General features: G+C 68.6%; 49 protein-coding genes, 1 tRNA gene and 1 pseudogene (1 of these 51 running past the window's edge). 22 read left to right on the forward strand and 29 right to left on the reverse strand.

The window, feature by feature from the left end; all coding sequences use genetic code 11:
- The 3 genes and pseudogenes from HUW62_RS07880 to HUW62_RS07890 form a co-directional block, all read right to left on the reverse strand.
- Positions 1 to 202: pseudogene (locus HUW62_RS07880) on the reverse strand (energy transducer TonB); the annotation flags it as partial.
- Positions 203 to 284: 82 nt separating this feature from the next.
- Positions 285 to 1,547: a glycosyltransferase family 87 protein gene (locus HUW62_RS07885; protein WP_163867657.1), complete on the reverse strand. Its 1,263-nt coding sequence runs from the start codon at positions 1,545 to 1,547 to the stop codon at positions 285 to 287.
- Positions 1,548 to 2,030: 483 nt separating this feature from the next.
- Positions 2,031 to 3,422: an NAD(P)/FAD-dependent oxidoreductase gene (locus HUW62_RS07890; RefSeq protein ID WP_176434050.1), complete on the reverse strand. Its 1,392-nt coding sequence runs from the start codon at positions 3,420 to 3,422 to the stop codon at positions 2,031 to 2,033.
- A 573-nt stretch (positions 3,423 to 3,995) separates the two neighbouring features.
- On the opposite strand from HUW62_RS07890, the gene HUW62_RS07895 reads away from it, so the two are divergent.
- The 7 genes from HUW62_RS07895 (at position 3,996) to HUW62_RS07925 (ending at position 8,923) form a co-directional block, all read left to right on the forward strand.
- Positions 3,996 to 4,490, forward strand: coding sequence for a ribosome-binding factor A (locus tag HUW62_RS07895; protein WP_176434051.1), 495 nt, complete (start codon positions 3,996 to 3,998; stop codon positions 4,488 to 4,490).
- On the forward strand, positions 4,487 to 5,644 hold the full coding sequence (locus HUW62_RS07900; protein ID WP_176434052.1) for an RtcB family protein: 1,158 nt from the start codon (positions 4,487 to 4,489) through the stop codon (positions 5,642 to 5,644). The genes HUW62_RS07895 and HUW62_RS07900 overlap by 4 nt, the downstream gene beginning before the upstream one ends.
- Positions 5,645 to 5,875: 231 nt before the next feature.
- Positions 5,876 to 5,946 (forward strand) — tRNA-Gln (locus tag HUW62_RS07905).
- Positions 5,947 to 6,012: 66 nt separating this feature from the next.
- Positions 6,013 to 6,540, forward strand: coding sequence for a non-proteolytic archaemetzincin-like protein (locus HUW62_RS07910; protein WP_163867653.1), 528 nt, complete (start codon positions 6,013 to 6,015; stop codon positions 6,538 to 6,540).
- 109 nt (positions 6,541 to 6,649) lie between these two features.
- Positions 6,650 to 7,624, forward strand: a complete 975-nt coding sequence (locus HUW62_RS07915) for a PD40 domain-containing protein (protein ID WP_176434053.1) — start codon at positions 6,650 to 6,652, stop codon at positions 7,622 to 7,624.
- 76 nt (positions 7,625 to 7,700) lie between these two features.
- A complete protein-coding gene (locus HUW62_RS07920; RefSeq protein ID WP_176434054.1) occupies positions 7,701 to 8,177 on the forward strand; it encodes an ankyrin repeat domain-containing protein in 477 nt (158 codons plus the stop codon).
- Between the two features lie 191 nt (positions 8,178 to 8,368).
- On the forward strand, positions 8,369 to 8,923 hold the full coding sequence (locus HUW62_RS07925) for a DUF2378 family protein (protein WP_176434055.1): 555 nt from the start codon (positions 8,369 to 8,371) through the stop codon (positions 8,921 to 8,923).
- Positions 8,924 to 8,998: 75 nt separating this feature from the next.
- On the opposite strand, the gene HUW62_RS07930 is transcribed toward HUW62_RS07925, so the two are convergent.
- The gene (locus HUW62_RS07930; RefSeq protein ID WP_176434056.1) at positions 8,999 to 11,215 is read right to left on the reverse strand and encodes a (Fe-S)-binding protein; all 2,217 of its coding nucleotides are present in this window, start codon (positions 11,213 to 11,215) and stop codon (positions 8,999 to 9,001) included.
- Between the two features lie 577 nt (positions 11,216 to 11,792).
- On the opposite strand from HUW62_RS07930, the gene HUW62_RS07935 reads away from it, so the two are divergent.
- The 7 genes from HUW62_RS07935 to HUW62_RS07965 all read left to right on the forward strand — a co-directional run bounded on the left by HUW62_RS07935 (position 11,793) and on the right by HUW62_RS07965 (position 20,013).
- On the forward strand, positions 11,793 to 11,957 hold the full coding sequence (locus HUW62_RS07935) for a hypothetical protein (protein WP_176434057.1): 165 nt from the start codon (positions 11,793 to 11,795) through the stop codon (positions 11,955 to 11,957).
- A gap of 225 nt (positions 11,958 to 12,182) precedes the next feature.
- Positions 12,183 to 12,509 carry a hypothetical protein gene (locus HUW62_RS07940; RefSeq protein ID WP_163867648.1) on the forward strand — a complete coding sequence of 109 codons (327 nt, stop codon included), beginning with the start codon at positions 12,183 to 12,185 and terminating at the stop codon, positions 12,507 to 12,509.
- Positions 12,510 to 12,730: 221 nt separating this feature from the next.
- Entirely contained in the window at positions 12,731 to 13,984 is a 1,254-nt protein-coding gene (locus tag HUW62_RS07945; RefSeq protein WP_176434058.1) for a VWA domain-containing protein, read from the forward strand.
- 208 nt (positions 13,985 to 14,192) lie between these two features.
- A complete protein-coding gene (locus tag HUW62_RS07950; RefSeq protein ID WP_176434059.1) occupies positions 14,193 to 16,511 on the forward strand; it encodes a protein-disulfide reductase DsbD in 2,319 nt (772 codons plus the stop codon).
- A 46-nt stretch (positions 16,512 to 16,557) separates the two neighbouring features.
- Positions 16,558 to 17,139 carry a thioredoxin family protein gene (locus tag HUW62_RS07955; protein WP_163867645.1) on the forward strand — a complete coding sequence of 194 codons (582 nt, stop codon included), beginning with the start codon at positions 16,558 to 16,560 and terminating at the stop codon, positions 17,137 to 17,139.
- Positions 17,140 to 17,439: 300 nt separating this feature from the next.
- Positions 17,440 to 19,710 carry a zinc-dependent metalloprotease gene (locus HUW62_RS07960; protein ID WP_176434060.1) on the forward strand — a complete coding sequence of 757 codons (2,271 nt, stop codon included), beginning with the start codon at positions 17,440 to 17,442 and terminating at the stop codon, positions 19,708 to 19,710.
- 129 nt (positions 19,711 to 19,839) lie between these two features.
- Positions 19,840 to 20,013, forward strand: a complete 174-nt coding sequence (locus tag HUW62_RS07965) for a hypothetical protein (protein ID WP_163867643.1) — start codon at positions 19,840 to 19,842, stop codon at positions 20,011 to 20,013.
- Between the two features lie 62 nt (positions 20,014 to 20,075).
- Here HUW62_RS07965 and HUW62_RS07970 read toward each other — a convergent pair whose 3' ends face one another.
- A complete protein-coding gene (locus tag HUW62_RS07970; protein WP_368670364.1) occupies positions 20,076 to 21,524 on the reverse strand; it encodes an MFS transporter in 1,449 nt (482 codons plus the stop codon).
- Between the two features lie 200 nt (positions 21,525 to 21,724).
- Here HUW62_RS07970 and HUW62_RS07975 point away from each other — a divergent pair, with 200 nt between their 5' ends.
- The gene (locus HUW62_RS07975) at positions 21,725 to 22,018 is read left to right on the forward strand and encodes a ubiquitin carboxyl-terminal hydrolase 14 (RefSeq protein ID WP_176434062.1); all 294 of its coding nucleotides are present in this window, start codon (positions 21,725 to 21,727) and stop codon (positions 22,016 to 22,018) included.
- 47 nt (positions 22,019 to 22,065) lie between these two features.
- Here the strand turns inward: HUW62_RS07975 and HUW62_RS07980 are convergent, their stop codons facing one another.
- The 9 genes from HUW62_RS07980 to HUW62_RS08020 form a co-directional block, all read right to left on the reverse strand.
- Complete coding sequence (locus tag HUW62_RS07980; RefSeq protein ID WP_163867636.1) at positions 22,066 to 22,980, reverse strand: S1C family serine protease; 915 nt, start codon at positions 22,978 to 22,980, stop codon at positions 22,066 to 22,068.
- Between the two features lie 16 nt (positions 22,981 to 22,996).
- On the reverse strand, positions 22,997 to 23,896 hold the full coding sequence (locus HUW62_RS07985) for a S1C family serine protease (RefSeq protein ID WP_176434063.1): 900 nt from the start codon (positions 23,894 to 23,896) through the stop codon (positions 22,997 to 22,999).
- Between the two features lie 120 nt (positions 23,897 to 24,016).
- Positions 24,017 to 26,665: a hypothetical protein gene (locus tag HUW62_RS07990; protein WP_176434064.1), complete on the reverse strand. Its 2,649-nt coding sequence runs from the start codon at positions 26,663 to 26,665 to the stop codon at positions 24,017 to 24,019.
- A gap of 100 nt (positions 26,666 to 26,765) precedes the next feature.
- Positions 26,766 to 27,158 carry a hypothetical protein gene (locus HUW62_RS07995; protein ID WP_163867633.1) on the reverse strand — a complete coding sequence of 131 codons (393 nt, stop codon included), beginning with the start codon at positions 27,156 to 27,158 and terminating at the stop codon, positions 26,766 to 26,768.
- 90 nt (positions 27,159 to 27,248) lie between these two features.
- On the reverse strand, positions 27,249 to 27,968 hold the full coding sequence (locus tag HUW62_RS08000; protein ID WP_163867632.1) for a double-CXXCG motif protein: 720 nt from the start codon (positions 27,966 to 27,968) through the stop codon (positions 27,249 to 27,251).
- Positions 27,969 to 27,974: 6 nt separating this feature from the next.
- Positions 27,975 to 28,646: a TIGR02269 family lipoprotein gene (locus HUW62_RS08005; protein ID WP_176434065.1), complete on the reverse strand. Its 672-nt coding sequence runs from the start codon at positions 28,644 to 28,646 to the stop codon at positions 27,975 to 27,977.
- Between the two features lie 42 nt (positions 28,647 to 28,688).
- A complete protein-coding gene (locus HUW62_RS08010; protein WP_368670365.1) occupies positions 28,689 to 29,558 on the reverse strand; it encodes an ROK family protein in 870 nt (289 codons plus the stop codon).
- Entirely contained in the window at positions 29,555 to 30,748 is a 1,194-nt protein-coding gene (locus tag HUW62_RS08015; RefSeq protein WP_176434066.1) for a glycosyltransferase, read from the reverse strand. Before HUW62_RS08015 ends, HUW62_RS08010 begins: the two co-directional genes overlap by 4 nt.
- Positions 30,733 to 32,049, reverse strand: a complete 1,317-nt coding sequence (locus HUW62_RS08020; protein ID WP_368670366.1) for an asparagine synthase-related protein — start codon at positions 32,047 to 32,049, stop codon at positions 30,733 to 30,735. Before HUW62_RS08020 ends, HUW62_RS08015 begins: the two co-directional genes overlap by 16 nt.
- Positions 32,050 to 32,103: 54 nt before the next feature.
- On the opposite strand from HUW62_RS08020, the gene HUW62_RS08025 reads away from it, so the two are divergent.
- Positions 32,104 to 32,892 carry a 4Fe-4S cluster-binding domain-containing protein gene (locus HUW62_RS08025; protein WP_163867627.1) on the forward strand — a complete coding sequence of 263 codons (789 nt, stop codon included), beginning with the start codon at positions 32,104 to 32,106 and terminating at the stop codon, positions 32,890 to 32,892.
- Here the strand turns inward: HUW62_RS08025 and HUW62_RS08030 are convergent, their stop codons facing one another.
- From HUW62_RS08030 to HUW62_RS08060, 7 genes are all read right to left on the reverse strand, one after another.
- Positions 32,893 to 33,891, reverse strand: coding sequence for an aldo/keto reductase (locus HUW62_RS08030; protein WP_176434067.1), 999 nt, complete (start codon positions 33,889 to 33,891; stop codon positions 32,893 to 32,895).
- Between the two features lie 54 nt (positions 33,892 to 33,945).
- Positions 33,946 to 36,126 carry an ATP-binding protein gene (locus HUW62_RS08035; protein WP_255203307.1) on the reverse strand — a complete coding sequence of 727 codons (2,181 nt, stop codon included), beginning with the start codon at positions 36,124 to 36,126 and terminating at the stop codon, positions 33,946 to 33,948.
- Positions 36,127 to 36,681: 555 nt separating this feature from the next.
- Positions 36,682 to 37,998, reverse strand: coding sequence for a coenzyme synthetase (locus tag HUW62_RS08040; protein ID WP_368670367.1), 1,317 nt, complete (start codon positions 37,996 to 37,998; stop codon positions 36,682 to 36,684).
- The gene (locus HUW62_RS08045) at positions 37,995 to 38,561 is read right to left on the reverse strand and encodes a hypothetical protein (protein WP_176434070.1); all 567 of its coding nucleotides are present in this window, start codon (positions 38,559 to 38,561) and stop codon (positions 37,995 to 37,997) included. Before HUW62_RS08045 ends, HUW62_RS08040 begins: the two co-directional genes overlap by 4 nt.
- Complete coding sequence (locus HUW62_RS08050) at positions 38,561 to 40,222, reverse strand: M48 family metalloprotease (RefSeq protein WP_176434071.1); 1,662 nt, start codon at positions 40,220 to 40,222, stop codon at positions 38,561 to 38,563. Before HUW62_RS08050 ends, HUW62_RS08045 begins: the two co-directional genes overlap by 1 nt.
- A complete protein-coding gene (locus HUW62_RS08055; RefSeq protein WP_176434072.1) occupies positions 40,219 to 41,046 on the reverse strand; it encodes a hypothetical protein in 828 nt (275 codons plus the stop codon). Before HUW62_RS08055 ends, HUW62_RS08050 begins: the two co-directional genes overlap by 4 nt.
- Entirely contained in the window at positions 41,043 to 42,578 is a 1,536-nt protein-coding gene (locus tag HUW62_RS08060; protein WP_176434073.1) for a MoxR family ATPase, read from the reverse strand. Before HUW62_RS08060 ends, HUW62_RS08055 begins: the two co-directional genes overlap by 4 nt.
- 130 nt (positions 42,579 to 42,708) lie before the next feature.
- On the opposite strand from HUW62_RS08060, the gene HUW62_RS08065 reads away from it, so the two are divergent.
- Together HUW62_RS08065 and HUW62_RS08070 are read left to right on the forward strand one after the other, a co-directional pair.
- Positions 42,709 to 43,344 carry a hypothetical protein gene (locus tag HUW62_RS08065; protein ID WP_176434074.1) on the forward strand — a complete coding sequence of 212 codons (636 nt, stop codon included), beginning with the start codon at positions 42,709 to 42,711 and terminating at the stop codon, positions 43,342 to 43,344.
- Positions 43,341 to 43,712, forward strand: coding sequence for a hypothetical protein (locus HUW62_RS08070; protein ID WP_176434075.1), 372 nt, complete (start codon positions 43,341 to 43,343; stop codon positions 43,710 to 43,712). Before HUW62_RS08065 ends, HUW62_RS08070 begins: the two co-directional genes overlap by 4 nt.
- Before the next feature lie 15 nt (positions 43,713 to 43,727).
- Here the strand turns inward: HUW62_RS08070 and HUW62_RS08075 are convergent, their stop codons facing one another.
- The 3 genes from HUW62_RS08075 to HUW62_RS08085 all read right to left on the reverse strand — a co-directional run bounded on the left by HUW62_RS08075 (position 43,728) and on the right by HUW62_RS08085 (position 46,449).
- The gene (locus tag HUW62_RS08075) at positions 43,728 to 44,375 is read right to left on the reverse strand and encodes a response regulator transcription factor (protein WP_176434076.1); all 648 of its coding nucleotides are present in this window, start codon (positions 44,373 to 44,375) and stop codon (positions 43,728 to 43,730) included.
- A 144-nt stretch (positions 44,376 to 44,519) separates the two neighbouring features.
- A complete protein-coding gene (locus tag HUW62_RS08080) occupies positions 44,520 to 45,095 on the reverse strand; it encodes a DUF1629 domain-containing protein (RefSeq protein ID WP_176434077.1) in 576 nt (191 codons plus the stop codon).
- A gap of 19 nt (positions 45,096 to 45,114) precedes the next feature.
- On the reverse strand, positions 45,115 to 46,449 hold the full coding sequence (locus HUW62_RS08085; RefSeq protein ID WP_176434078.1) for an AHH domain-containing protein: 1,335 nt from the start codon (positions 46,447 to 46,449) through the stop codon (positions 45,115 to 45,117).
- Positions 46,450 to 46,685: 236 nt separating this feature from the next.
- On the opposite strand from HUW62_RS08085, the gene HUW62_RS08090 reads away from it, so the two are divergent.
- The gene (locus HUW62_RS08090) at positions 46,686 to 47,876 is read left to right on the forward strand and encodes a S41 family peptidase (protein ID WP_176434079.1); all 1,191 of its coding nucleotides are present in this window, start codon (positions 46,686 to 46,688) and stop codon (positions 47,874 to 47,876) included.
- A 7-nt stretch (positions 47,877 to 47,883) separates the two neighbouring features.
- On the opposite strand, the gene HUW62_RS08095 is transcribed toward HUW62_RS08090, so the two are convergent.
- Together HUW62_RS08095 and HUW62_RS08100 are read right to left on the reverse strand one after the other, a co-directional pair.
- Positions 47,884 to 48,252, reverse strand: coding sequence for a hypothetical protein (locus HUW62_RS08095; protein ID WP_176434080.1), 369 nt, complete (start codon positions 48,250 to 48,252; stop codon positions 47,884 to 47,886).
- A gap of 33 nt (positions 48,253 to 48,285) precedes the next feature.
- Positions 48,286 to 49,362, reverse strand: a complete 1,077-nt coding sequence (locus HUW62_RS08100) for a dipeptide epimerase (RefSeq protein WP_176434081.1) — start codon at positions 49,360 to 49,362, stop codon at positions 48,286 to 48,288.
- Positions 49,363 to 49,608: 246 nt separating this feature from the next.
- Between HUW62_RS08100 and HUW62_RS08105 the strand changes: the two genes are divergently transcribed.
- The gene (locus HUW62_RS08105; protein WP_163867613.1) at positions 49,609 to 51,633 is read left to right on the forward strand and encodes an ATP-binding protein; all 2,025 of its coding nucleotides are present in this window, start codon (positions 49,609 to 49,611) and stop codon (positions 51,631 to 51,633) included.
- On the opposite strand, the gene HUW62_RS08110 is transcribed toward HUW62_RS08105, so the two are convergent.
- Positions 51,634 to 52,323 carry a suppressor of fused domain protein gene (locus HUW62_RS08110; RefSeq protein ID WP_176434082.1) on the reverse strand — a complete coding sequence of 230 codons (690 nt, stop codon included), beginning with the start codon at positions 52,321 to 52,323 and terminating at the stop codon, positions 51,634 to 51,636.
- Between the two features lie 193 nt (positions 52,324 to 52,516).
- Here HUW62_RS08110 and HUW62_RS08115 point away from each other — a divergent pair, with 193 nt between their 5' ends.
- Positions 52,517 to 53,557 carry a hypothetical protein gene (locus tag HUW62_RS08115; protein ID WP_176434083.1) on the forward strand — a complete coding sequence of 347 codons (1,041 nt, stop codon included), beginning with the start codon at positions 52,517 to 52,519 and terminating at the stop codon, positions 53,555 to 53,557.
- Positions 53,558 to 53,919: 362 nt separating this feature from the next.
- Here HUW62_RS08115 and HUW62_RS08120 read toward each other — a convergent pair whose 3' ends face one another.
- Both HUW62_RS08120 and HUW62_RS08125 read right to left on the reverse strand, forming a co-directional pair.
- Positions 53,920 to 55,092 carry a GNAT family N-acetyltransferase gene (locus tag HUW62_RS08120; protein WP_176434084.1) on the reverse strand — a complete coding sequence of 391 codons (1,173 nt, stop codon included), beginning with the start codon at positions 55,090 to 55,092 and terminating at the stop codon, positions 53,920 to 53,922.
- A 370-nt stretch (positions 55,093 to 55,462) separates the two neighbouring features.
- Positions 55,463 to 56,260: an acyl-CoA desaturase gene (locus HUW62_RS08125; RefSeq protein ID WP_176434085.1), complete on the reverse strand. Its 798-nt coding sequence runs from the start codon at positions 56,258 to 56,260 to the stop codon at positions 55,463 to 55,465.
- 217 nt (positions 56,261 to 56,477) lie between these two features.
- Here HUW62_RS08125 and bioA point away from each other — a divergent pair, with 217 nt between their 5' ends.
- Positions 56,478 to 56,966: the 5' end (the start) of an adenosylmethionine--8-amino-7-oxononanoate transaminase gene (gene bioA, locus HUW62_RS08130; RefSeq protein WP_163867608.1), read on the forward strand. Its footprint extends 843 nt past the window's final position; only the first 489 of its 1,332 coding nucleotides appear in the window; it begins with the start codon at positions 56,478 to 56,480; the stop codon falls past the right edge of the window.

The raw sequence follows: 56,966 nt of genomic DNA on the forward strand, positions 1-56,966 counted from the left end.
GGGGCTTCACCTCGACGACGGGAGGCGGGGGCCGGAAGACGACGTCCGTGCCCTTCTTCTCCTGGATGACGTCGCGCACCTTGCCGGCGAAGGAGACGACCGCGACTCCGATGAGCACGAAGACCGCGACGGACGCCGTGGTGGAGAGCGCGAACCTTCGCGCCGAGGCGACATCAGAGGCGCTGTCGAACGTTTCGAACATGGCTGACGCGCATATAGCGACGCCATGTTTCAGGGGTGTCCGGACCCCGTGACACTTTCAGGCCAGGAAGATGACGGACATGTCACGGCGCCCGCATGCCACGCAGGGTGCGAGGCAAACGGGCGAGAGTGTCACCAGGGGTCATGGCCCGAGGCGCGCCTTGCTGGCGGATCTGCCACAGCAGGGCGATGAACAACGCGCAGTAGATGAGCGCGAACGGGCGCATCAGCATCACCTCGCGCGACCACTCGATACCCAATCCCTTGTCGGAGAACACGGTGCCGATGAAGGCGATCATCCCTACGAGGGTGAGGTTGGTGCGGAAGCGGCCCTCGGTGGCGGCGCGCAGCAGGGGCCAGGCGAGCACGAAGTTGGCGCGCCAGGCCAACGGTGACAGGAGCGTCACACCCAGGCAGCACAGGGCCAGCAGATCCGCTGGGCCGGGCCGCGCCCACAGCACGCCCGCGAGGAACAGCGCGATGGCGACGGCCTGCGCCAGGGTGATGGCGAAGGAGGGCGGTGTGGTGACGGTGCCCGGAAGGACCAGCGTCATGAGCAGGCTGGGGAGGCCCTGCGCGTTGCCACTGAGCACCCAGGGCGGCGTGGTGCGGGCGAGCGTCTCGCTCCACATCTGGAACTGGGTGAGGGTGCCGTCCCAGCCGTAGCGCGCGAGCGTGGGCAGCGAGAGCACGACGCCGAACACGGCGGTGGCGCCGATGACGCGCCAGTGGCGGCGCCAGAGGAAGAACAGGCCGATGAGCGCGGCGGGGGGCTTGAGGAGGAAGGCCACCGCGAAGGCCGCGCCCGGACGCCACACCTGGCCGCGCTCGGCGCCGTGCGCGGAGACGACCACGAGCAGCAGCATGACGACGTCGACCTGGCCATAGAACAGCTCGAAGGTGAACGCGGGCAGCAGGGCGATGGTGGTGAGCGCGGGCGCCCAGGCCCATGGCGTGGCCTCACCGGGGCCGTGCGGCGATCGGCGGGTGAGGCGGGCCACGGCCACGAGTGCGAGGATGGAGCCGACATTCCACAGGGCGACGGCCAGGCGCGGGGGCAGGAGGCTGAAGGGGATGAAGAGGGGCGCGGTGATGGGCGCGTACTTGAACGGCATGGTGCCGTCGGAGACGCGGTAGAGGTCCGTGCCCTCGATGAAGCGCTCGGCGGCGGTGAGATAGACGCGGAAGTCCACGCCACGGCGCGGGTGCTGTCCCACGGCCACGGCGGCCACCAGCAGCACGGCCAGCACCAGCCACCAGAGCCAGCGGGCCCACTTGGTGGAGGTGAGCTTCGAGGGGCTCGCGGTGTCGCTCAGCGCGCTCGCGGATTGAGATGAGGTCGTCACGGGGCCGGGCTCCCGGGCTCGAGGACAAGGGAGTGGACGGGCCCGTTCACTCGGGGTGCGGGCGAAGGGCGGGGAAGGCCGTGGTGTCGGCACGGCCCCGGAGCGTCGACGGTCATCGAGGAGGCTGCGAGTGCGGGGAGGTGTTCACCATTTCACGCCGGAGCCCTGCCCGGCAACGGCCTCCGTGTGGAGGCGCGAGGTGGATCTCCCGCCCGCGGGTCCGCCCGCCTGCCCTGACGTGGCGCGAGGGTCGTCACACCGGGTGTGCCCGGATGTGCGGTGTCGTCGCGGAGGAAGGTGTTTCACTGACCTGGCGGCACATGCGCAGGGCCGCGTTGTCACGAGCGGGGAGCGGTGTCCCGCGATGGGCGCCCGGGCGCCCGGGTGGATGAGACTTCCCAGGTCTGTATGGGATTGAGCCCCGCATGCAAAGGCTGTCATGCGGGGCGGGACTTGGGAAAAGGCTTCCCCACGTGCCTCGCGCTACAGGCCGTACTCCTCCAGCAAGCGCAGCCACACCTCGCTCATCGTGGGGAATGACGGCACCGCGTGCCAGAGCGTGTCGAGCGACACTTCACCCGCGACGGCGATGGTGGCCGCGTGCAGCATCTCGCCCACCTCGGGCCCGGTGAAGGTGGCGCCCAGGATGACCCGGCGCTTCTCGTCCACCACCAGCTTCGCCGTGCCACCGAGCTCCTCACCGAACAGCGCGGTGCCCGACACCTTGCCCAGGTCGTACTGCACGACGCGCACGGGCAGCTTGGCTTCACGGGCCTTCGCTTCCGTGAGGCCCACGCTCGCCACCTGCGGATGCGTGAAGATGACTTGCGGCGTCGCCTTCGCGTCCGCCCACGCGCTCGCCTTCTTGCCCGCGATGACGTCGCCCACCAGTCGCGCCTGGTACTTGCCCATGTGCGTCAGCAAGTTGCGTCCATTCACATCGCCACACGCATAGAGCCAGCCACCCTCCACGCCCTTCGCGCGGAGCTGGTCATCCACCTGCACCGACTCGCCGGCCTTCAGCCCCACCGTCTCCACGCCGAGCGAGTCCGTGCGAGGCACGCGCCCCATGCCCACCAGCAGTTCGTCTCCCTTCAGCTCCTCACCCGACGCGAGCTTCACCGTCACTTCGCCCTTGCCTCCAGGGCGACTCACGCTGGCGATGGACGTGCTCAGCATCACCTTCACGCCTTCATCGCGGAGGGCCTGGGCGACCTGCTCACCCACGAAGGGCTCGAAGCGCGACAGCAGCGCCTTGCCGCGCTCCACCAGCGTCACCTCGGAGCCCAGCGAGCGCCACGCCTGCGCCAGCTCCACGGCCACCACGCCGCCGCCGAGCACCAGCAGTCGCTTGGGCACCTGCTTCGCGCCCGTGCCTTCGCGGTTGTCCCACGGCTTTGCTTCCTTCAGCCCCGCGATGTCCGGGATGCGCGGCCGGCTGCCCGTCGCGAGCACCACCGCGCGCTTTGCCTCCAGCTCGCGCACGGTGCCGTCCTTGCCCTCGACGCGCACCTTGCGAGGGCCGGTGAGCTTGCCGTGGCCCCGCACCACCGTGAGCTTCGCGCCCTCGGCCCACTTCACCTGGGAGTCGTCCTTGTAGTGGTTGACCATCGAATCGCGGTGCTCCAACACCGCGCTGGCGACCAGCGGTCCCTTGATGGTCTCCCGCACACCGGGCGAGTGCTTCGCCAACCAGAGGGCGTCCCCTGGACGCAGCAGCGCCTTGCTCGGAACGCAGGCCCAGTAGGAGCACTCGCCGCCGAGCAGCTCGTGTTCGACCAGGGCCACGGACAGCCCGGCCGCGGCGGCTCGAGCTCCCGCGTTCTCTCCCGTGGGCCCACCACCAATCACCACCACATCGAAGACATCCGCCATGTGTTCGCCCTCGCGCCCTGCTGCGTAGGCAGGGAGGCGCGAAGGGGCCAATCCCATTCGAGGCTTCTCGTCGGATGGTGGAAAGAAGGGGTGGCGACCACCGGACATCCGCCCCTCTCCAGGCAGGTCGACGGCGCACGCTGTCCTCCAGGTGACGCCGGCCTTGTCCCGAGAGGCGGGGCCGAATCGACGCGTGTCAGGAGTCCCCGGGCCTTTTCGTCCGCGTCCGCCGGGGAACGCGAGCCGGCGTTGACGGCCGTGCGTTCTCCCCGTCTGAAACCCACGAGTGTTCGTGCCGGAGACTCCGAGCGCGGGCGGGAGGTGTGCCATGGGGACTGCGATGAACGGTGTCTCGGGTCGCTTCGCGTCGTGCACGTCTCTCCGAAGCTGAGTCGCTCCCTCACCTGCCTTCAGGGCTGAGTGGGTCGGAGCGAGTCGCCTCCAGAACGAGCCAGCACGGCGCGCAAGCCGTTGTCACCGTGCACTCCGGCCGCCATGCCGCGCGTGTCCTCGTGAGCTGAGTCATGAGGCCCGCGTCGCATGCGCGGCCTGCTGGGAACACTTCGTCCACTCATGTCTTCTTCCAGGAATCGTCGTCCCCGCGCGTCCCGTCGGCGCGAGGGTGCTGTCCCGTCGTTCTCGCCGTCGTCGTCCGAGCCTCCCTCCGCGCGTCACCTGCGCGTGCAGTCCACCCTGTTCCAGGAGGTCTCCCTCCTCTTCCGGAGCGAGCTGTCCGACCCACGACTCGAAGGCGTCTCTCCGACGTCCTTCGAGCTGACGCCGGATGGCCGGCTCATCCGCATCGGCTACACCCTCACTCCCGCCGCGGCGTCCGGAGCGCGCGAAGTCCAGGAGGCGCTGGCCCGAGCCAGCGGCTATCTACGCTCGCAGCTCGCTCAGCACCTGGACCTCAAGCGGGTGCCGCAGCTGCGCTTCATCTACATCGGCGTGGCGGAGCGCTCGCTGGAAGCCCCGCCGCTCGTCGCGTCACAAGACGCCACTGTCACCGAGGACGAAGAGCCCACGTTCCTCGGCGACGATGGCGACGAAGAAGGAGGTGAGCGATGAGTCCCCGCGTCCTCCCGGCCGTGCCCGGCGCCGTGCCCATCCTCGTCTGGGCCCGAAGCCTGCCTCCGGGCGCGGAGCAACAGCTCCGACACCTCGCCTCTCAGCCCTACGTCGTCGAGCACGTGGCCGCGATGCCGGACGTCCATGTCGCCAACGGCGTCGCGGTGGGCTCCGTCTTCGCCACCGCGCACCACGTCGTCCCCGGCGCCCTCGGCGGCGACCTGGGCTGCGGCGTGAGCGCGTACCGCTTCGACTATCCCGCCGCGTCACTCGGACGTGACACGCTGGAGCTGCTGCTCACCCTCCTGGCCCAGGCCATCCCGGTGGGAGACGCGACGCACCGAGGTCGCGGCCTCCCACTGCCCGCCGCGCTGGAGGCGCCGCCGCTGTCCACCCAGAAGCTGAGCCACGTCTGGGAGCGGCTGGCGCCGCGACACCTGGGCACACTCGGCGGTGGCAACCACTTCGTCGAACTGGACAGGGACGCCGGAGGAGACCTCTGGCTGCTCCTGCACTCGGGCTCTCGCGGCGTGGGGGCGGCCATCGGCGAGCACCACCAGCGCGTCGCGGTGGCGCTCGGCGAAGGCAGCCTGCCCGGCCTGGACCTGCACACGCAGGAGGGCGCCGCCTGCCTCGCGGACCTGGACCTCGCCTGTCGCTTCGCCCGAGCGAACCGCGACACGCTGGCCACGCGAGCCCTCGACGTGGTGTCGCGGACGCTGGGCATCGAGGTCGACCCCCGGTCCACGGTCGACCTCCACCACAACCATGTCGCCCGTGAAACCCACTTCGGACGCGAGTTGTGGGTGCACCGCAAGGGCGCGGTGGGACTGGAGGCGGGGCAGCCAGGGCTCATCCCCGGCTCCATGGGCACCGCCTCATATGTCGTGGAAGGCCGGGCCGAGCCCCGCGCGTTCCGCTCCTGCTCCCATGGCGCCGGTCGCGTCCTCACCCGGCGCGAGGCCCGCGCCCGCATCCGCCCCTCCGCCCTGGCCCATGCACTGAGACGCGTGGTGCATGACGCCGGACGGGCCGAGTCGCTCGTGGAGGAGGCACCCGCCGCCTACCGCGACCTCGTCGAGGTCCTGGAGGACGAGGCGGACCTCGTCACCCCCGTCCGGCGGCTGACTCCCATCGCCGTCCTCAAGGGCTGAGCCCCTCCGCGCGGGGGCCCGGACTCGGGATTGCCGGGCCTCCGCCGATACACGCGGAGTCGTCAATTCACTCCTGGTGGAATTCAGCGCCCCAGGAGCGGTTCTTTCCTGGGTTGATCCGCGTGGAAGTGGGGTGGGAGGGGGGCTCGTCGCATCCTGACGTCAGAGTGGGTTCCCGAGCCCGTCCAGATGCCGTAGAATCGGCCGCCAGAAGTACACGTGCGAACCTGCTGGGGCGTCGTCTAATGGCAGGACATCAGACTTTGACTCTGAGTATCAAGGTTCGAATCCTTGCGCCCCAGTCATTCCGCTCCGGGGGGACGCGGTAGCCAGCGCGTCCGTCCGTGTGCATGAAGGACGGTGGCCCGATGCCGCAGAAGACGCTCCTGCTGGTCTCCGTGGGAAGCCCAACGGCAACCCTGTTGAAAGACCTGCAGGACCCACTGACCACACAGATGGGCACCGCTTCGGTGGTGGCGAAGACGGCGCTCCCGACGCCGGCCTATGCCCACAACAAGGACCGTGCCCAGTACCACTGCAACGCCATCATGCGTCGGCTCACGCCGATGATGGAGCCCGGGCAGCAACTGGTGCTCGGCGTGACGGACGTGGACCTCTTCGTTCCGGACTCGCCCTTCGTCTTCGGCGAGGCGGACCGCGAGTCACACACGGCGGTGGTGAGCGTGTTCCGGCTTCGCCAGGGCGCTGACGGTGAGCACCTGCGGCGGCGCATCCAGGTGGAGGTCATCCACCAGGCGGGCCATCTGCTCGGGCTGTCCTACTGTGAGGACCCCCGGTGCGTGATGTTCTTCGCGCAGTCTCCGCAGGACTGTGACCGCAAGCAGCTCTCGCTCTGCAACCAGTGCCGCAACGAACTGGTCAAGCTCAACCGCTGAAGTCGCCGCGCGGGTGTGCCCGTGAATGCCGTCACTCGCGTTGACGTCCGACCCGGCGCGCCCTGTAGTGCGGGGCTCTCAACCGGGCCGGTGACGTGGAGCGACTGCGATGACGGGGAAGCGGTTTTTCGTCGGTGGGTTGTTGGCGGTGGGGCTGCTGGGCGGGTGCGAGCCGTTCGAGGATGACGGCGGCGGCGGCGGCGCGGGCGACGTCCGGTTCAGCAAGGGCTTCGCCTTCGTGCGCGAGGACGACCGCAACGTCTTCGTGGTGGATGACGCGGGAGACCCCAACAGCCCGCAGCGGCTCACCAGCACCGGCGGCGCCTACTGGCCCTCGGTGTCGAGAGATGGCCGCAGCATCGTCTTCGTCCAGCGCGGCGGCGGCACGTCCCTGCTGACGGTGCCCACCACTGGCGGCACCGTGGCCACGCTGTTCACCGAGAACGACGCGGCCTGCGCGCGCGGCTGCACCAACTTCCGCACGCCCACCTTCAGCCCGGACGGCCGCAGCGTCGTCTTCGTCTTCTCTCCCGGCAACAGCTCCCTCACCTCGCTGGGGCGGGTGAACACCGACGGCAGCGGCTTCCAGGAGCTCACCCCGAACCTCCCCGTCGGCTTTGGGGCGCCGTCCTTCGTCCCCAATGGGACGGCCGTCGTCGCGCCCTCCGGCAGCGGGCTCCAGCAGCTCAACCAGGTGGCGTACGTGCCGGTCTCCGGAGGCGCCATCATCTACTCGTCGCTGGGCAATGACGTCGTGGCCGTGGCCAACCGTGTCGCGGTGTCGCCGGACGGCTCGCAGGTGGCGCTGGACGGACGTGGCTCCTCGAGCAGCGTGCGCACCTATGTGGGAACCCTCAGCGGACGAGGGAACCTGGGGACCTTGCGACGCGTCACCAGCTACGGCGGCGCGAGCGCGCAGGAGACCTGGCCGGTGTGGACGGGAGCGAGCCAGGTCGGCTTCCTCTTCGTCGACTCGGCGGGTGGGGACCCGGGCATCTACCGCTCCACCGTGAGCGCGGCGCCGTCGAACTCCGTCACGCTCGCGGTGCCCAGCGCGGCCGAGCCCTCGTACGGCCCGCTGTAGTCCTGTCTCCAGGCGCTCAGGTCCCCTGGCATCCGCGTCCCCGAGGCGCGATGCTATCCGCCGCCAGGAGGCTGCCATGTCCCTCTTCGATGCCGTGCTCGCGGGTGACCGCGAGTCCTTGAAGTCCCAGCTCGACGCGGGCGAGCACCCCGACCCGTTCGATGACGAGGGACTCACACCGCTGATGGTGGCGGCGCGGGAGGGACACACCGGCCTGGTGGAGCTGCTGCTGAAGGCGGGCGCGGACGCGACGATTACGAACCGCATCGGCGAGTCCGCGGTCATCATCGCCGCCGCCCATGGCAGCTCGAACTGCGTGTCGGTGCTCTGGGAGAGCGCGACGGAGGACGAGCGCTCCATGGTGCCCCTGTTGCTGCGCTCCGATGCCATCACCGGCCCGGGCACGGCCTCTCCGCCCACCACCCCGCCCAAGGACGACTTCCGCCGGAAGCTCGCGTCCGCGGGCGCGTACGTGACGGGCAAGCTCGGGGATGACGGACCCACGAAGCGGCTGGAGCGGGCGCTGCGTTCGGAAAAGCAACGCAAGCCCTGAGCACGCGTCCGTGTCCGGACACTCGCGGCGTTCACCAGCCTCCACGCCCGAGTGGCCCCGCACCGTGAGGGAGAGGTCGCGCGTACGGTCCGCCCTCGCTTCGAAGTGAGACCTCGCGCCGGTGGAAGTGCGGTGCCTTCCGGGGAGGCGCGCGTGCCGGCCTGATGTCGAGCCCCCGGAGGAGTCACCGCATGGCGACGTCCGAGCCGAAGATCGTCCTGAGCGGGACGGTGCAGGGCCTCTTCCAGATTGCGCTGAAGGACCGCCTGTCCGAGGACGCGTGGCGCTTGCTGCGCGAGGCGGGGTTGGATTTGTCCGTCCCGCTGCTGCCGACGTATCCGTTGGCCTCGTGGCTGCGCTGGCAGCACATCGTGCTGCGCGACTTGTGGCCGGACAAACCGCTCGAGGAGGCCTGGCGCCTGTTGGGCCACGCGGTGATGGAGGGCCTGCTGGCCACGGTGCTCGGCCGGATGCTGGGCGTGGGCGCTCGCGCGCTGGGGCCGCAGTTCATGCTGTTCCAGCTCAACCGGGGCTTTCGCGGCACGGACAACTACGTGGAGACGCAGGTGAAGGCCATCTCTCCCGGGCGCGCGGAGTTGTGGTTCAGCGAAATCAACGACAGGCCCCACTACTACGTCGGCGTCCTGGAGTTCCTGCTCACCCTCTCCGGCGCGAAGGAGCCTCGTGTCTCCATCGTCGCGCGCGAGGGCTCCGCCTGCACGTTCCTCCTGGAGTGGGTGAAGTGAGCGCCTGAAACGACGAAGGGCCCTTCGGCTTCGCGGTGGAAGCCAAAGGGCCCTCTTGTCTGCTTCGCGCGTGCGCTACTCCGGCTTGGCGCTCAGCGTCGCACCGGGAGCCACTCCACTGGCCGCGCCGCTGCGGACCTCCAGCGCGTCGGCGACCAGCTCGGTGATGTCCTTGACCTTGATGTTCTCCTCGCGGCCGGTGTCGTTGACCGCGTCGCCGAGCATCGTCGAGCAGAAGGGACACGCGACGGCGACGATGCCCGTGCCGCCCTTCTCCTTGTAGTCGCCCACCATGCCCGGCTTCTTCTTGTCCGAGGCGTTGGGGAACGGCGTGGTCGGGTCCTCGGCGTGCTTGAGCGTCAGCGCCACTTCGTTCAACCGGTTGTGGTTGATGCGCGTGCCGATGTGCTCCTCCATCCACATGCGACCGCCACCGGCGCCGCAGCAGAAGCCCTCGCGCTTGCTGCGCTGCATCTCCACCACTTCCAGCCCAGGGATGGACTTGAGCACTTCGCGGGGCGCGTCATACACGCCGTTGTGCCGGCCCAGGTAGCAGGGGTCGTGGTACGTCAGCTTGGTGTTCATCACCGCGGACAGCTTGATGCGCTTTTCGCGCAGCAGCTCGTTGATGAGCTCCGTGTGATTGATGACGCGGTACTCGCCGCCGAACTCCGGGTACTCGTTCTTGATGGTGTTGAAGCAGTGCGGGCACTGGGTGATGACCGCCTTCACGCCCATCGAGTTCCACGACTCGACGTTCGTCTTCGCCATCGTCTGGTACAGGTACTCGTTGCCCATGCGGCGCGCGGAGTCGCCGTTGCACATCTCCTGCTTGGACAGCGTGGCGAAGCTCACGCCCCCCTCCCGCATGATTTTCACCAGCGAGCGGCTGACCTTCTTCTGCTTGTCGTCGTAGCTGCCCGCGCAGCCCACGAAGAACAGGTATTCGTACGGCCCGCCGTCGTCACCCCACGTGGGCAGCGCCAGGTCCTCGGCCCACTCGTCGCGACGGTCCTGGCCCAGACCCCAGGGGTTGCCCTGGCGCTCCATGCCTTCGAACACGCGCTGGATTTCGGGGGGGAAGTCCGCCTTCACCTGCACCTGGTAGCGGCGCATGTCGATGAGGCGCGGCACGTTCTCGATGAACACCGGACACGCCTGCTCGCACCAGCCGCAGCTGGTACAGGCCCAGATGGTCTCGGAGCTCAGCGCGCCGCCGACAATCTCCTGCAGCGGCTCCTTGATGCGGTTGGGGCCGTAGCCTTCCTCCACCCACTGCTCGTGGTCCCAGATCCAATGCTTCAGGTCCTGGTTGACGGCCTTGTGCGTGAGCGGCTTGCCGGTGATGTACGTGGGGCAGTGTGTCTGGCAGCGGCCGCACTCCGTGCAGGAGTACAAGTCCAGGCCCTGCTTCCAGGTGAGGTCCTTCACCGTGGCGGTGCCGAACTCCTCCTTCTCCAGATTCGGCGTGGGCAGCTTGCCGGTGGAGTGGGTGCGCTGGAAGAAGACGTTGGGCAGGCCGGTGATGATGTGGAAGTGCTTGCCGATGGGCAGGAAGTTCAGGAACGCCAGGACGATGACCAGGTGGAGCCAGAAACCACCGATGCCCAGCACGTGCGCGGCCGTGGGGCCCAGGGGCATCATCACCATGCCGACGAGGCTGGTGACAGGCTCCCACCACACCAGCGCTGACGGGGCCGCGGGCACCTGCGTGGCGCCCATGGGCACCTGCTGCGCCGCCGCTTGCGCCGCCACCATGTGGCTGCCGCCAAAGATGAACTCCGACACCATCAGCCCGGAGATGAAGCCCAGGATGAGGTACGCCTCCCAGGACTGGGACATGCGGTCCGGCTTCACCTTCCAGCGCGTCCACACGTAGTAGCCGCAGCCCACCAGGGCCAGCGCCGCCACCAGGTCCTTGATCAGCAGATATCCACGGTAGGCGCCCAGCAGCGCCCCGTTGTCCATCCAGAACGGGTGGCTCAGGTCGGTGAAGAGCTCCAGCGCGCCGGACGAGAAGCCCATCGCGAACATCATGATGGTGCGAATCTGCAGCACCATGAAGGCCGCGTAGATGAGCACGTGCATCAAACCCGGGGTGAACTCCTCCGGGTCGACCATGCGCTTCTGACCGAGCCCGAAGAGCACGAGCCGCTTGATGCGCAGCGGGATGTTGTCGAGCCGGTTCTCCGTCTTCTTCATCGCGAGCAACACGCCCACGCGACCAGACATGGTCATCACGAAGATGGGGATGGCGATGGCAAGCAATAGGCCGGTGATGATGGGACTCATTGGGACTCGGAGGACCTCTGGGGGGACGCGGCGGAAGGCCCGTTGCCGCGACGCGGCAAAACTGGAGTGCCCGTCAACCCTAACAGGGGTGATTCTCGAATCAAGCGCTGAGCGGGCGGGGTGTCCGGGACTGAAGCACGGAAGCAGCGCCACGAGCGAGCAAGCTTGCTCGCTCCACGGATTTACTGACACCCGCACTGTCAGGCTACCGCCTTGAAAATGCCGCGGTGTTGACTGCTGTGTGGTTCCCTCCGACGCCAGTCCGACCTACCTTGTACGACGGCCTCGCAGCCTGTCAGGCACTGAACTTCTTCTCAACCCACTGAAATAATTGGGACAAAGCTTGGAGGGCGGGCGGGCAGGCGAGGGGCCGGAACGAGGGATGGAACTTTGATGCCCCAAGGGCTTTACAACGCGGGGCGACATGGTCACCATGGTCGGTAAATCGGTCAACGAGTTTTGAGCCGGGCACCGCATCGTGCGGACCCACGCGGACCGAACAGGGGGGCGCCCACGAGGAGGCGAGCCGAAAGGCCGTCCACCTTCCCTGAAGCGGAGCGCCCAAAAGGAGTCGGACATGGTTCACGATGACACCACCTACATGGACGATGAAGGGCTGCCGTATGTGGACCTCGCCGAAGATGGTGAGAGTGAGTCCGTGATTTCCGTGGATGGTTCTCCTGGTGGCCGCATGTGGGGCTATTCCGAGGAGAAGTGGGGCGGCTGGAGCGCGGCGGAGTGATTCGCGGCCCCCGCGGCCCGCGGATGCGCGGGGGCGCTTCTTTCGTACTGGTGGTTCGGCTCGTGCGGTGGCGCCCTGAGTGGGTGGCTCCCGGGCCGGTGTTTTCCCGGTGACGCCCGGTGTCCGGGGCGCCCGTCATCTTCTCCTTCAGGCTGTCGTCGTTGAGCGCGCCCTGGCGTCGTGCGCGAAGCTTCCGCATGCGCGCGCGTGGGGCGGGAGGCTCGGATGAAGGTGCTGTGGTGCTGGCGCTGCAAGTTGGACGTGCCGATGCTCGACGAGGAGGAGTTCGCGCGGGTCGCCGGACTGTACCGGGCGGCGTTTTCTCCACGGAGCCCGGCGGAGGCGCCGAGCGCGGAGCGGCGCTTCATCATCGAGGAGCGGTTCCGGCCCGTGTGTGAGGAGTACGAGCGGCTCACCGGGTTTCGCGAGACGAACGCCAACGCGGTGATGCACCACCGGCTCAGTCAGTATGGGCCGCCCTGTGCGCACTGCGGCAAGCCGCTCCGGACGCCCGAAGCGCGGCACTGCGCGGCCTGTGGCGTGACTCGCTAGTCGCCCCCCCGCACGCGGTCAGGATCTACCCCCACGTCGGGTGTGAAGGGCGCTACCTCTTGCTTCCGAGGTGTATCTGCCCACATCCTCGACGTGGAAGCCTTCCCCTGCGGATGCATGCCTTCGGGTGTTGTGGCCCATGAGACTTCGGTCGTGAGGGACGTCGTCGCTCACGGGGCGGTTCGCGGCAGGATGTCTCGTGAGAGCGCGCGGGAGCACGGATGAAGCAGACGGCCTTGGCAGTGGAGCGCGACGGGGAGAACGGCCGCGAAGTCCTGCTGCTCGTCACGCTGGAGGCGGACGCGGACGCGCCTCGCGCCCCCGTGACGGCGAACCTGGTGCTGGACCGCAGCGCGTCCATGCGCGGTGTCCCGCTGCTCGCCGCCGTGCAGGCCGCGCAGTCCCTGGTGGAGCGCGCCAGTCCTCGCGACTACCTGGGCCTGCTGACTTTCGACGCGGAGCCGGAGCAGTTGTTGCCCGTGCGCGCGATGGACGCCGCCGCCAAGACGACGTTCCTCAAGGCGCTGTCACGGCTGGAGTCCGGTGAGGGCACCGCGCTGCACGAGGCCGTCGAGCGGGGCGCGGAGGCCGTGCGCCGCGTGCTCGTCCCCGGCGCGCGTCCGCAAGTGTTGATGCTCACGGATGGCGAGCCGTCCGTCGGCCCCTCGCACCTCTCCGAGTTCAAGACGCTGGGCGCGCGCGTCGTGGAGTCCGGCGTCGTGCTGCACGCGCTGGGACTGGGGCGGCACTACCTGCCCGACATCCTGGAGGCGCTCACTGGCCCCTCCGGCACCGGCTTTGTCCACGTGGATGACCCGGAGGGCCTGCCGCAGGCGGTGGGCTCGCTGTCCGCGGAGCTGTTCGGCGAGGTGGGCTCGGACGCGCGCGTGTATGTGTTGCCCTCGGGCTTCTCGGAGCTGCGCTGCCGCCACCGCTACTCCTCGCGCGTCGAGGGCGACGCCATGAGCGCGTCCCTGGGCGCGGTATCCCAGTCCTTCCCGCGCCGCGTCCTCTTCGCCGGCAAGCTGAACGCGGCCGACTGGAGCCTGGGCGTGACGACCTCGTACATGGAGGGCACCGATACACGGCGCCTGCCCGTACCGGTGGCGCGCGTGCTGCCCGACAGCGAAGAGGGCCGCTTCGTGCGCGCGGTGTCCGCGGAGCTGGAGCTGGTGGCCGCCGAGGCCGCCGCCTGGAAGGCCCTGGGCCGCCGCCAGCAGTCCGTCGCGGAGGCGGCGCTGGAGACCGCGGACCTCGCTCTCTACAAGCTCGCGCGACTGGGCTCGCAGGAAGTTCCGCCGCAGCGACACATGGAGCGACTGGCGGACCTGCGCCGCATCGTCGAGCGCCGCGCCGCGCAGCCCCAGGCGCTGGTGATGCGCCGCGCGCACTCCGAGGTCTCCCGCGTCACGTTGAGCCGCGTGGGCCCCGCGCTTCCGCTGCCTGCCCTGTCCCCCTGGAAGTCGGAGGACTGAGTCTCTCCTACACGGGTCGCCCGGCTGCCCACCTGTCCGGTGCGGCCCTGGGTGTCCACGCCGCGTCACCCGGGGTGTCCCACGGTCCGTCGCACGCCCCAGGCGCGGGCGGGCGCGGGGAATGTCCCCCTGCCTGGAAGGTTCTCCCTCGGAAGCGGGGCCCGTCGGATGCTGGCGAGCCGGCTTCGGGTGGGTTAACGGGAGACGCATGAAGCACTCGGTGTCCAAGAGGCTCGCCCTGGCGGGCGGTATCGGCATGTGGCTGGTGGCGGCGGTGGCGCAGGCGCAGGCGGCGCTGCCTCCGTCCGCGGTGGCCACGGGCGCGCCCGACGAGGGCAACCCGCGCTTGGAGGCCGCGCTGCTGGTGGATGCCACCCAGGTGAAGCCCGGAGACACCTTTCGCGTGGGAGTGCGCTTCCGGTTGGACCCGGGTTGGCACATCTACTGGAAGAACCCGGGCGACTCCGGCCTGGAGACAGACATCACCTGGGACACGCCGGGCACCACGGTGGGCGCGCTCCAGTGGCCCTTTCCGAACACCTTCCGCACGCCCGACGGCTTCATCGTCACCCACGGCTATGACGGCGAGGTGCTCCTCTTCGCGCAGGCCACGGCCTCCGAACAGGCCACCGGCGCGCTGAACCTGTCGGCCGCGGTGAATGCGCTGGTGTGCGAGGTGCACTGCATCCCCGCCGACCTGATGCTCACGCGCTCGATTCCCCTCGGGCCGACGACGCTCGTGGACGCGGAGTCGACGCCGACGTTCGACGCGGCGAAGGCGCGGGTGCCTCGCCCGGTGGCGGACACCGGCCACACCGCCGCGCTCGCGCTGGACGTGAAGCAGCTCACCGCGGGCCAGGAGTTCACCGGCACCTTCACGGTGTCGCTGCCCGGTGGCGCGGCGGTGCCCTCCTCGGAGACGGACGCCTTCGTCCCCGAGCGCATCCCCGGCGTGGACAAGTTGACGCTCACGCAGACTGCTCCGGGGCGCTTCGCGCTGAAGGGCAAGGCGGAGCCGGATGCACCGAAGGCCGAGCCTCGACTCAAGGGCGTGCTTCGCCTGGGGACCGCGGCCACCGGTTATCAGGCGCTGGAAGTCGACGTGCCCATGGCGCCCTTCGCGGCGACCGTGGGCGCGGCGGCTGCGCCCGTCGTGGCGAAGGCGCCCTCCATCAAGGATTCGCTCGCGGCGGTGAAGCCGGTGTCGAGCGCCACGAAGGCCGCGCCCGCGGAGTCGACGATGGGCCTGGGCATGGCGCTGTTGTTCGCGTTCCTGGGCGGCGCGCTGCTCAACCTGATGCCGTGCGTGTTCCCGGTGCTGGCGCTCAAGGCGTACGGCTTCACGCGCATGGTGCGCCAGGAGCAGGGCCGGGTGGGCGCGCACGCGGCGGCATACGCGGGTGGCATCGTCGCGAGCATGCTGGCGCTCGCGGGCGCGGTGCTGGCGGTGCGCGCGGGCGGCGCGGGTGTGGGCTGGGGCTTCCAGTTCCAGGAGCCGCTGTTCGTCGCGGCGGTGAGCGCGGTGCTGGTGGCGTTCGCCCTCAACCTCTTCGGTGTCTTCAACGTGGGCATGGATGGCACCGCGCTGGCGGGCAAGGTGGACCAGAGCCACGGCCTGCTTCACAGCGCGGGCGAGGGCGTGCTCGCGGTGGTGCTGGCCACGCCGTGCTCGGCGCCGCTGCTCGGCACGGCGGTGGGCTTCGCCTTCGCGGCGGGTCCGCTCACGGTGCTCGCTGTCTTCACCGCGCTGGGCCTGGGACTCGCGCTGCCCTTCTGTCTGTTGGTGCTGGTGCCGGGGCTCGCGAAGAAGCTGCCGAAGCCGGGCGCGTGGATGGAGCGCTTCAAGCAGGTGCTGGGCTTCGCGCTCCTGGGCACGACGGTGTGGCTCGTGTGGGTGATGGGCGGGCTGGCGGGGGTGGACGGCATGGCGCGGCTGTTGGCCTTCCTCGTCGCGGTGGGCCTGGGCACGTGGGTGTATGGCCAGTCGCAGCTCCAGGAGGGAGGGCGCCGGTGGGGCACGCTGGCGGTGGCCGCGCTGGTGCTGGTGGGCTCGGGTGTGGCGGCGCTGCGCTTCGAGGAGGCGGCGCCGGCGGCTCGGGCGTCTTCCACGGTGGCGCAGGCGCAGCCGTGGAGTGACGAGGCGGTGGCCTCCGCGCTGGCGGCGGGGCAGCCGGTGTTCATCGACTTCACGGCGGACTGGTGCCTCACCTGCAAGTTCAACGAGCGCACCGTGCTGTCGCGCGAGGAGGTTCGCGCGGCCTTCACCGAGCACCGGGTGGCGTTCTTCGTGGCGGACTGGACGCGCCGCGATGCGCGAATCACAGCGCGGCTGGCGGACCATGGCCGCGCGGGCGTGCCCATGTACCTGGTGCTCAGCCCCGGCGCGCCGGACAAGCCGGAGGTGTTGCAGGAGTTGTTGACGGTGGACGCGGTGGTGGACTCGGTGAAGCGCGCGTCGGAGTGCTCGCCGCTGCGCCGGCAGGACGGCTCGAAAGTGCTGTGCGCCGCTGGATTCCCTCGGCCTTGAAACGCAGTCATCCGCAGTCAAGCAGTGCCCAATCAGGAGGAACGCCATGAAGCAGGTCTTCACCGCTCTCGCGCTCGGCTCGGTTCTCGTGGGTGTCCCCGCTTTCGCGGACGCGGAGGTCGGCAAGCCGGCCCCGGCCTTCACGCTGAAGGACGAGACGGGCAAGGAGCATTCGCTGTCGCAGTACAAGGGCAAGGTGGTGGTGCTGGAGTGGACCAACCCCGAGTGCCCCTTCGTGCAGCGCCACTATCAGGCCGACACGATGGCCAACACGCTGAAGGGCTTCGACGCCAAGAAGGTGGTGTGGCTGGCGGTGGACTCGACGGCGCACAACACGCCGGAGAAGTCCGCCACGTGGAAGAAGACGGAGGGCTTCACGTACCCCGTGCTCCAGGACGCCAGCGGCGCGACGGGCAAGACGTACGGCGCCAAGACGACGCCGCACATGTACGTCATCGACACCGAGGGCGTGGTCCGCTACGCGGGCGCCATCGATGACGACCCGCGCGGCAAGAACGACAAGAAGGTCAACCACGTGCAGACGACCGTGGACGCGGTGCTCAACGGCAAGCCGGTGCCCGCCTCCACCACCACGCCGTATGGCTGCTCGGTGAAGTACAAGAGCTAGCGCACGACGGACACAGCCAGGCTGTGACGAGGGCTCTCTTCCCGCTGGGAAGGGGGCCCTTCGTGCGTCTGGAGTCGCGCGCTCGCGCGCGGGTAGCAGCACGGTGGGAGGACCGCGAAGTCCACTGACCGCGGAGCAACCATGCCCGGATGCGATTGCTCCGGCATGGATTGCAACTCGATGACCGTGGCAATGAAAGTGCGCCCTTGCCTGGCACCGCCGGGGGCAGGGCTGGGGTGTCTTCCCGTGTCTGGGGTTGGACGTGCCTCACTCCTTCTCCCGGTGTGGAGATGCACCGTCATGTGGAGATACGAATCCCCCGCGCGCCGCTCATGGGTGGCCGCTCTGGTCCTGGCCGCGTCACTGGGCATCGGATGCAGTGAGCCCCAGCGCACGCGCAACGGGCCCGAGGCACCGGGGTCCGCGATTGTCCTGGGCGAGGACTTCATCGAAGTTCCCCGCGAGCTGACCTCCGAGCAACACACGCAGGTGACGCAGAGGCTCGACGGAGTGGTGGACCCGACGGGGCGGACGTTCTACCTCGCCATCCGCAAGAGCGAGCTGAAGCAGCGCTGGTTCCTGTCCGCCACGCTCCGACAGCTCAACGCCGAACCCGATTTGTTCGGCTTCCCCGTGGTGCTCAATCCGCGCGTGGTGCGTTTCCACGAGCAGAATGGAAGGCTCTATCTCTTCGATGCCCGCGACGGGTTGGTGAGGAACGACATCTTCAAGCCGGACTCGTTGGTGGAGGCGTATCCCATCGTGACGAACCACACTCCGTTCAATCGCTTGCCGGGCTCGGACCAGTACGTGCTCATCGACCCAGCGGCGGGGCTCAACCGGGTCGGCATCCTCGGTGACCGTTGGTATGGGACCGCGGAAATCGGGTTCACGCTCGAGCTGCTCTTCTCCCAGCGCTTCCGTCGTGTCTCGGATGGAGTCCTGTTCGAGCAGGTCTTCACCGGGTACATGTCGCTCCCCGACGACCGCGGCGACTACCTGGAGCCGAATCACTTCCGTGGAGCGGGCACGTTGTCCATGGCACTGCGCAAGTACAGGGAAGGCGAGGGCTTCACGGAGATGCCAGCTCCGGAGCGACCGCACTACTTCCTCGGCGAGGGACGCTTCATCCCCAACACAGGGGAAGTGGAGCAGATGGCCGTCAAGTGGAACATCCGTCCTGGGATGAAGCCCATCCGCTGGTTCATCACCCCCACTTTCCTGTCGCTCAAGGAGGACGCTCGCTACCGGGATGCCGACATCGTGGGCGCAGTGAGGCGAGGCATCGAAGGCTGGAACGCGGTGTTCGGTTTCAAGGTCTTCGAGGCCGTGCTGGGCGACACCGGAATGGACATCGGAGAGGATGACAAGAACTTCGCCATCTACGACCCCGGGATCAGCGGCGGTGGGGCTGTCGCGGACTGGAGCTCGAATCCCAATACGGGCGAGGTCCGCAGGGCCACCATCTTGATCAACGCCGCCATGATTCATGATGCCGAGGCGTTCTTCGCGGGGACGCCGGAAGCCCGCTCTTCTCGAAACGCCCGTGAGGAAAGCTCGAGGCCTCGTCTGTCCTGGGGCGGATTCACCCACGAGCCCGCCTGTGAGCTGGACGCGGCGTCCTTCCACTCAGGCTTTTCCGCCCAGGTGTCCCCTGAGGAGGTCATCGCCGAGGGATCTCCGCTCACCACGCACGAGAAAGTGGAGCGCTACGTCACATACATCATGCTGCACGAGGTGGGGCACACGCTGGGCCTGCGTCACAACTTCAATGGGTCACGGGTGTACGACGGCACGCCCAATACGCCGCGCTCGAGCACCGTCATGGACTACGCCGCCATGCCCGATACCCTTCACGTGACGGCGCCTGGCACGTATGACGTGGCGGCGGTGCGTTACCTCTATGGACTGTCCACGGAGCTGCCCACGGACTTGTTCTGCACGGACCAGGACATCCTGGTCTGGGAGGACCCTGCCTGTTTCCACTACGACCGCTACGACGACCCGTTGACGCGCTTTCACACGCCCAACATGCGGGTCGTGGTGGGGCAGGTGCTGAGTGGTGCACCTGTTGGCGGCGAGTTCCGCTCGAACCTCTCCGCACTGGACCTCTTCGTCAGGGCTGGGGACGCGAGCGAGCAGGCCCAGGCCTACGACGTCCTCATGGAGCAGGTGCGGCCACCCCTCCAGATTCCCGCGGGCCAAGGTGCCGCGTACGCGGCCCGTGCCAATGACCTGGCTCGCCGCATCCTCAGCTACCTCTACCTGGATACGCGCAGTGGGCAGGTCCATCTGTTGAAGCCTCCTCCGACCACGCCCGCATACACGCAAGCCTTGTTCGCGGACGTGCGCGGCATCCTGTTGAACGTCGATGGGGTGCGGACCTTCCCCGTTCGCCGGGTCATGGTGGCTCTCCTGAAGACGCACCAGACGCTCGCGGCCTATGGCGTGTTGCAAGAGGTGCACACGGAGCTGACGGCGCGACTGCCGACGCTCAGTGGAGAGGAGAGACTCGGGACGATGGAGCTCTTGGGCCGCATCGAAGTGGCCAGCTCGCCCTACTTCCGTTGAGGTGAGCATGGTGCCGAGGGTCCTCTTTCCCCCAGGGAGGAGGGCCCTTCGTGTTCATGCCGGGCTTGCGCGGGTCTCTTGTCATGCCCAGCCGTCCGCCGGACCTTCTTCGGGAAGGGAGAAAAAGCGATGTCTGAGATAAAGAGCGACCCGCTGAAGAACGACGAACGCACTGAGGAAGAGGACGAGGAACTCCAACGCGAGGCCAGCGACGAGGAGGAGGGACCCGAACGCCGCGACGAGGATGAGGAACTCGAATACGAGCAGGTCAGCATCAGCGAGAAGGAGCGCTACGACGGCTAGGTCGTCAGCCTGCTCATGGTTGAAGCCTCGCTTCGGGTGATGACGCTGGACGAGACCCCACGTCAGGCATGCAAGGGGTTCTTCGGGTGAGGCCGTCCGTGCCGATGCGCATCCTCGGCTCGAGGCGGCCCTCCCTTCACCCGGCCGACATCCCTGGGCAACAGCAGGAATGAGCACAGGGCGCCCAGCACGCACAGCCCCGCGGACACCCACAGCGCTTCACGAGTCCCCTGGAGGAACGCGTCACCCGTCTTGTTCGCGAGTCCTCCCAGGAGCGGCAGCAGCGCCACCGCCAGGAGTCCGGCGATGCGCGCCACCGCGTTGTTCACCCCCGAGGCGATGCCCGCGTGCCGGTCCTCCACCGCGCCGAGCACCACCGCCGTCAACGGCCCCACCGTGAGACTCAAGCCCAGGCCCAGCACGAGCACTCCCGGCAGCACCGTGCCCACGTAGCTTCCGTCGCGGTGGATGAGCGTGAGCAGCGCCATGCCCACGCCCGCGAGCAATGGCCCCGCCGTCATCAACGGCCTGGCGCCGATGCGTCCCGCGAGCCTTCCCACCAGCGGAGAGAGCAACAGCAGCATCACGGTGATGGGCAGCAGGGACGCGCCCGCCGCGAGCGCCGAGTATCCGAGCTGTTGCTGCAGCGCGAGGATGAGCAGGAAGCCCACGCCGCCCAGCGCGAAGTACACTGTCAGCGTCGTGAGGTTCGCACCGGAGAAGGTCCGCGAGCGGAACAGTCCGAGCGGCAACATCGGGTTGGGTGCGCGCGACTCGATGAAGAGGAACGCGGCCAGCAGCACCGCGCCGAAGACGGCGGCGAGTACGGGGAACACGGACCAGCCATGCGCGGGTCCTTCGATGAGCGCGTAGATGACACCGCCGAGTCCCAGCGCGGCCGTCACCGAGCCGGCGATATCGAGCTTGCGTGCAGCGCCCGTGGGCCGGTCATCCGGCACGTGGCGCAAGGTCGCCCACGCGGTGAGCGCCGCCAGGGGGAGGTTGAGGAAGAACACCAGTCGCCAGGAGGCCACGTCCACCAGCCAGCCTCCGAGCAGTGGCCCCAGCGCGGTGGTGACGCCGGACAGGCCCGCCCACGCGGCCACCGCGCGCTGTCGGTCCGCTTCGGGGAACGAGGTGCGCAGGAGCGCGAGACTCGCTGGCACCAGCAGCGCCGCGCCCATGCCCTGCGCGGCCCGGAAGAGGGCGAGCGTCCAGGCGTTCGGCGCCAGGCCGCACAGCACTGACATGGCGGTGAAGCCCACCACGCCCAGCAGGAAGACGCGGCGCTGTCCCCACGCATCGCCGAGCGCGCCGCCGGTGAGCACCAGCGAACCGAGGGTGAGCAGGTAGGCATCCACGGCCCACTGAAGGCCGGTCATCCCCGTGTGGAGGTCTCGGCCCAGCGCGGGCAGCGCCACGTTGACGGCGGTGGAGTCGAGGAAGGCCATGCCGCTTCCGAGCACGCTCGCCAGGAGCACGCCGCGTCCCCGCGCACTGGCATAGGGCACGGTCGTTTCGCCGGGAGAAGTGTCGGAAGGCATACGGCTCAAGCGTGGGACGTGTGCCGCCGTCGCGCCACTCCGCTCGGTCGATGGGTATCAGCCACCCTGAGGGCGAGAGCCTGGTCGCATGGATGCCCGGCACGTGGATGGGTGGGGCCTTCGTGCACACCCTGTCCGCGGGCGATGGATGACCAGGGAGAGAAACGATGGCGACCGAGTGCAAGCACATCGAGCAGGCGGGCAACCCCGAGGCGAGGACCGACGGCTGCGAGGAGTGTCTGAAGATGGGGGCGCAGTGGGTCCACCTCCGGCGCTGCCTGGAGTGCGGCCACGTCGGGTGCTGCGACTCGTCGCCGAACAAGCACGCGACGAAGCACTTCCACCAGACGAAGCACCCCGTCATCCAGTCGTTCGAGCCGGGGGAGACGTGGGTGTGGTGCTTCGAGGACAAGCTGATGATGGACGACCGTCCCGGGCAGGGCGACTCGGCTCGCGTCTAGGGACGATGGGTGGCTCCGGGCCGCGTGCACCCGGAGCCACGTCTTGCTCATGCCGCCACGGGCTCGATGCGCGGCCGTGTGCGCGCGGAGACCTGCTTGCGCCGTCCCTTGCGCAGCACGTCCAGTGACACCTCTTCGTCGGTGGCCAGGGCCATCAATCGCTGGAGGTCATCCACGCTGCCGACGGCTCGACGGTTGATGGCCAGCAGCAGGTCCTCCGGCTGGAGCCCCGCGTCGTCCGCCGGTGTGCCGTCCTGCACCTTCAGGATGCGCACCGCTCGGGGTTGTCCCGTGTCGCGCGCATGCTCCGAGGCCAGGTTCACCGCCACCGCCGCGATGCCGAGGAATCGCCGCTCCACCTTTCCCCTCTGGATGAGCAGGCTGGCCACCCACGCCGCCGTGGTCGCGCTCACCGCGAAGCCGATGCCCTGCGCATAGGGCAACACCAGCGTGTTGAGCCCCACCACCTCGCCACGCGTGTTGATGAGCGGCCCTCCGGAGTTGCCCGGGTTGATGGCCGCGTCCGTCTGGAGCATGCCCTCCAGGATGACGCCGTCGGGCAGCGTGACGCTGCGGTTGACGGCGCTCACCACCCCGAGCGCCACCGACTGCTCCAGCCGGAAGGGATTGCCAATCGCCATGACCAACTGACCCACTCGCACCGTCTCCGGCGCGGCCAGCGGCAGCGTCGGGAAGTCGCCTCCCTCCGCGCGCACCACCGCGAGGTCCGTGGGCGCGTCACCGCCCACCAGCGAGCCGCGCAACTCCTCTCCGTTGGACAACTGCACCGTCAGCTTGCGAGAGCCCCGCATGACGACGTGGCGGTTGGTGAGGACATAACCATCCGGTGTGAGGAAGAGACCGGTGCCATGGCCCCGTGCGTGCTCCACGCCCACCACCGCGGGCGAGGCGCGCGACGCGAGCGTCTCCAGGTCATCCGAGAACTGTTGCAGCAGCTTCATCGCGTCACCCCTCTCCTCACGAGCGCTTTCCGATGGTGATGGGCACTTCACGCACCTCGCCGGCTCGCAGCACGCGCGCCGGGACGGCGGTGCCCACCTTCTCGTCCCCCAGGTAGCCGAGCAGGTCCTCCACGCCGTGCAGCGACTGGCCACCCAGGCTCACCAGCACGTCGCCGAGCAGCAGTCCCGCCCGGTGCGCCGGTCCGTCCGGGTCCACCGAGAGGAAGATGAGTCCCGCCTCCGCGCCGGCTGAAGCCCACTGGTGCTGGGGCAGCTTCACGGGGTACGCCCCGACGCCCAGGTAGCCGCGACGGATGCCTCCGTGCTCGCGCAGCGACGCCGTCACCCGCGTCAGCGTGTCGTGCGGAATGACCACCGCCGAGGTGCGAGAGAAGGCCGCGGTGAGCAGCCCGACGAAGCGGCCCTCCACGTCCACCAGCGCGCCTCCGGAGAAGCCGGGCGGCAGGTCCGCGTCCGTCTCGAGGTAGCGGTCCACGCGTCCGCCCGCGTGGGTGCGCCAGCCCTCGCCATGCGTGCTCACCATGCCGAGCGTGGCGCGCGCCGTGCGCCCCGGCCGCGCCACCGTGACGACGAGGTGGCCCACCTTCACGCCATCGAGGGGCGCGAGCGCGAGCGGAGTGAGATTCGTTGCATCGATTTTGAGCAGGGCCACGTCCGTGCTGGCGTCGCGGCCGATGAGCTCCGCGGACACGGTGCGCCCGTCGGACAGGCCTGCTTGAAGTGGGCCCTCGTGCTCGACGGCGTGGCTGGTGGTGACGACGAGGCCCTCGGCGCTCCAGACGAGGCCGGTGGCGCCGCGACGGCGTCGAGCGTCCACCCGGACGACGCTCGGTGAGGCGCGCTCCACGATGGAGGCGAGAGATTGGGAGAGGGCAGGAAGAAAGTCGGTGGACATGGCGTGTTCCTTTCGAGGTGGAAGGTAAAAGCCTCGAAGGCGCGCCACATCGGCGAACCGGGCAGGGTGCTCACCTGCCCGTTCGGGTAGGTCACCCCTCCTTTCGGGGGGCTCCTGGGACTACTCCTCGACGACGACGCGGATGGGAGGAGAGAGCCCTCCGCCAGGCCCGGGTGTCTCCAGCGTGACGTCCACGCCTCCGGGTTCCGCGAGCGCTCCGGCGGGGAGGAGCACCTCGTAGTGCGCCGGCTCCGGGTTCGAGATGAACACGGGCTTGAGGCTCGAACGGAAGTCCTTCCATCGCAACACCGTGGCGGAGTGGATGCCCTGCCCCTTGATTCGGAGCAGCAACGCGGGCGCCCCCATCGGGACGCTCATGGGCTCCACCTGGGTCAACAGCGGCACGGGTCGCTCGGAGACCACGTTGAGCAGCGCGGGCAGCGACACGCCACCGCCTTCCGCGGCGCGCGACACCGTCAGCGAGCGGATTCCCACCTGCTCCAGCTCCTGGCCCACCAGCCACGCTGGCCCAAGATATGAGAGGGATTGCGACTGGTCTCCCCAGTCCAGGGTGGTGCGCGAGGTCCTCTGCGAGTCGCTGTGGGGCCAGAAGAAGTTCCCGCCCGACACGACGAGGGGTCGCTTCTCCGTGGCGGACCACTCTCCCTGGGAGACGACACCCGGTGCCACCGTCCGAAGGTGCGGTGGGAGGGCGCCCTGGATTCGCAGATGGGCGGGGGCACTCATGCCATGGCCCTGGATGAGGGTCCGTATCTCGTAGACCCGTGGAGTCGACACCTCTTCGTCGCTCAGGCGCAGGCTCGGCTCGCCGCTGAACCCACGCTCCTCGCCATTCACGAAGAGGACCAAGGTCCGGGCGCTGGTCCCGAAGTCCCGCGCCCAGATGAGCACCTGGCGCCTGAAGTCGTCACGCATCCCCACATCCACCAAGGAAGGGCTCAGATGCAGCGTGGGCTGTCCCATCGCGGAGAGGACGAAGAACGCCTCCGCGCTCTCTCCGCCTCCAGGGCCCGGGTTGACCACCGTCACCCGACCGACGCCGGGTTGCGCCACCTGGTCGGCGGGGACCTCCACCGACAGGGTGGCCCGCTCGCCATGGCCCGCCGTGCAGCCGCCCCAGGCCTCGCACGTCCACCGGGTGGGAAGCGGTTGACCATTCCATCGGACAACCGAGAGGGGGCTGAAGCCCAGGCCCTCGACGCGCAGACGCAGGACGCCAGCCCCGGCGAGGGCATAGGGGAACCCGACGTCGCTCAAGACCTCGTCGATGACGGGCCTGGGCCGCTCCTCATGCACCGCGAGCAGCAAAGGCAGGCTGGTGCCTCCTCCTGGCGCGGGCGTGCTCACGGTGACGGTGCGCATGCCCTTCGTCGTCAGGTCCTCGGCCTGGAGCGGGGTGGACAGTCGCGACGGGCTGTGAAGGCGGGTGGTGCGTGCCTGTCCGTCCAGCAGGATGACGGACTGGGAGGTGAAGCCGGCGCCATCGACGAAGAGAGGGCCCGGCGCATCTCCGACGGACAACACCGAAGGCAGCAGAGAGCGGGCGATGGGCGCGGGGGCCTGGGCGAGCACCTGGACGAAGAGCGGCGCCGACACCGCGCCGTCGAACGTGCGCGTCACCGTCACGGGGAGGGTGCCGGACTGGGTCAGCAGGGCGGCGGGGACGATGAACTCCCAAATCCCCAGTGAGTCCGGACCGAAGAAGTGCTCCAGGCGGTGGCCGTTCCAGTGGACGACCTGCTGCCCGTGGAGCCCCTGTCCCATTCCTTCGCCCCGGAGCTGGAACCTGACCTCCCCCGAGCCCGCGAGGACCCAGGCCGGTGCCACGGTATGCAGCACGGGCTCGGACTTCACGCGAAGCGGATGGCGGGAGGACGCTTTTCCTCCGTCGGGGCCGGGAGTCTCCAGCGCCACCTGGACGGTGCCGGCCTGTACTCGAGCGGTGCGGGGAATGGTCGCATGGACCCGGTTCCTGTTGTCGTATGCCTCGGTGTGCAGGGGGATGCCATTCCACGTCACCACCGTATTGGCTCGCATCTGGAGCCCGCTGACGATGATGCGGTCGACGGAGGCGCTGCCCGCATTGCCATGGTGCAGGTCGACGGCGTTCAGCGTGGGTGGCCACACGCCCGTGATTTCCGGGACGGGGCTCGTCAACGTCAAGGGGAGTGGCTGTGAGCGCGCGGAGCGTGGGCGCGTGACTTCGATGACGAGAGCGTCCCGCTCCGCCTGGGCTTTCAGGGCCGACGGTGGAAGAAAGAAGCTTCCTTCGTGGAGGCTCGTCACCGTCAACGGATAGGCCTGGTCGCGGAAGATGGCGTGGCTGCCCTTCACGAGGTTCTTCCCCGTGACGGTGATTTGAACGGCCTCCGCGGGCTCCGAGTCGAGGGAGTCTGGAGTCACGGAGGTCAGCTCGGGAGCGGGCAGGGTGAACGGGACGCGGGCGGACCTGGCGCCTCCTTTGTAGGTGGGGTCGCCCCGGTAGATTCGCACCTCGAAGAAGAGCTCCGGTGTGGCGGTGGCGTACCAGGACGGAACCAGGGCCCTCAGCTCGGTGGCGTTCACGAAATGGGTCGTCATGGCCTGGCCGTTCACGAACACGATGCTGAACGGGGAGAAGGCGGCGCCGAGCACCCGCATGCTCAGCTCGGAGCCCTCCACGTCCGTCACGGCCACCTCTCCCAGGGTGACGAAGGGGAGCGCCACCTCCTCGGGCGGGGTCCCCGCGTCCGATTCAGGGCTGGGCACAGGGAGATCGAGGCCCGGTCCGCAGGCACAGAGGAGCCACAGCAGACACAGCCATCCTCGCGTCACATCCTGGCGCATCTGGAAGGATTCCTTTCGCGTGCTACCGGACCGGCATCGTCACTGTGTAGGTGGGAGACGTCGCGCCCTGGAAGAAGGGTGGGGTGCCGGGCGCCACGCGGAGTTCGAGTGGGAAGGTCGCAAGGCCTTCCACGAGGTCGGAGTCCAGTTGCGCCCGCAGCTCCGTGCTGCTCACGAACTCGGTCGGAACGGCGACCTGTCGGACGTACACGGCGGTGGCGGGGATGAAGTCGATGCCCAGGATGATGAGCTCAAACTCCGGGTCCGCGCCGTTGTTGGCGATGGGCATCGCGACGACTGTGTGGGGCGCCCGAAGGAGGTACCCGGGCGGCGAGTCCCGTTCATCGATGCCCGGCCCACAGGCCAGGACCAGCCCCAACAGGCACAGCCATCTTCCCGCCGGCTCATGACGCATCTGGATGCTTCCTTTCTCCAGCCCTGCTCGTGACAAGCCACACCCGAGGACCGGTTCCTGCGCAAATCCACGTGGCCGGACGGATGAGGGTCAGCGTGTCGGCAGCTCGCGGAAGGTCATGCCTTCGAATCCGAGGCGATGTACGGCGTCCATGAACTGCTCGGTGCCGATGATCATCGTGGCGAAGTTGCCCACGCGGAAGAGGTCGAGGTCCTGAGGGAGCGAAGCTGCGTCGAGGATGGGTTCGTCGGGGCGTCCGAAGCCGTGCCTGCCACAGGTTGTGCACGGCGGGGGAACATCCGAGGGAATGCAGTCTGGATGAAACCGACCGCGCGGTTCGATCTGAAGTTCCAGCAGCTCCGGTGGGTTCTTCTTGCGGAATCGCAGCTCCGTGCGACAGCCCATCACTCCGCGCACTCCTTCTGCTTGCAGGCGCTCCAGCACGTCAGGGCGCAGAAGAAGTCTGGGTCCCAGCCAGGCCATGGGCCCGAACTCACCAACGGCGCTTCCCTTCAATGGACCGAAGCTCGTTCCAGGCGGCAGCTCGACATGGGACGGCACGAGGGGCCGGACCAATTCGCGAAGGCGCACGAACTCGGGGAAGGGTTCGGCTCTTGGCTTGAGGAACTCACGATTTGCTGGAAGCTGCGAGAGGTCAAGCGAGGGGAAGTCGTGGGCTACGGCACTCCAGGCGGCTCCGCACGCGTGACACCGTATTCCGGGAAGCCCCCACGTGTGCGCCGCGTCGAGGTAGCCCCCGTGCTTGGCCCTGGTGGTCTTGTCTTCATTGACCCAATAGAAACGACTCATTCGTGCCTACGCTCCTGGACGAGAATGGTAGGGCTGGATCGGACCGCCCAAGAGTTCGAATCGATGAATCAACTCTCCCGCGTGCCTGAAAATCTCTTCCGGAGAGGCGAACGGTTTGGCAATCATGTACTCCCGCCATGCATCGTTCCAGGCGCCTCCACGCGGGGTTCCGTCATGAATCCTTCGATGAATGGAGAGCGGGATGGGCATGGTGTAGTTGTGGATCTTCACTTGCTGGCGCGCGAACCACTCCGCCAGGTCCTTTGACTGAGGGAAGATATGATGCTTCTCCCAACGCCCTGGCGTGAGCTGCCGTGACGGAGGGATGACTGCTGTCGGGGCGCCGTTCCAGTTGGGGAACGTCATGATGGAGCCCGGAGGCAGTTTCTGCGCCCCGCCCCAGTTCCTCCGAGGGCCGCTGCCCGGCGCCGCTGCTGCCGCGGGAGGACGCGAGGGAGGGAAGCGCGCCAGCTCGACTTCTACCGGCGTGTCCTCGCAGCGGTAGAAGCCACAGGTGTCTTCCAGGCAGAAGAGGGTGACGCACTGGTCTTTCCCAGGGTCGTCGCATTCCTGCTCCGCCTCTTCCCAGGCCTGCTGGATGGGCGGCTTGCTGGCAGTGGAGCAGCCCAGCCAGGACGCGGCGAACAGCGAAAGCCAGAGCGCGTGAGGGATTCGCATGGGCCGCGAAAGCTATCAGAACCAGGTCACCGAGCGGACGTCCTACTTGCCAGGTGATGTGGAAGTAATGAGCAGTGCTCCTCCCGGGCCGAAGCCCAGCGTGAGGCAGAGGATGCGACGGTGCTTGTGCTTTCGGAGCTCCATGCGCGCCGCCTCTGCTGCGAGTTCCGCGTCGTTGAGCACGAGCACCGTGCCACCACCTGGCAGGGCTGCTTCCTCCAGGATGTCGGCCACCAGTGATGCGTGACCTTCCCACCCATACGTGCAGCCTCCTGGAACGAGGGCCTCATCCAGGGGACAGGGAAGCGCGAGACACAGGCCCTCTACCGTCAGGTCACCGAGGTCTCGTGCACAGGTCCGCAGCGCGTTGGCGATGAAGCGCACCGCCACGACAATGTGGTGCCCATCCGTGGGACGCGGCATTCCGATGAAGAGGCGGGGCAGCTGGTTGAGGTCCCTCTCGAAGACATGCTGGGCTCCCGGGCTCGCGCACTTGATGCTCGTCTGGCCCACGTCGAGCACCAGCGGCGTTCGCGCCGCCACCAACCCGAGGCCCGCGTGCACGGGCGCGAAGCGCGGTGACTCCGACACATAGACGGGGCACCCGAGCTTGGAAGTCGCCTTCGCCACCCCGACCTCGAAGCCCTCCAGGCCGGCCAGTCCTCCACTCAGCCACACCGCGTCCACGGCATGCCGGTGCACCAGTTGTTCGAGGGCGCTTGTGAGCGCTGGGAACAGTTGCTCCGCGAGCTGGGCCTCGGGCACTCCGGCGCGTCGGTCCGCCTCCACTCGTGGCGCTCCGAGCAACTCCCACAGCTCGTGTCCGAATACCGGGAGGTTCCACACCTCCAGCGGTGTCACACCGGTCGCATGGTGACGGCGGGCCGTCCACGCTCGCGACAGCTCGCTCACTCAGCGAGGCCCGCGATCCGCTCCGCCGCATCCTTCGCGCCGTCTCGGGATTGATACGACTCCGAGATGGCGGCCACCTTCGCGCGCAGCGGCGTTCCCGGCTCCAGAAGCTGGCGAAGCGCGGCGCGGCAGTCCTCCACCGTCAGCGTGTCCAGCTCCAGCGTGAGCCCCGCTCCAGACGCTCGGAGGAAGTGCGCCTGGATGGGCTGGTCATTGCAAACAGGCAACAGCAACAGCGGCACGCCCGCCGTCAGCGCCTCCATCACGGAGTTGGCGCCACCGTGCGAGACAAAGGCAGACGCTCGCGGAAGGAGTTGTCGCTGCGGCGTATAGGGCACCGCCACCACGTCCCCGGGCAACGAGCGCGAGAACTCCGTGTCCGCCAGCTCGCCCGCGCTCAACACCACCGTGACACCCAGGGGCGCCGCGGCCTCCGCGATGGTGCGGAACACCGCGGGCTGCCACGAAATCTGGCTGCCGAAGGACACGTACACCACGGGCTTCGAGCCCAATCGCTCCCACGGGAAGTCCACTTCGTCGCCCCGAGGCTCGGGCGGAATCGATGGGCCCACCAATCGCCCGGCGAGCGGAAGGTCCACGTCGGAGCCGAGGAACGCCTCCGTGGCGAAGAGGATGTTGAGCAGGGGCGAGAGGGCCTCGCAGTTGCGGAAGCTCGCCTCGAAGCCATGTCGGGCGAACAGCTCAGCGCGCTCCTTCGCCAGGGCTCGCACGTTGCGGCGCAGCCCGTAGTCCTCCAGGGGCTCGAGCAACGAGAGTGCGGAGGACACGCCCGCCCACGGTATCCGCTCCTGATGCGCGGCCAGCACCGCCGCGTACTGCATCCCATCCAGCGCCATGACGTCCGGACGGAAGCGACGCACCACCTCGCGCACGGGCTCGATGAGCGTGGGCACCGCGTCCAGCAACAGACCCCGAATCCACTTCCCCAGCGCCACCTCGTCGCGCACCAGACGGGCGAGGGCTTCGCCACCGGTTTCGATGAAGGGAGCCTCCCTCGCGGAGTGGGGCAGGTGCAGCACCTCCACTCCGAGCGTCGCGAGCTGTGGCGCGGGCTCGGGGATGCAGAGCCAACCCACGGTGTGGCCCAGGCGGCGCAGCCACTGCGCGACGCCCATCATCGGGTTGATGTGGCCCTTCTCGGGCGAGGTCGCAATCAGGATTCGGGACATGGGGAACCGTGCACTGCGTGCGCGTGGAGCATGGCGAGGGAGCACAGCCGCATCAACAGGCGATCCACGCCACCCGCCTCCGGAGCCTCGGGCTCCATTCGCGTGTAGCGCTCCAGGAGCGTGAGCACCGCCTTGGGGTCGATGACCTCCAGCGGCTCCAGTCGCGAGGCCGACAGCCAGGCGCGGTACAGCTCCAGCCAGCGCGCACGCACGGGACTGGAGAGCGCAGTGTGCCCATAGCGTGGCGTCTTGCGCGCCAGCCGGACCTCATCGGGGACCAGTCCGCGCACCGCGTATCGGAAGAGCCACTTGCCGACTCCATCGCGCGAGAGGGAGGACTCGGGCAGCGCGAGCGCCGCATCCGCGAAGCGCGAGTCGAGATAGGGCGTGTGCACGGTGAGTCCGTGCGCCCGCGCGCCCCTCAGTTCCGGAGGCAGCACCAACTCGCGCAGCACCCACGCAGCGTAACGGGCCTCGTCGGAGACCTCCGGGCCGTCCTCCTGGGACCAGGGCCCGTCCGGAGTCCTCCCCAAGTTGTCCACAGCGGAGCGCAGCACCGTGCGTGCGAGTCGTCGGTCCTCCTCGATGCGTGCGAGTGCCGAATCACGTGCCTCGGGATTCCCCATCAACACTTCATCCGCGCCAGCACCGCTGAGCATCACCGAGGCCCCAAGCCTCTTCGCCTCCGCATAGAACGCGAAGCTCGCCACGGCTCGGGCATTGAGGATGGCGCTCTCGTTGGCCAGGACGGCGGGCTCGAACAGGTCCGGCAGCAGGGCATCCGGAATCGGAACGTCCACTCGCTCCGCTCCCGCGAGCCGGGCCACTGTCCTGGCGTTGCGCCGCTCCACCTCGTCAGCGAAGTGGACGTCCATGCTCCACGCCCGAACCCGGCCCTCCGCATGTCGGGCCGCCAGCATGCACAGCACCGCGCTGTCCACGCCGCCACTCAGGCTCACCTCCCTCGCCCCCGAGCCCACCCGCGCGCCCACGGCGTCCGAGCACGCGGCCAGGAGCGCACGCGCTCGCGACTCGTCCTCTTCTTCGTCCGAACTCAACGGCATCGACTCCCGGTGCACGCGAGGCAGGGGCGGTGCGATGCGGCTCACGCCTCGAAACAGGCTCCGGGGCGACGGCAGGATGTGCAGCAGGAACGCCGCGACAGACGCGGGCTCCAGGCCCTGGGTCGGCGCCATGCGCCACACCGACTCCACGGGAGCACCCGTCCGGGGCCCGGCTGTCGGCTGGTAGGAGGGCAGGACGGCGAGCGGGCCGCTCGGGTCGCCGGGGGCGTCGGACACGCGGGGACTGTCGCAAGCCCCGGGGGCCCCCGGCAACCCCGCTATAGTCCCTCCGTGCGTTACGAGCTGCACGACGGCCGAATCCTCACCTGGTCCCTGGAGACGCACGTCGTCACCCACTGCAACCTGCGCTGCGTGCAGTGTTGCCCCCTGTCGCCCCACCTGCCCGCCTGGGCCGTGGAGCCCTCCGTGCTCGGCGCCGACCTCACCCGGCTCGCGCGCGTGCTCAAACCCAACATCTTCAAGCTCACCGGCGGCGAGCCCTTCCTCCACCCCGACCTCGCCAGCGTGCTCGACGCCGTCCGCGCCTCCGGCATCTCCGAGCAGCTCTCCGTCACGACCAACGGCTTCCTCGCCCAGAGCGCACCCGACGCCGTCTACGAGCGCCTGGACCGGATGACCCTGTCCGTCTACTCCTCCGCGCTCCTGCCGGAGAAGTCGCTCGCCCGCATCACCGAGCGCTGCGAGCGGCACGGCGTCCACCTCACCGTGAAGCACATCGACGCCTTCCAGCAGCTCACCCCCGACGCGCCCCTCGCCACGGACGCGCAGGTCCGCGACGTCCACGCGAAGTGCTGGCTCAAGGTCCGCTGCCACCTGGTCCACCAGGGCCACTTCTACACCTGCACCCGGCCACCCCACGTCGCCACGGTGCTCGGCCCCACGTACCCTGAGATGCCCGCGCTGGCCGAAGTCGACGGCGTGCGCCTCGACGCCCCGGAGCTGCTGGAGCGGATGCTCGGCCACCTGGAGCGGGACACGCCGCTCGCAACCTGTCGCTACTGCCTGGGCGCCAGTGGCCCGTGGCAGCCGCACGCGCAGCTCCCACGGGCCCGTGGCTGACTACTTGCGCGACTGCGGCAGCACGCGCTGCATCGCCGCCGGATACCGCTCTCCCACCGCGACGCCCGGAGGCGCCACGAGGTCGATGTCCTTCAGGTCCTTCTCCGTGAGCTTCACGTCGAGCGCCCCCAGGTTCTCATCCAGGTACGTGCGCCGCTTGGTGCCCGGAATGGGGACCACGTCCTGGCCGCGCGCCATCACCCACGCGAGCGCGAGCTGCGCCGGCGTGCAGCCCTTGTCCTTCGCCAGCCGCTCCACCTTCACCACCAGCTCCAGGTTGCGCGTGAAGTTCTCCCCCTGGAAGCGCGGCGAGTTGCGGCGGTAGTCGTCCGCGGCCAGGTCCTCGTAGCGTTTGATTTGCCCCGTCAGGAAGCCGCGCCCCAGCGGGCTGTACGGCACGAAGCCGATGCCCAGCTCGCCGCAGGCCTGGAGCACCCCGTCCTCCGGCTCGCGGCTCCACAGCGAGTACTCACTCTGGAGCGCGGCGATGGGATGCACCTTCGACGCCCGGCGCAGCGTGTCCGCGTCCACCTCCGACAGCCCCAGGTGCCGCACCTTGCCCTCGTGCACCAGGTCCGCCATGGCCCCCACCGTGTCCTCGATGGGCGTCGCCGCGTCCAGCCGGTGCAGGTAGTACAGGTCGATGACGTCCATGCCCAGCCGACGCAGGCTGGCCTCGCACGCGCGCTTCACGTACTCCGGACTGCCATTGATGCCGCGCGCCTGGGGGTTGTTCGGGTCCCTGACGACGCCGAACTTGGTGGCCAGCACCACCTTCGCGCGGTGGGGCTTGAGCACCCGGCCCACCAGCTCCTCGTTGCTCCCGGAGCCGTACATGTCCGCCGTGTCGAAGAAGGTGATGCCCTTGTCCAACGCGTGCAGCAGCGTGGCCTCCGACTCCGCGTCGTCCCGCCCCGAGTAGAAATCCGACATCCCCATGCAGCCCAGGCCGATGGCGGACACCTGGAGGCCCTGCCTCCCAAGCGTACGTGTCTCCATATCGACACCCCTTTCGCCGGTCGCCGGCATGGCGTCCGTTCTCGCGCGGGGCCTTTACTGTGGCTGGGATGCCGACACGTCAACAGGAAGCGTCCGCTCCCGGGGCAGGTCGACGGTGAAGACGGAGCCTCGGCCCTGCTCGCTCTCCACGCGCACCCGTCCCCCCATGGCCTCCACCAGCGTCCGGGTGATGTAGAGGCCCAGGCCCAGGCCGCCGTAGTGCCGCTCCGACACGGCCCGCTCGAAGCGGCCGAAGAGCCGCGGCAGGTGCTCGGGAGCAATCCCGATGCCCTGGTCCCTTACCTTGAGACGCGCGCGGGTGGGGCCCTGCTCCAGGACCAGTTGGATGGGCTTGCCCGAGCCGTACTTCACCGCGTTGTCGATGAGGTTGGTGACCACCTGCTCCAGCCGGAGCCGGTCCCACCGTCCGACGAGGCCCGTCTCGCCGCCCTCCACCTCCAGCGTGGAGCCCGAGCGCGCCGCGTGGGGCTCGTAGCGCACCACCACCTCGCGGATGAGCGCGCCCAGGTCCACGTCCTCCAGCTCCAGCGCCAGCCGGCCCGCGGCGATGCGCGACACGTCGAGCAAATCTCCCACGAGCTCCGCCAGCTTCTTCACCTGCCGCGCGCCCGTGTCCACGTAGTTCTTCACCACCGAGTAGGGGATGGAGTCGGGGTGCCGCTCCAGCTCTCGCGCGAGCGCCTGGAGCTTGAGGCTCAGCGGCGTCAGCGGCGTCTTCAGCTCGTGGCTGGCGATGGAGAGGAACTCGTCGCGCAGGCGGATGGCCTCCTGCGCCTCGCGGTACAGGCGCGCGTTCTCCATGGAGAGCGCGGCGCGGTACGCCAGCTCCAGCCCGAAGGCGAGGTCCGCCTGGGTGTAGCGCCGGTTGGAGAACGAGGTGAAGAAGCTGAAGACGCCCAGCGTGTGTCCGCGCACCACCAGCGGCACGGCGATGAAGGAGCGCAGCCCGGTGGCCAGCATCACCCGGGCGTGGTTCTCGCTGTGGGCGCTGCGCTTGATGTGCGCGGGCGTCATCTCCTCCAGCAGAATCGCCTCGCCGCGCAGGAGCGCCGCGGTGGGCGGGTGGCGCGGGTTGCCCTCCGGCATGAGCTGGAAGTTGAGGACCTCCGCGGCGGTGGCCGCGTCCTCGGGGCGCGCGTGGGCGACCTCCAGCCGGCGGAAGTTGCCATCCGCCTGCGCCAGGTCCACGAAGCACCAGTCGGCGAGCGCGGGCACCACCAGCTTGGCCAGGTTGCGCATCGTCGCCTCGTAGTCGAGCGAGGACGCGAGCACCGTGCTCACCTCGGCGAGGACGCGGGTGCGGAACTCCGCCTGGCGCAGCTCCGTGGCCAGGGCCTCCGCGCGCTGACGCGCATGCACCAGGTCCGTCACGTCGAAGCCGAAGCCGGCGATGCCGTCCACCTGGCCCTGCGCGTCCCGGGTGGGCTGGTACACCAGGTTGTGGAAGGTCTCCTTCTCCATGCCGTCCGCCTGGAGGATGCGCAGCGGCACGGCGTTGCCCACGAAGGACTCACCCGTGGCGTAGACGCGGTCCAGCACGTCGCGCGCGTCCTCTTCCGCCACCTTCACCACGCCGTCCTGGAAGGGCTTGCCCAGGGTGTCCTTGTTCTTCAACAGCGCGCTGTTGCGCGCGTTGGTGAAGTCGAAGTCGTGCGAGGCGCCGCGCAGGAAGAAGATTTGCGCGGGGGCCTGCATGAAGATGGTGTGCAGGCGCGTCCGAGCGGCCTCTGAGGCGGCGCGGGCGCGGTGCTCACGCTCCAGCAGTCCGGCGCGCTCCTCCAGGGCCCGGCTGAGCGTCACGTTCAGCTTGGTGATGAAGATGGCGAGCAGGCAGAAGATGCCCAGGGACAGCACGTCCGCGGACCGCATCTGGAGCGTCAGGCGCGGCGGGAGGAACTGCTGGTCCACGGCCAGGAGCGACAGCGCCGTGACGAGGAGCGCCGGTCCCCACCCTCCCCACCACCCGGCCACCATGACGGCGCCGTAGAAGAAGAGGAAGGGGCTGGTGGACATCAGCTCCGACAGCTCCAGTTGCAGCAGCAACGCGAAGAGGAAGAAGAGCAGGGCCACGCCATATCGACCGAACCAGGACTTCTGCAGCCAGCTCCAGGCCCTCCGAGGGTCCGGCGTGAGCCGCTGCTCGAGCGGGGTCGACAGGGAGCGCGTGCTCCCCGACGGACGGGTGGGTTCCAGATACGAGATGGGCGTGCGCAAGGCGAGTGGCCTCCTCACGACGAGGTGGCACCGCGAGCGTTCGAAATCGAAACCCTCACGGCACGAGGCGGGGAACTCGCATGATGGTCCGACTTGGAAGTCGTCTGCCTTCTTCTCGGATGCAAGTGATTGAAGGAACACGCTCGGAAGTTCAAAGCGCGACTTCTTGCTCCGACTTGTTGAGTGGACGGCGGCCCCGAGTGGGACGGGGCGCCACCGACCCGCCATTCCCTGACGCTGACGATGAAGTCTTTCAGGCGTGTTGTTTGTGAATGCCTGGCGCCAGTTCATTGGAGCTTCGAGCATCTGGGTGGGCGGTGTGCACCATTGCGGTGCACCCTCGCACACGCTGGCAGCGCGGCCGGCTGCGTCACTTCGCAGTGGGCGGATACGGGTTGTAGTCCCAGCGCCAGGGCATGTCCGTGGGGCCCTTCACGCTGTTGGAGAGCAGGACGACGCAGCGCGCGCCGCGCTCCAGGCAGAGGACGAAGTTGTCGGTGTACTCGTCGTGGCCGCCCTTGAAGAAGGCGGGGCCAGGGGCGAGTGGATTCGAGATTACGCAGCGGTGACACGGCTTCGGAACGGCAGGGGCTTGGCGCTGGTGGCCAGGTCCTCCGCGCTCACGTGCCGCACGTCCAGTCGCGGTGGCTCGCTCCAGCCGAGGTTTCGCAGGGCGGCGACGAGGCGCTCACACAGCGGCGTCACTTCCGAGGCTTCCGCGCCGGCCAGCTCCAACTCGAAGCGCGAGCGCTCCACCTGTGTCAGCCGGAAGGCGCGCAGGGCGTGGTGCTTGAACACCCAGGCGAGGGCCCACGCGTCCACCGTCCGGCCCGTGGGTGTCGTGAAGTGGCACGCGCCCCGACCGCCGAAGCGCTCCAGCGTCCAGCCGTGGAAGCCGCAGGCACACGCGTCCCTGTCCACCGTGCCCGCATCGCCCGGCAGGTAGCGCAACAGGGGCAGCACGCTGGGACGCAGCCGCGTCACCACCACCTCGTCGAGCCCCGGCTCCAGCCACACATCGGGCGCGAGGACATGGAAGCGCCCCGGCCCTCCCAGGCACTCCCAGGCGAGCGGCCCCGTCTCCGTCGTCGCGTAGTAGTTCAGCAGCGGCGCGGGCACCGTGCGCGCCAGGGCCTCCCTCGTGTCCTGAGGCAGGTACTGCGCGGAGGTGAGCAGCAGCGCGGGTGTCGGGAGGTCGCGCTGCTCTGAGAGCCAGCGCAGCCCCTCCGGGTCCGAGAAGAGGACGGCGGGACGCACGCGGCACAGGCGCTCGCGCGCATCGTCTCGCAGCACGGAGATGCGGTGCAGCGCGCCGTCCCGCAGGATGGGAAGCCGCACCGAGTACTCGAGTCCCCCCGGCAGCGCATCCAGCAGCACCACGCGCGGCCTCGGCGGCAGGACAGCCCGCGCGCGCTCCAACCAGAAGCGCAGCACCGCCCACATGTGCAGGCAGTCGAGTCTGTCTCGCACCACCTTCACCGGCTCGCCCGTGGAGCCGGAGCTCCTCACCACCACGCTCTCGTCCTCGCGGGACAGCGACGTGGGCACCTCGTCCCAGTGTCGCGCCAGCGTGCCGCGCTCCAGCGTGGGGAAGTGCCTCAGGTCCGCGAGCGTCCGGAGGTCTCCGGGGTGTAGCCCCGCGTCCCGCAGGCGCCGCGTGTAGTAGGGCGAGGCGAGCAGCGCGGCACGCAGGCCTGACAGTCGCGACTCCAGCTCCGCGCGGGCTGCTGTCTCGTCAGAGAGGGTGGCGAAGCGCGACAGGCCCCCGGCGATGGACTCCGCCCACGGGACATGGGGACGCTGGGTGCCTGTGTCCCGGCGGATGTTCGCGCGCGGCGCCACGCGTGCATCCGAGGGGAGGCCCAACGTCACTCGCGCCAACCTCGCGCGTCGGCGGCGCGCTGGGCCGCATCCGCGAGGTCCTTGGCGCGCTTGTCCGCCTCCTTGCGCCGGGCCGCCTCCGCCCGCTGCATCTCCTGGAGCGCCTCGCGGTAGTCGAGCTGCTTGAGGCGCGCGGCGGTATCCCGGGACGACTCATCCTTCACCTGCCCGTCCACCGCGTGCACCCACTTGCGCAGGAACTCCTCCTGACGGAAGGCGTTGGAGCGAATCATCTCCGCCGTCAGCGGCTCCACCTGCACGAAGAAGCCCTTCATCACCGTGGCGGAGTCGGTGTTCTTCCTCAGCATCGCCGCCGTGTCCGCCCCCAGCGTGGAGGACGTCAGCACGTACGCGAGCATCACCACCTGCTCCCGCCACAGCGCCGGCGTCTTCGCCCTGCGCTCCAGGTCCTCCCAGTCCGCGCGCGACGGAGGACGCACTCCCGCGAGGCGGAAGGTGTCGCAGATGATGGCCACCGCGAGGTCGTGCGGATACGGCGAAACGAGGGGCACGTCGGTGAGCTGTTTCTGGATGTTCTTGACGTCGAAAGCCATCACTTCTCCAGCAGAGCCTGGGACAAGGCCGCGGCGGCGGGGCCGAAGTCCGACAACCATTTCACCACCACCAGGCGGAAGTTGCGCTCCTTCAGCACGGGCGCCAGCACCTGCCGCGCATGGTGCTCGTCCGCCAGTGCCAGGAAGGCGACGAGCAGGCGAGAGCGCCGCGTCGCCTCCACCAGCAGCTTCACGTTCTCGGTCGTCGCCACGTTCGACAGGAAGTCACTGTCGGAGATGATGACGCGCAGCGCGTCCGTTCGCTCCTTCGACAGGGTGACGAGCACGTCGAAGGGGAACATCGTCCCCCCGCCGATGTAGTGCAGCAGGAACTCGCGTGCCGTCTCCTCGTCGTACATCCACGGGGAGACCTTGGGGTGGGTGTGCGAGTAGATGATGCCGCGCACCTTCGCCTTCTTTCGCAGCGCGGAGGCGGACAGCACCTGCGCGGCCAGCGTCATCGTGTTGAGCTGCGCGGCCGGGTTCGGCATCGAGCCGCTGGTGTCCAGGTACAGCTCCACCGAGGGCACGCCGAGCTCGGACGCGGGGGGCACGTCGGCCTCCAGTTCGCGGCGCAGCGGAGACACCGCCGCGAGGTGCCCCTGGGCGAGCACCGTCAACGTCCAGTCGATGGTGGACGGGTCGTCGCCGTACTCCCACGCCTCGGGCGTGGTGCGCAGGTACGGCTCCGGCTTCGACGGCGCGGACGGGAGCTTCAGCAAGTGCTGGTCGACCAGCCGCCGATAGTGCCGAGCCACCAGCGCGCGGCGCAGCTTCCCACCGCCCTTGCCGGGCAGGTGCCGGGTGACGCGGTCGATGTGGTCCAGCGCGTCCGGCGCCTTCGTGTCGTGGGACTCGGCGAGCCAGCCCTTCTCGCGAGCCTCCTCCAGGGCGTCTTCCCACCGGCCACCGCTCTGGAGCGCGGAGTCCCAGTCGTCCACGTCCGGCTGCGACACGTCGTCGCCCAGCGGGAGGGTGTACGTCGTCTCCTCGAGCCTGCCGAGGTAGCGGATGAAGGTGGCGCAGAAGTAGAGGAACTGGAGGCGCGGGTGCGGCAGCGCATAGAAGGTCTGCGCGAACATGCGCGCCTCCGTGCGCAGGCCGGGGAACCGCTCCTCCATCGGCGCGAGCGCCTCGAAGGGCACCAGGTCTCCAGGCTCGCGTCCCCACAGCTCCTCGTAGATGGCGAGGTAGAAGAAGAACAGCGGCGAGACTTCGCCTCCGCCCTTGGTGCGCTGGAAGCCGCGATACACCCGGCACAGGTCCTCGGGGTGCGTGCGGCCCACGAACTCGTTCACCTGGAGGTCGTAGAAGAGGTTGGTGAGGGACTGCTTCAGGCCCGGGAGCAGCCGCTGCTCCATGACGCGCAGCTCCGCGTCCCAGCCGAGCGTGTGTGGGAAGCGCGCGTGGTGGCCGATTTCGTGCGCGAGCACCGCCATCAAACTGTCGGCGGCGCCCATGGACTCGAGCAGCTCGAAGTGGACGAACACCTGACGCTTCGCGAGGTCGATGTACGCGAGCGGCTCGTTCGCGTGGTCCGCGTCTGGGTGGAAGGGGACGTGGGGCTCCGGTGGGCTGAGCCGCACCTGCACGTCCCACAGCGCCAGCGCGTCCCGCCAGCACCGCGCGATGTGCTCGGGCGTGAAGCGCGACGTGCTCATACGGGCACGAGCACCACGACGTGCTGCGAGGTGTCCAGCGTGCCCGCGGCGCGCCAGTCATTCGTCACGGTGGCGAACCACGAGTCCACGCGTGCGTCCCTCCACGTCACCGTGGACAGGTGCGGGCTCTGCTGAAGCGTCTTCTCGGGTGTCTCGCGACAGCCCATGGCGCCGAGGGGAATCGGCGTGTCCGACAGGAGCAGGCCCTGCGTGGCCGCCTCGCGTCCGGCGATGGCGTGGCGGTGACGGTCGTGCACGCACAGCACCGTGGGCGCGAGGAAGTGCAGCGGGCCGGGTAGGAAGCGGCCGTCCTCGCGGGACAGGTCCACGAGGAAGGGCTGGGCCTTGTCGCCGAGCTTCACCGAGGGAGGTTCCATCGCGAGCGCGGCGGTCTCTCTCAGGCGCTCTTCGATATCGGTGAGCGAGCCGAGCCGCTGGCTCACACGATAGAAGATGCGCTGCACCCACGGTGGGGCGGACTCGAGGTTCTCTCCCACGTTCCACAGCTGCGCGAGCACTCCGGCGCGCTGGGCCTCGGGGACTCCGGCGAGCAGGCGGGGGACCAGGTCCGTCCACGCGAGGGTGAAGAGGTTCTGCCGACCCGCGGTTGTCGGATACAGGTAGCCCAGGCCGATGGCCTCGGCGCCCAGGCGCAGGTACGCGCGCAGCAGCTCCTCTGCTTCGGAAGTGGAGGCGCCCGTCTGGGCCAGGGACGCTCCGAGCCGCTGCGCGGGCCCTTCGAGCAGCGCGCGCCACAGGTCCGAGTCCCACCGCACGAAGCGGCCCTTCGCGCTGGCTTCCAGCTCGTCCGCGAAGCCGCTCATGGCTGGCCGCCCGGGTTTTCCTTCAGCCACGTCGCGTAGTTCCGGTAGCGGCTGTACATGGACTTCAGGTGGATGAGGTCCTCGTAGACGGGGCCGGACAGCTCCTGTTTGGTGAGCAGCTCGTTCATCAGCGCGGTGACGGTGGTGAGGCGCTTCTCGGTGGTGCGCAGGTCGATGCCGGACAGGCCCTTGTCCAGCTCGGTGCGCAGCACGCCGACCTTGCGGCGGATGGGCTCGTGCTTGTCGTAGTGGCCCATGGCCATGTCGAACATGTTCCGAATCCAGGCGACGCGGTCCTGGAGGAGCATCTTGTTGCCGCGCACCTCGAAGAAGGCGCTGCGGGTGTTGGGGACGAGCTTCTCGTGCAGCACCCACGGGGCGATTTGACGCAAGTCCTCCAGCTCCACGGTGTCGTGGCCCCGGAAGAAGGCGAGCGCCTTCGCGTAGTGGAGGATGGTCTGGTAGGCGCGCACGCTGACGCCGTTCTCCGTCTGCGTGCAGAGGTGCACCTTCTTGTCGAGCGGGCACTGCTCGTTGCACACGGCGGCGACCGTCTGGCCCGCGAGCTTGAGGGTGTCCTTGTGCTTGAACTCGAAGCGGGGCGAGGCCATGCGGCAGAAGTCGAGCTGGCCCAGGAAGAAGGCGACGCGCTCCAGGACGGGACGTGGCACTTCGACTTCGAGGATGGAGGCGTAGGCGCGCTCCAACTCGCCGGGGGTGAAGACGACGTCCTTGGGGAGGAGCTCCTCGGGGGACTTGTCGGCTTCGATGCGCTGGAGGAGGGTGTCGATGAAGTTCGAGTTGAAGGGGACGGCGCGGACGACGACGTCGATGCGGTCCTTGAGGGCGTCGATGACCTGGAAGGTGCCGCCGCCCTGGTCGTCATTGGCGGTGAGGAACCAGGACGAGCGGCCGGTGTAGACGTACTGGTCCATCATCTCCGCGTAGCCCTCGGCGAGGAGGGAGAGGAGTGCGGACTGCGTCTTGGTGGGGATGCGGTTGTACTCGTCGATGATTTTGACGCGCTGGGTGATCCACTTGCGCCAGCTCACCTTGACGGCGGAGAGGTCCTCCGCCTTGAGCATGTCGGAGGGGAGGGGCGCGCCGAGCAGGTCGGCGATGGAGAGCTGGGGGTGGCCGCGCTGGATGGAGCGGTGGATGTCCTCGCGGGACATGCCGGACAGCAGGGCCATGAGGATGGCGGAGGTGGTTTTTCCGCGTCCGGGGCCGCCGATGAGGAGGGCTCGGCGGCAGGTGAAGAGGGTGAGCAGGGGGATGAGGACGAAGGAGCTGTAGCTCATGTCCTCGGGGAGATGGAGCTCGTCGCCGCTGGCGCTCTTGAGGGCGGCGGCCTGGCCGAACTCGATGTCGTAGTAGGGGCAGATGACGGCGTTGTTGGTGATCCACCAGTACGCCTGCCGCATCTTGTCGTGGAGGCTGCCGCCGTCACGCTCGGAGAGGTGGACGTTGAGCCCCTTGTCCACCGACGCGCGCCCGGAGAGCAGGCGCGACACCCAATCCTGATTGGCCATACGACGCGCAGCCTAGCATCCGGGACGCGGGGTGGGGCGCGCGAGTGTCGGGTGCGTTGGGACCTGTGCCGAGTGTGGTCGGCTGGTGCCCTGGCTGGAGGCTAGGCTGGGTGTTCTCGGGAGGTGACGCATGTGGCGCTGGCGAGTGGTGGTCCTGGTTCTGCTGGCAGGTGCACCCCAGCTCGCCTGGGCTGATGCGCGGGTGCGTTCGTCCGAGCGTGTTTTCGCCAAAGCGATGCTGGCCTCGAGTTCACCAGCCTCCGTGGTCGGTGACTCGGTCAAGGCGTCGCCACCGATGCCGGGTGACAGCTCCATCGAGGCGAGGCTCAAGGCCTGTCTGCTGCCCGGAGACGTTCAGTGCGTCATCGGGCAGTGGATGGTGCTCAAGACCGCGGAGACGGTACCGGACTGGTTGCGCCGCTTGCAGTGGGCCTTTGACGTGAGCAATCGCCAGGCGGGCCAGTGCGTCAAGGTCGCGAAGGCCGTCCACGAGGGGTTGCTCAAGCTGGGAGAACGCCCCGTGTTCCTTCGGGTGACGCTCGAAGGCGAGCAGCGGAAGATGTTGGGCTTCGATGAGATCGTGAAGGGTGTCTTCGTGAAGACCCATCAGGTAGCCACCACTGGGCTCCACGTTGCTATCAAAATTCAGGGGAGAATCATCGATGCCTACACTGGGCTCGCGGGTCTGCCTGAGGAGGAATACATGAAGCGCCTCATCCCCTATCCAGGCATGAAACTCGTGGTTGAGACCGTGGACTCCCTATGAAGAAGGTCGTGAGAGTAGAGCCCCTGCCGGAGGAGCTTCGTGGCGGCAAGGTGGGGCTCCTCGACGTCTTGCGCTGGTCGCGAGGGCAGCTCTTGAAGGGGCGTGGGCTCTGGTACGTGGCGGGAGGAGACCGGGTCGACTCGTTGGTGTCCTTCATCCATGGATGGTGCGCGCACAACGTCTTCAACGAAGGCTCAGACCCGGAATGGCATCGCTTCGAGCTATGGCTGCGTGACGTGAAGGGGGAGTTCCCTGGCGAGGGCTGGCACGTCAAATTCCTCGCGGACTGCGAGGGGAACCACGAGCGTGCCGCGATGAAGTTCCTCGACTTCGTCGAAGAGTTCGTCACGCAAGTACCGAAAGAATGAAGCACCCAGGTGCGCCTACAGCGTGACGAGGCCCATTCGAGCTGCGCGGACGACGGCTTCGGTGCGGCGCTGGACGCCCAGCTTTCCGAGCACCGCGTTCACGTGGAACTTGGCTGTGTGCTCGCTGATGGAGAGCCGGTCCGCGATGGCCTTGTTCGACAGGCCCTCCGCCAGCAAGGCGAGCACTTCCCGCTCGCGAGGAGTGAGCGCATCGGGCCCCAATGCGCTGTTCCCGAGCGCGGCCGTGGACCGCATGGATGCTCTCAACTCCGAGAGTCCTGGGTCGAACACCACGAGCCCGCGCGCCACCGCGAGCAGGGCCGCCGTGAGCGGCATGGGCGCCACGTCCCGGAACAGCAGTCCCTTTGCACCCGCTGTCAGCGCCAGCTCGCCCGCTGCCTCGTCCGCCACCAACGCGAGCACGGGCGCACCCAGGTCCGGTGCCTCCACGCGCGCCTCCGCCTCTGAAAGGCGCAGGCCCGTGTCCCAGAGCACCACGTCGAAGGCGTCGCCTCGCGTGGACTCCAGCTCGACCTGGGTGCCGGACGCCACCGTGAGCAGCTCGCCTCCCTGGTCGCCAAGCACCCGTGAGAGCGCACCCCGAGCGAGCGGGTCTTCCGCGACGAGCGCGAGACGAAGCGGGGCGAGGGGGGCATCCAACACGGGACCTCTTCATTAACCAGGGAGTCAGCACTCCGCTCGGGACAACATCTCCAGCCGCCTGAGCGCACCTGTTGAGAGGTCACGCCCAGCTCGCTGCCTGTCCATGAAGAAGTTTGAAGAGATGCTGGGAGCTCCGTTGTCCGCTCAGACTTCCTCGAACTTCGCCCCTGTGACTTTCGCGCGCTCCAGGGCCACCTTGAGATCCTCGGAGATGACGAGGGCGATCTCCCATCCCCAGGTGCGGAACACCTTCGCTCCGCCCACCTTTGTGCGGTCGATTCGCATCCCATAGATGCCTTTGTACTTGCCAAGTTTTTCCGGAAACTCATCCTCGGGCTGCCAGTACGTTGCCTCTTCCGAGGCCTCGTCATCGATGCAGCGGATCAGCTTCGTGGCGACGAGCAGGACATGCTGTTCCGGGCGACCTTCGACATCGACGGGTATCAATTGCACATCATCGGGCGCCAGCTCCGCGAAGACGTTGGCGACCTTGACGTGGACAACCGGAGCCATGCCAGCGCCAGCCGTGCAGTAGTCCAACCACCTTCCAGGCTCCTCGATGGGAAACGTCAGGTGCCCCGCTATCTGGAGGGGCCGCCCCTCGGCGAATTGCCAGATGTCTTCGACCTCTTTGCCCGTCTCATCCAGCGGGTCTCCCAGAGACCAGTTCCCGGCCTGTATGTCTGGCCTGAGCCTGAAGTATCGAGGTGGGTTCGGCATGGTGGACTTCCTGGATTCCTCACGGGTCCCGCGTCAAAAGTCCGTGGATTTTGGTTCCTGGGGTCTGCGCTTCTCTGGCAAGGCTGCGTAGCACACTCTTGAGGGCTTTCCGGCAGTCCTCCACCTTTCGGCATTGTCCCAAGGCCTGCCCCAGTCGCTCGTAGACGTACTCGTGATACTGCTGCGGATGCGGCCCTTTGTGACCCACGACTTCGACGATGTTCTCGCGGTCTTTCAGGTCCATCCCGGCCCTTCTGAAGAGCTTTCGGAACTCCGGCGTCCAGGGCCCGCCGCGCGCGGCGGAGACATCGTTCTTGTTCGTGGCGATGTGATGATTCTCACTGCGCCCTCTCCGGCTCGCCATGGCCACGGCGTTCGGGGCGAGAGCGATGGTGAAGCCCTCCGACGTCAAGGCGACTGCGCTCACACTGCCCACTGCCGCGTACTGGAAGCCCGCTTGGGACTCCACCGCCAGGGCCGCCTGGGCGGAACCCGGCAACCCCACTGACTTCGCAGCCAGCCCCGCCGTGTTCCCGATGGCCACCGTGGCCAGCATGACGAAGACGCGCGCCGCGTTCTCCCCGAGCACTTCGCCGTATGCCTCACCCGCCGCCTGGAGTTGCTCGAAGCTCGTCGCCCGGTCCACCTGGCGCACCAGCGTCAGCCACCCGTCCAGCATGCTCCACACCGTGTCCACGCCCAGGTAGGCGATGAGGCAGGCCGTCAAGGTGGCTGCCACGCCTTTACTCACCGGCTCGGGCAGCGACCACAAGAGCAGGTACATCGTCGCGGAGGCGGCGATGCCAGCCACGACGGCCTGGGGGTCCGTCATGCTCTCCAGTGCTTCGGCCGTCTCCTCCCACACCGAGTCCATGGCGATGGCCAGGGCCCACGTGTACTTGCCATCGCTGGCCAGCAGCGGGCCCTCGTCCAGCAGACGCAAGCAGTCACCGGGTCGGTCCTTCCTCGTGCACCATTGGCCGTAGGCACGCGTCAGCGCCTCATCCGCGTAGTCCTCCAGCAGCCGAGGACCGTCCACATCTCCTCCACGCTGGGGAATGAGTCGCGAGGAACCGCGCTCATACCCATACACCCCACTCCGGGATGGAACGCCGAAGCGCTCCCGCGCGACCTGCATGGGATTGCGAGAGGGAGGAACATCCCGAGCCAGCTCCGCGACGGCCTCCTCGAATTCGTCGTCTTCGAGTTCAGCCGCACTCACTTCCGCGTCGGGCTCTTCGTGAGGAGTGATGAGGAAGGAGTCCTCCCCGGTCTCCAGCCGCACGACGCGACTCGTCGCGCAGCCGGTGACGGCCATCAACAGGAGCAGCGGCACCACCCAACGAAGCGTCATGGTCGGCCCCGGCAAGAGGCCCGCGGCGAGGCGGGCTCACCCTGGCAGTACCAGACGACGCTGACAGGCGACCCCAGGAGTAAGTCCCTCAGGCCACCTGGAAGCTACGTGTCCGCTCAGACTTCCTCGAACTTCGCCCCCGTGACTTTCGCGCGCTCCAGGGCCGCCTCTCCTCGACCATGAAGAAGTTTGGGTACTGTCCACGGTGGTGAAGGTGTCAGGAGGAACTCGAAGCCATGGTGAAGCGCCTCTATCCTCGAATCTTGTTGGTCGTCGCCCTGCTCACCACCGCGACCCACGCCGCGTCCCCGTTCATGAAGCCCGGTGACGAAGTCGTCGAATACGTCCGCACGCGCTTCCATGACGCGAAGCGGGGTGAGGCCTGGGCCACGAAGCACCAGGGCTACGGCGCCGCAGCCACCAACGCTGAGGACTTCGCCCGCCTCACGCGCACCGCCCTCGCCGAGCTCAACGCCTCCCACACCGCCTTCTACCCGCGCGGCAGCGAGGGCTTCGCCGGCCTGTCCTCCATCTTCCAGCGCCACCTCAAGCTCCCCAAGGTCGACGCCCCCAGCATCGGCGCCGATGTCACGGAGACCCCCGAGGGCTTCTTCGTCCGCCACGTCTTCGCCAACGGCCCCGCCGCCAAGGCCGGCCTGCTTCGCGGCGATCGCCTCATCTCCATCAATGACAAACCCCTCAAGTCACTGACCTCGCTCGCGAGCCGCGTCGGCAAGTCCACGCGCTTCTCCGTCGAGCGCACCCAAGGCGCCACGCCTCTCAACCTCACCATCACCCCGCGCATCATCAACCCCAAGACAGAGTGGCTCGACACCCAGAAGGCCAGCTCGCGCATCGTCGAACGTGGCGGCCGTCGCGTGGCCTACCAGCAGCTCTACTCGTGCGCCGGCCCCGAGCATCAGGACCTGCTCGAGGAGACCCTCGCCGGAGAGTTCTCCGACGCGGACGCACTGGTCATCGACTTCCGCGACGGCTGGGGTGGCTGCAATCCCACCTTCCTCAACCTCTTCAGCCGCACCGTCCCCGTCTTCACCCGCTTCAGCCGCGAGGGCCGCCGCAACGACTGGTCCGCCACCTGGCGCAAGCCCGTCGTCCTGCTCGTCAACGGCAACTCCCGCAGTGGCAAGGAGATGGTGGCCCTCGTCATGAAACAGCACGCCCTGGCCACCCTCGTCGGTCAACGCACCGCCGGCGCCGTCCTCGCCGGCACTCCGCTGCGCCTGTCCAACGGCGACCTGCTCTACCTCGCCGTGGAGGACATCGAAGTCGACGGCGTCCGCCTCGAAGGCCAGGGCGTCCCCGTGGACGTGGAGGTCCCCGACTCGCTCCTGTTCGCCGCGGGCAAGGACCCTCAACTCGACAAGGCGCTCGACGTGGCCTCGGCCGCCGTGCCGACTCCGCACTGAACCCGCGTCAGTGCTTCCAGGCGCCGTACAGGTACGCGAGCCCCGCCGCGAGCAGCACCAACATGCCCAGCATGCTCCACGTCACGATGGAGCAGCCCGGCGACGCGCGGGAGATGACGGGCAGCTTCTGCGTCTTCAGCTCCTCCACGAGCTGTGACATCTGCCCCGTGTCGTAGCTCACCGGCTCGCCCACCCGAATCTTCCGCCCGAACTCCTTCAGCGCCTCCTCGGAGTAGAACCGCTCCGAGAGCAGCAGGCTGCGCGCCTGGAGCATCCGGTCCGTCCCGCCGCGAGCGGGGTCCAGTCCGCAGCCGTCACACGGGTCGAAAGCGCCTTCCTTCGTCTCGCCGCATCCCACACAGACGGCCACGCTCATGGCTCCATCCTAGCTCGATGATTCACGCGCGAGTCACACCAGCGTGACACCGTGCCCCACCGCATCCGCGTCCAGGTGCAGCCGCGCGCCCTCGTAGCGCAGCCCTCCCTGGAACGGATGCCGAGCGATGAACAGCGGCGTGTCCAGGTCCGCGTACGTGAAGCCACCCAGCCCCGCCGCCAGATGCGCCGAAGCGCTCATCGCCAGCACGCTCTCCACCATCCCTCCCACCATCAACTCCAGCCCCGCCGCGCGCGCCAGGCTCCACATCGTCAGCGCCTCCACCACGCCGCATTTCATCGTCTTGATGTTGATGCCGTGCGCCGCCCCCTCGCGGATGAGCCGCAGCACGTCCTTCGCCGAGCGCGCTGACTCGTCCGCGCAGATGCGCACCTTGGAGCGCCGACAGACTTCCGCCATGCCCGCGAAGTCCGCCGCCGGCACCGGCTGCTCCAACAGCGCGAGCGGCACGTCCGCCCGCTCCAGTTCCTTCAGGAACGCCAGCGCCTCCGCCACGTCGTAACCGCCATTCGCATCCGCGAACAGCCGCGCCTGGGGCGCCACCTCGTGAATCGCCACCATCCGCGCCGCGTCCTCGTCCGGCGCCAGCGCCCCCACCTTCACCTTCAACGTCGTGATGCCCCGCTTCAAGATGGCCCGCGCCGACTCCGCCGCGTGCGGCACGTCACCCGCCGTCACCGTCATGTCGATGTCCAGCGCCGTCCCCGCGCCGCCGAACATGACGTACAGGGGCACGCGGTGATGCCGCGCCAGCGCATCCAGCACCGCCATCTCCACCCCCGCGCGTCCCGCCGGCGCCAGCGCGAGCCCATCCCCGAGTGCCTCCGACAACGGCCGCCACGCACGCACGTCCTTGCCCAACAAACTGGCCTGTATCGCCTCCAGCGCCACGAGCGTGCCCGACTGCGTTTCCCCACTCACGGCGGGGAAGGGCGCCGCCTCACCCAGCCCCACCGTGCCGTCCGCCAGCGTCAACCGCACCAGCACGTTCTGCGCGACGTGCTGCGCCCCCGTGGCGATGGCGAAGGGCTCCGTCAACGGCAGGTCCAACGGAGTGAAGCTGACGGAGGTGATGAGCGTGGGCGTCATGTCGAGAGGCGCATCCTGGTCCGCTCCCTGGAAAGAAGGGGACACGCGAGAGGTAGGTTCATCGTATTCAACCCGGTGCTCCCAGGTGTCAGGGAGGCGGATGTGTGCCTCGCAGCCTCGGCTTGTGCCTGCCGCCCTTTCATGGCGACATGCGGGGACTCCGGACGTTTCCAGGAATTGCCGCCCCGTGATGGGGTTCCGGAGCTTTTGCCTCCGGGTGATGTGGATGTCCGGAGCGGGCGGGGCATGTCGGCGACGGACACGAGACAGGCAGTCCCGGGCGCGGATGCGCTGCTGGATGCGCTGGAGGAGGCGGAGCGCCATGACTCGGAAGGGTGCATGGTGTTGCGCGCCGTCCGCGACGAGTCCGGCGTCATCACCGACTTCGAGTGGCTCTGGTCCAACCCCGCCGCGTCGCGCGCGCTGGGCCGGGGCACCGACTCGCTGCGCGGCCTGAGGCTGAAGGACATGTCCCCCGTCGCCGGCCTGGGCGGACGGCTGGCGGTGCTCAAGCAGGTGGTGGAGTCAGGCAGGCCCGCCGCGGACAGCTTCCCGGAAGGGGATGCGTGGTTGCTCGGCACCGCGGTGCCGCTGCGCGACGGTGTGCTGTTGCGCCTGCGCGACGTCACCAGCGCCCTGCGCATGGAAGAGGGCCTGCGCGACACGCTGGACTGGGTGCGCGACGTGCTGGAGAGCACGCCCGAGGCCTTCTTCACCGTGGACGCCGAGTGGCGCATCACCTACGTCAACCGGCAGGCCGCCGAAATCACCGGCCGCACGCAGGAGCAGGTCTTCCGCAAGCTGCTGTGGCAGGCCTGTCCGGAGCTGGTCGGCACGCTGTTCGAGCGAGAGCTGCGCCGCGTCGCCGCCGAGGGCTCCTCCACCATCTTCGAGGTGCGCACCTCCCCGGACCGGTGGCACGAGGTGCACGCCTGGTGCTCGGGCCAGAACGTCTCCGTCTTCTCCCGCGACGTCACCGGCAAGAAGCGCGCGGAGGCGGAGCGCGATGCCCTGCTGACGCGCGAGCACTCCGGACGACTCGAAGCGGAGGCCCTGGTGCGTGAGCGCACCGAGGAGCTGGTCGCCGCGCGCGAGCGCCTGGTGCAGTCGGAGAAGCTGGCCATGGCGGGGCAGCTCGCCGAGGGCGTGGGCCACGAAATCAACAACCCGCTCTCCTATGTCAGCGGCAACCTCCAGTTCGCGCTGGAGCAGTTGGAGCTGTCGATGGAGGGGGGCGTCCTCGGAAAGAACGCCCCCCTGGCCGAGGCGCTGGAGGCGCTGCGCGAGGCCCGCGAGGGCGCCGAGCGCATCCGCGTCATCGTCCGTGACTTGCAGACGTTCGCCCGCGCGGACGAGCCCCACCTGTCCCCGGTGGACGTGCACGCGGCGCTGGAGTTCGGGCTCTCCATGGCCATGCCGCACCTGCGCTACCGCGCGGAGGTGGAGCGCCGCTTCGCCGAGGTGCCCACGGTGATGGCGCACGAGGCGCGGCTGGGGCAGGTGTTCCTGCACCTGCTCGTCAACGCGGCGCATGCGATTCCGGAGGGGGACTTCACCCGGCACCGCGTCACGCTCTCCACGCGCGTGGAGGGGCCGTGGGTGGTGGTGGAGGTGTCGGACACGGGCCACGGCATGACGCCCGAGGTCGCCGAGCGCGTCTTCGAGCCCTTCTTCACCACGCGCGCGGTGGGCGAGGGCAGCGGGCTGGGGTTGTCCACGAGCCTGGGCATGGTGCGCAGCATGCGCGGGGAGCTCACCGTCAACACGACGCCGGGCCTGGGCAGCACCTTCAGCGTGCGCCTGCCGATGACGGAGGCGGTGCCGGACGCGGTGGCGAAGGGCGCGACGCAGGACGTGCCCGAGCGCAAGCGGGTGCTGGTGGTGGACGACGAGCCGCAGCTGGCGTCGCTCCTGCGGCGGCTGCTCGGCAAGCACCACGAGGTGGTGGTGACGCACAGCGGGCGGGAAGCGCTGGAGCTGCTGGAGCGGGACGCGGACTTCGACCGTGTCTTCTGCGACTTGATGATGGCGGATGTGACGGGGATGGACCTGCACGCGGAGCTGCTGTCGCGCGGGCCGGAGCTGCTGTCGCGCTTCGTCTTCATGACGGGCGGCGCGTTCACCGAGCGGGCGCGCACCTTCCTGCAGACGGTGCCGCTGCCTCGAATCGAGAAGCCGTTCGACCCGGGGACGCTGCGGGCGCTGGTGGAGGGAGCACCTCCGCGCGCCAGGGCCTTGGGGCCGCTGGCGCGCGTGGCTCGAAGCGGGTGACTACAGCTTCACTTCCTCGCGGTCCGGGTGGGTGATGTACCCGGTGCCGGCCGCGACGAGCTTCTCCATCAGCTTGTCCAGGCCGTTGGAGCGCGCGAAGGCCATCTCGTTCTTGGTGACGCCCACGAGCGTGAGCAGCTGCACCTTGCCGCTGGGCAGGGCGAAGTGGTCGGGACGGGCCGGGTCCCTGACGAAGACAAAGCCGCCCAGCTTGGAGTCTCCGCCGTCGAGCGTGCCTTCCACCGGGTAGCGGTGGTTGAGGGCGAAGGCGCGCAACGTCACGAGGTTGTAGGCCATCAGGTCCAGCAGCCGGAACACGGGCCACTTGGCCTGCTCTGGCGTGTGGATGACCATCTCGTAACCGATGCCACTGAGTGACTCGTCGGTAACCTCCTCACCTGGGCCCACGGTGAAGGGATTGGACAGCCCGCTGGTGACATAGGTCCAGTAGGGGTAGTCCGGGCTCGGCGGCGCGGCGCGCACGCCCATGGGGCCCCAGTTGGGGTCCGCTTCACCTTCTACCTGTGCGAGGTCGCTCTCCATCCAAGCCTGGATGGCATCCGTCTGGTCGAGCGTGAAGACGCCTTCATCAATGGCGCCGAACATCTTGGGGTACTCGACTTCATCGCGGTCCGCCCAGCAGTCTTCGTACCACTGGATGAAGTCTTCGTTCGTCTCCGGTGCTTTCATGACGGCCCCACTCTAGAGGGTCACCCCGGTTTCACAACTTCCACGTGAGGGTCCCCCCTCGCGGCTGGCGGATGGGAAACAGGGGCCCTCCCTCCCGGCTGCCCTCCGGAGCCTTGGAAAGGGTGGGGGCGCTGGCCTGTCTCCCCCTGGTGGGATAGGCGGGGAGCCGAGGTTTCCGCCTGGGAGGGGCCGCGTGGAGCATGCGTTTCGGGGCGTCGTGTCGGGAGGCTGCATCCGTGACGCGCAGGAGCTGATGCTGGTCGTCAGCCACCCCCATCCGGACAATGACTTCGGAGGCGGTCCGGGCCCGGTCGAGGAGTGGAACCAGCCCGTGGACGCGGAGGCGTACTGGGGCCTGGTCGACTCCGACTCCGACCCGGACGACGCCAGGTTCGAGGTGGATGATTACCAGCATGTAGCGGTGCGCACGGCGGGCGCGTGGACCCTGGAGAGGGCAGTGGTGGTGGGGACCATCGACGCCCTGTGTCGACTGGGAGCCAACCGCCATGGGGCGTTGGTCTCGTATGGCGGCTCGGCGCACTTCCTGGCCATCCGTTCGAGCGAAAGCGGGAAGTGGGAGTCGCTGGAGTACGAGGGCGTTCCGGTGGGCCTGGTGGAGACGCGGGTGTGCTTCAGCGGTGAGGACATCGTGATGGCGGGGAGCCGGGGTTTCGAGCTCGACTCGCCCGCGGAGGTAGGGCTGCTCGTGCGCGCCGAGGGGGCCCTGCGCTGGACGCAGTCCCTGGGACAGTTGCCGGGGCGGGTGCTCGCGCTGGACAGCTGTCCAGGGGCGGATGGGGCGCGGGTGCTCTACGCGGGCGGCCGGAGCATCTGGATGCATGGGGAGGGCGGCTGGCGCGAGGTCCATTCGTTCCCGCGCGGGGAGGTGTCGTTCGTGCGGTGTTTCCCCTCGGGCGAGGTGGTCGCCGGGACGACGCAGGGGGACGTCATCCTGGGCACGGCGGAGGCGTGTCGCGTCGTCGCTCGCGTCGGGCGCATCCACTCGGCCGAGCGGTGGAATGGCGAGTTCTTCGTGGCGGATGAGGACAACGTCTACCGCGTGGATGCCTCGGGCTTCGCGCGGTGTGCCGTTCCCAAGGAGTCGTCCGTGGCGAGGAACGTGTCGGACGTGGGCCGGCTCGTCGTGGGAGATGACCGGCTGTGGCTGGCCGGGAGCCATGTGCTGGCTTCGAGTGTGGACGGGAAGCGTTGGACGACGCACCCGGTCCGGTGAGCCGAGGAGCGTTGCGTGAGCTCGAGGACCTCGGGCTCCTGATGGTTCATCATGCGGCTGGGTTCGTGCCCGCTATCGAGGCAGGGCCGCGAGGAGCGTCGACGTGCCTATCAAGCTGACCATCCGTATCAGAAACGAGCTTGGGCGCCCCTCATCTCTGGTCCTCGAACCCTGGGGAGAAGTGGCTCCGCTGGCGGCCGGGGAAGAGGTGGACATTCATGCCCAGGGACCTGGGCCTGAGGAGGTGCACGACGGCGGATTCGTGCAGGTGGATATGACCGATGACGGAGTCAACGTATGGGGATGGTCTGGCTCCATCTTGGAGATTTCACGGTCCTCGGGGTCGTGAGACCGCACCCTGTCTAGGTCTTCGGCAGGGGCCAGGGCTTGAGGCCCGAAATCTGCTCTGCCTCTTCCACCGCCATGTTCAGCCGTGCGCGCTCGCGTCTCACGTAGTCGCGCACCGCGCTGTCCAGCCTGCGGTCGAAAATCACGTGCGCGCTGTGCACCGCCGTGGGCTCGAAGCCCCGGGACACCTTGTGCTCGCCACCCGCGCCCGGCTCGAACACCTTGCGCCCCGCTCGGATGCAGTCGTCCACCGAGTGGTACAGGCACACGTGGAAGTGCAGGAACGAATGCTCCTCGGTGCTCCCCCAATAGCGTCCGTACAGCCGCTCCTTCGTCGCCAGGTTGAAGGCCCCCGCGATGACCCGCCCCTCGCGCACCGCCTCCACCATCTCCACCGTGTCCGGCATCGCCTTGAACACTCGTGCGAAGAACCCCGGCGTGAGCTGTATCCGGCCCCAGGAGTGTCGCTCGCACGTGGCCTCGTAGAACTCATACGCGCGCTTCGCGTGCGCTGGCGTCAGCTCCGCGCTTCGCACCGTGCGCAGCGTGATGCCCTGTGTCGCCGCCGCCGCTCGCTCGCGCTTGAACTGATTGCGTCGCTTGGAGTCGAAGCGCGACAGGTATTCGTCGTAGCTGGCGTAGCCCGGGTTCTTCCACTGGAACTGGAGCGTCACCCGCCGCGCCAGTCCCTGCTCCTCCAGGAAGTCCGCCTCCTCGTCCGTTGGATAGAGGATGTGCACCGAGGAGCACCCCGCCTCCTGCGCGCTCTCCACCGCCGCGGACAGGAGCGCCTTGCGCAACGCCGGCACGTCCTCACCCTGGGCGATGAGCATGCGCGGCACCGTGGCCGGGGACAGCGGCCCGCCGACGATGAGCTTCGGGTAGTACTCCACCCCGAGTCGGGCCGCCGCATCCGCCCACCCGAAGTCGTAGATGTACTCACCCATGCTGTGGAACTTCCGGTACGCGGGCGCCGCCGCCACCAGCTTCTTGCCTCGCCACAGCGTCAGGTGGTGCGGCGCCCAACCGGTCTCCTCGGTCGCGCTGCCGCTCTCCTCCATCGCCGCCAGCCAGGCGTGGCGCGCGAAGGGCGGCGCGTCCGGACCGGCGAGCGCGTCCCAGTCAGCGGCCGGGACGTCTGTCACTGCGTCGAGGATGCGGAGGCGGAGTGAGGTGTCTGTAGGCACGGGGGTGGGTTTTAACGCGCGCCCCGCGTTCGCGCCGCCTGGCCGTGGGCTTGTGTCGGCCTCCGGCCCGCCTACCCGCTGGCTCTCTCAACCCCTGGACCTGTGATCCGCGTGAACCCTCCCGGGCTCGGCCTCGGCTCGTTGCCTCTCGGAGGAGCGGCGCTCGTGAGTCCTGATGCCAGGAGGCCCGTTCGCCGAGGGGGCTCCTCGTCCGGTGCGCTCGCATGGCCCGGCCGCCAGGAGGCCCGTTTGCCGAGGGGGCTTCTCGTCCGGCGTGCTCGCGGTCCTGCTGGCCCGGCGGCCCGTTCGCCGGGGGAGGAGCCTCGCGGGCCTCTTCCCTCCGGTTCGGTCCACTCAGGGGACGACGGACTCAGGCCGCCCGGGCGGCGCCCGCGTCGTGCGCTGCCTCTCGCCGAGGCTCCGGCCACACCGCCCGCTGCGGCGTGGCGATTCGGATGACCCCCAGCTTCGCCAGCACGCGCATCACCTGCCACGTGGGGTCGATTTCGAACTTGCGCGCCGCGAAGTTGGGGCTGCTGCCGAACTTGTGGTGGTTGTTCTGGAACAGCTCACCCATGCAGAGCACCTCGACGGGCAGCGTGTTGCGCGACTTGTCGCCGCCTTCGAAGTTCCGGTAGCCGTACTTGTGCCCGCACCAGTTCACGATGGCCCCGTGCACAGGTCCCATCAGGAAGTGCACCGGCAACAGCAGGAACTGCCAGGGCGCCGTCGCGAAGGCCACGTAGAACGACGTGTACAGCCCCACCCAGAACACCGTCGCCGCCCACGAGGTGCGCAGCGTGTCGTCCACCAACGGCCACTCGGGATAGCCGCCGAGGAACCGGGCCTCCGGCTGCCCCCGGCCCGCCGTGTAGTCCTCGTAGCGCTTCTTCGTGTGCAACATCATCCGGAACACGTCCGTGAAGAAGTGCGGCGAGTGCGGGTCCTTCTCCGTGTCCGAGAAGGCATGGTGCTCGCGGTGCAGAATCGCGTAGGCCTTGGGTGACAGGTACGACGAGCCCTGCACCAGGTACGTGAGCAGGTGCATCACCCGCTCCGTGCGCGGACCCATGGTGTACATGCGGTGCGCGGAGTACCGGTGCTGGAAGAAGCTCTGGAAGAAGACACAGAGCAGCCAGTGCGAAACGAAGAAGACGAGGACGGCCATGGCGCTTTCCCGGGTCGGTGTCAGAGCCAGGAAAACACCGGCCATGTCATGGCCACGTCATCCCCGGCCGGAAGTTGCCCCCGGAAGGCGGCCGGGTGGGCCCTGACTTCAGGCCCCCATCAGTCGGACGCACCGCGCCAGGGCATGACGCGCGATGACAGGGGCTCGATTTCCGGTACGGAGCACCTCCTCACACTCGTCGAGAAGGGGTGCACACGTGGAGCGGGCCGACATCGTCAAGCTGGACAAGGGGCACGTCTGGCACCCGTACACCGCCATGGAGGCGTACATCGCGGGGACCGACCCGCTGGTCATCTCCCGCGCGGAGGGGCCCTACCTCTTCGACGTGGATGGCCGGCGCTACCTCGACGCGAATGGCTCCTGGTGGGTGTCCACCCTGGGCCACCGCCACCCGCGCCTCCTGCGCGCCCTCACCGAGCAGGCGGGCAGGCTGCCGCATGTCTCGCTCGCGGGCATCACCCACGAGCCCGCCGCGGCGCTCGCCTCGGAGCTGGCGGCGATTGCGCCTGGCGCGGACCGGCCGGAGCTGCCCGCCGGTGAGCGGCTGACGCGCGCCTTCTTCTCCGACAACGGCAGCACCGCGGTGGAGGTGGCCATCAAGATGACCGCCCAGTACTGGGCGCAGAATGGCCAGCCTGGGCGCACGCGCTTCATCACCCTCTCCGGCGCGTTCCACGGGGAGACC

The sequence above is a fragment of the Myxococcus sp. AM011 genome, assembly GCF_013372595.1.
Classification (GTDB): Bacteria; Myxococcota; Myxococcia; order Myxococcales; family Myxococcaceae; genus Myxococcus; species Myxococcus eversor.

Coding starts and splice junctions, on each gene's coding strand:
- HUW62_RS07945 (WP_176434058.1), top strand. CDS start 12,731: ATGAAGCAGACGGCCTTGGCAGTGGAGCGCGACGGGGAGAACGGCCGC.
- HUW62_RS07965 (WP_163867643.1), top strand. CDS start 19,840: ATGTCTGAGATAAAGAGCGACCCGCTGAAGAACGACGAACGCACTGAG.
- HUW62_RS08095 (WP_176434080.1), bottom strand. CDS start 48,252: ATGAGCGTGGCCGTCTGTGTGGGATGCGGCGAGACGAAGGAAGGCGCT.
- HUW62_RS08005 (WP_176434065.1), bottom strand. CDS start 28,646: ATGCGAATCCCTCACGCGCTCTGGCTTTCGCTGTTCGCCGCGTCCTGG.
- HUW62_RS07925 (WP_176434055.1), top strand. CDS start 8,369: ATGGCGACGTCCGAGCCGAAGATCGTCCTGAGCGGGACGGTGCAGGGC.
- HUW62_RS08060 (WP_176434073.1), bottom strand. CDS start 42,578: ATGGCCAATCAGGATTGGGTGTCGCGCCTGCTCTCCGGGCGCGCGTCG.
- HUW62_RS07980 (WP_163867636.1), bottom strand. CDS start 22,980: ATGAAGCTGCTGCAACAGTTCTCGGATGACCTGGAGACGCTCGCGTCG.
- HUW62_RS08045 (WP_176434070.1), bottom strand. CDS start 38,561: ATGGCTTTCGACGTCAAGAACATCCAGAAACAGCTCACCGACGTGCCC.
- HUW62_RS07985 (WP_176434063.1), bottom strand. CDS start 23,896: ATGTCCACCGACTTTCTTCCTGCCCTCTCCCAATCTCTCGCCTCCATC.
- HUW62_RS07975 (WP_176434062.1), top strand. CDS start 21,725: ATGGCGACCGAGTGCAAGCACATCGAGCAGGCGGGCAACCCCGAGGCG.
- HUW62_RS07930 (WP_176434056.1), bottom strand. CDS start 11,215: ATGAGTCCCATCATCACCGGCCTATTGCTTGCCATCGCCATCCCCATC.
- HUW62_RS07915 (WP_176434053.1), top strand. CDS start 6,650: ATGACGGGGAAGCGGTTTTTCGTCGGTGGGTTGTTGGCGGTGGGGCTG.
- HUW62_RS08055 (WP_176434072.1), bottom strand. CDS start 41,046: ATGAGCGGCTTCGCGGACGAGCTGGAAGCCAGCGCGAAGGGCCGCTTC.
- HUW62_RS07910 (WP_163867653.1), top strand. CDS start 6,013: ATGCCGCAGAAGACGCTCCTGCTGGTCTCCGTGGGAAGCCCAACGGCA.
- HUW62_RS07890 (WP_176434050.1), bottom strand. CDS start 3,422: ATGGCGGATGTCTTCGATGTGGTGGTGATTGGTGGTGGGCCCACGGGA.
- HUW62_RS07895 (WP_176434051.1), top strand. CDS start 3,996: ATGTCTTCTTCCAGGAATCGTCGTCCCCGCGCGTCCCGTCGGCGCGAG.
- HUW62_RS07950 (WP_176434059.1), top strand. CDS start 14,193: ATGAAGCACTCGGTGTCCAAGAGGCTCGCCCTGGCGGGCGGTATCGGC.
- HUW62_RS08030 (WP_176434067.1), bottom strand. CDS start 33,891: ATGGAGACACGTACGCTTGGGAGGCAGGGCCTCCAGGTGTCCGCCATC.
- HUW62_RS08100 (WP_176434081.1), bottom strand. CDS start 49,362: ATGACGCCCACGCTCATCACCTCCGTCAGCTTCACTCCGTTGGACCTG.
- HUW62_RS08065 (WP_176434074.1), top strand. CDS start 42,709: ATGTGGCGCTGGCGAGTGGTGGTCCTGGTTCTGCTGGCAGGTGCACCC.
- HUW62_RS08080 (WP_176434077.1), bottom strand. CDS start 45,095: ATGCCGAACCCACCTCGATACTTCAGGCTCAGGCCAGACATACAGGCC.
- HUW62_RS08110 (WP_176434082.1), bottom strand. CDS start 52,323: ATGAAAGCACCGGAGACGAACGAAGACTTCATCCAGTGGTACGAAGAC.
- HUW62_RS07960 (WP_176434060.1), top strand. CDS start 17,440: ATGTGGAGATACGAATCCCCCGCGCGCCGCTCATGGGTGGCCGCTCTG.
- HUW62_RS08090 (WP_176434079.1), top strand. CDS start 46,686: ATGGTGAAGCGCCTCTATCCTCGAATCTTGTTGGTCGTCGCCCTGCTC.
- HUW62_RS07955 (WP_163867645.1), top strand. CDS start 16,558: ATGAAGCAGGTCTTCACCGCTCTCGCGCTCGGCTCGGTTCTCGTGGGT.
- HUW62_RS07940 (WP_163867648.1), top strand. CDS start 12,183: ATGAAGGTGCTGTGGTGCTGGCGCTGCAAGTTGGACGTGCCGATGCTC.
- HUW62_RS08105 (WP_163867613.1), top strand. CDS start 49,609: ATGTCGGCGACGGACACGAGACAGGCAGTCCCGGGCGCGGATGCGCTG.
- HUW62_RS08085 (WP_176434078.1), bottom strand. CDS start 46,449: ATGACGCTTCGTTGGGTGGTGCCGCTGCTCCTGTTGATGGCCGTCACC.
- HUW62_RS08000 (WP_163867632.1), bottom strand. CDS start 27,968: ATGAGTCGTTTCTATTGGGTCAATGAAGACAAGACCACCAGGGCCAAG.
- HUW62_RS07995 (WP_163867633.1), bottom strand. CDS start 27,158: ATGCGTCATGAGCCGGCGGGAAGATGGCTGTGCCTGTTGGGGCTGGTC.
- HUW62_RS07935 (WP_176434057.1), top strand. CDS start 11,793: ATGGTTCACGATGACACCACCTACATGGACGATGAAGGGCTGCCGTAT.
- HUW62_RS07920 (WP_176434054.1), top strand. CDS start 7,701: ATGTCCCTCTTCGATGCCGTGCTCGCGGGTGACCGCGAGTCCTTGAAG.
- HUW62_RS08070 (WP_176434075.1), top strand. CDS start 43,341: ATGAAGAAGGTCGTGAGAGTAGAGCCCCTGCCGGAGGAGCTTCGTGGC.
- HUW62_RS08125 (WP_176434085.1), bottom strand. CDS start 56,260: ATGGCCGTCCTCGTCTTCTTCGTTTCGCACTGGCTGCTCTGTGTCTTC.
- HUW62_RS08015 (WP_176434066.1), bottom strand. CDS start 30,748: ATGTCCCGAATCCTGATTGCGACCTCGCCCGAGAAGGGCCACATCAAC.
- HUW62_RS08050 (WP_176434071.1), bottom strand. CDS start 40,222: ATGAGCACGTCGCGCTTCACGCCCGAGCACATCGCGCGGTGCTGGCGG.
- HUW62_RS07900 (WP_176434052.1), top strand. CDS start 4,487: ATGAGTCCCCGCGTCCTCCCGGCCGTGCCCGGCGCCGTGCCCATCCTC.